This window comes from Streptococcus cuniculi (assembly GCF_001921845.1).
Lineage (GTDB): Bacteria > Bacillota > Bacilli > Lactobacillales > Streptococcaceae > Streptococcus > Streptococcus cuniculi.
The window spans coordinates 115,344-173,014 of sequence record NZ_MSJM01000005.1; the positions used below are offsets into that span (position 1 = coordinate 115,344).

The 57,671-nt window shown below is 44.7% G+C and carries 47 protein-coding genes and 1 pseudogene (2 of these 48 cut by a window edge); 38 read left to right on the forward strand and 10 right to left on the reverse strand.

Features of this window, described 5'->3' with window-relative positions; translation table 11 throughout:
- From BU202_RS06615 to BU202_RS06645, 7 genes are all read left to right on the forward strand, one after another.
- On the forward strand, positions 1–910 hold the 3' portion of the coding sequence (locus BU202_RS06615) for a carbohydrate ABC transporter permease (protein ID WP_075105007.1). It extends 20 nt beyond the left edge of the window; the window shows 910 of its 930 coding nt (coding positions 21–930); the start codon falls outside the window, past its left edge; the stop codon is at positions 908–910.
- A 75-nt stretch (positions 911–985) separates the two neighbouring features.
- Positions 986–2,458, forward strand: coding sequence for an ABC transporter substrate-binding protein (locus BU202_RS06620; protein ID WP_075105008.1), 1,473 nt, complete (start codon positions 986–988; stop codon positions 2,456–2,458).
- Positions 2,459–2,576: 118 nt separating this feature from the next.
- Positions 2,577–4,703: an alpha-L-fucosidase gene (locus BU202_RS06625; protein WP_075105009.1), complete on the forward strand. Its 2,127-nt coding sequence runs from the start codon at positions 2,577–2,579 to the stop codon at positions 4,701–4,703.
- Positions 4,704–4,813: 110 nt separating this feature from the next.
- Positions 4,814–5,419 (forward strand): DUF624 domain-containing protein, encoded by a 606-nt coding sequence (locus BU202_RS06630; protein WP_075105010.1) that lies wholly within the window; start codon positions 4,814–4,816, stop codon positions 5,417–5,419.
- Between the two features lie 16 nt (positions 5,420–5,435).
- Complete coding sequence (locus BU202_RS06635; protein ID WP_075105011.1) at positions 5,436–7,073, forward strand: sensor histidine kinase; 1,638 nt, start codon at positions 5,436–5,438, stop codon at positions 7,071–7,073.
- 44 nt (positions 7,074–7,117) lie between these two features.
- The gene (locus BU202_RS06640; protein ID WP_075105012.1) at positions 7,118–8,395 is read left to right on the forward strand and encodes a response regulator transcription factor; all 1,278 of its coding nucleotides are present in this window, start codon (positions 7,118–7,120) and stop codon (positions 8,393–8,395) included.
- A 308-nt stretch (positions 8,396–8,703) separates the two neighbouring features.
- The gene (locus BU202_RS06645; protein WP_075105013.1) at positions 8,704–9,990 is read left to right on the forward strand and encodes an adenylosuccinate synthase; all 1,287 of its coding nucleotides are present in this window, start codon (positions 8,704–8,706) and stop codon (positions 9,988–9,990) included.
- Between the two features lie 999 nt (positions 9,991–10,989).
- Here BU202_RS06645 and BU202_RS06650 read toward each other — a convergent pair.
- Positions 10,990–12,315: an NtaA/DmoA family FMN-dependent monooxygenase gene (locus tag BU202_RS06650; RefSeq protein ID WP_075105014.1), complete on the reverse strand. Its 1,326-nt coding sequence runs from the start codon at positions 12,313–12,315 to the stop codon at positions 10,990–10,992.
- A gap of 206 nt (positions 12,316–12,521) precedes the next feature.
- Here BU202_RS06650 and BU202_RS06655 point away from each other — a divergent pair, with 206 nt between their 5' ends.
- From BU202_RS06655 to BU202_RS06690, 8 genes are all read left to right on the forward strand, one after another.
- Positions 12,522–13,079 carry a TetR/AcrR family transcriptional regulator gene (locus tag BU202_RS06655; RefSeq protein WP_075105015.1) on the forward strand — a complete coding sequence of 186 codons (558 nt, stop codon included), beginning with the start codon at positions 12,522–12,524 and terminating at the stop codon, positions 13,077–13,079.
- A gap of 234 nt (positions 13,080–13,313) precedes the next feature.
- Positions 13,314–13,622: a preprotein translocase subunit YajC gene (gene yajC, locus BU202_RS06660; RefSeq protein WP_075105016.1), complete on the forward strand. Its 309-nt coding sequence runs from the start codon at positions 13,314–13,316 to the stop codon at positions 13,620–13,622.
- Between the two features lie 145 nt (positions 13,623–13,767).
- Positions 13,768–14,523, forward strand: a complete 756-nt coding sequence (locus BU202_RS06665; RefSeq protein WP_075105017.1) for an isoprenyl transferase — start codon at positions 13,768–13,770, stop codon at positions 14,521–14,523.
- Positions 14,524–14,535: 12 nt separating this feature from the next.
- Entirely contained in the window at positions 14,536–15,342 is an 807-nt protein-coding gene (locus BU202_RS06670) for a phosphatidate cytidylyltransferase (protein WP_075105018.1), read from the forward strand.
- Positions 15,343–15,351: 9 nt separating this feature from the next.
- Positions 15,352–16,611, forward strand: a complete 1,260-nt coding sequence (gene rseP / locus BU202_RS06675; RefSeq protein WP_075105019.1) for an RIP metalloprotease RseP — start codon at positions 15,352–15,354, stop codon at positions 16,609–16,611.
- A 29-nt stretch (positions 16,612–16,640) separates the two neighbouring features.
- On the forward strand, positions 16,641–18,497 hold the full coding sequence (locus BU202_RS06680) for a proline--tRNA ligase (protein WP_075105020.1): 1,857 nt from the start codon (positions 16,641–16,643) through the stop codon (positions 18,495–18,497).
- 575 nt (positions 18,498–19,072) lie between these two features.
- A complete protein-coding gene (locus BU202_RS06685) occupies positions 19,073–20,164 on the forward strand; it encodes an Ig-like domain-containing protein (protein ID WP_075105021.1) in 1,092 nt (363 codons plus the stop codon).
- Positions 20,164–21,315, forward strand: coding sequence for an LPXTG cell wall anchor domain-containing protein (locus tag BU202_RS06690; RefSeq protein ID WP_075105022.1), 1,152 nt, complete (start codon positions 20,164–20,166; stop codon positions 21,313–21,315). Before BU202_RS06685 ends, BU202_RS06690 begins: the two co-directional genes overlap by 1 nt.
- Positions 21,316–21,415: 100 nt before the next feature.
- On the opposite strand, the gene dhaM is transcribed toward BU202_RS06690, so the two are convergent.
- Genes dhaM through dhaK form a run of 3 tightly spaced genes read right to left on the reverse strand, consistent with a single transcriptional unit; the run spans position 21,416 to position 23,368 of the window.
- Positions 21,416–21,793 (reverse strand): dihydroxyacetone kinase phosphoryl donor subunit DhaM, encoded by a 378-nt coding sequence (gene dhaM, locus BU202_RS06695; protein WP_075105023.1) that lies wholly within the window; start codon positions 21,791–21,793, stop codon positions 21,416–21,418.
- Positions 21,790–22,368, reverse strand: a complete 579-nt coding sequence (gene dhaL / locus BU202_RS06700; RefSeq protein WP_075105024.1) for a dihydroxyacetone kinase subunit DhaL — start codon at positions 22,366–22,368, stop codon at positions 21,790–21,792. Before dhaL ends, dhaM begins: the two co-directional genes overlap by 4 nt.
- A gap of 10 nt (positions 22,369–22,378) precedes the next feature.
- Positions 22,379–23,368, reverse strand: coding sequence for a dihydroxyacetone kinase subunit DhaK (gene dhaK, locus BU202_RS06705; protein WP_075105025.1), 990 nt, complete (start codon positions 23,366–23,368; stop codon positions 22,379–22,381).
- Between the two features lie 272 nt (positions 23,369–23,640).
- Here dhaK and dhaS point away from each other — a divergent pair, with 272 nt between their 5' ends.
- From dhaS to BU202_RS06720, 3 genes are all read left to right on the forward strand, one after another.
- Positions 23,641–24,195, forward strand: a complete 555-nt coding sequence (dhaS, locus tag BU202_RS06710) for a dihydroxyacetone kinase transcriptional activator DhaS (protein ID WP_075105026.1) — start codon at positions 23,641–23,643, stop codon at positions 24,193–24,195.
- Entirely contained in the window at positions 24,196–25,185 is a 990-nt protein-coding gene (gene dhaQ / locus BU202_RS06715; protein ID WP_075105027.1) for a DhaKLM operon coactivator DhaQ, read from the forward strand.
- Positions 25,186–25,467: 282 nt separating this feature from the next.
- Positions 25,468–29,862 carry a PolC-type DNA polymerase III gene (locus BU202_RS06720; RefSeq protein WP_075105028.1) on the forward strand — a complete coding sequence of 1,465 codons (4,395 nt, stop codon included), beginning with the start codon at positions 25,468–25,470 and terminating at the stop codon, positions 29,860–29,862.
- Positions 29,863–29,926: 64 nt separating this feature from the next.
- Here BU202_RS06720 and BU202_RS06725 read toward each other — a convergent pair whose 3' ends face one another.
- The 3 genes and pseudogenes from BU202_RS06725 to BU202_RS06735 all read right to left on the reverse strand — a co-directional run bounded on the left by BU202_RS06725 (position 29,927) and on the right by BU202_RS06735 (position 32,615).
- Complete coding sequence (locus BU202_RS06725) at positions 29,927–31,441, reverse strand: ABC transporter permease/substrate-binding protein (protein WP_075105029.1); 1,515 nt, start codon at positions 31,439–31,441, stop codon at positions 29,927–29,929.
- Between the two features lie 9 nt (positions 31,442–31,450).
- Positions 31,451–32,167: pseudogene (locus BU202_RS06730) on the reverse strand (ABC transporter ATP-binding protein).
- A gap of 1 nt (position 32,168) precedes the next feature.
- Positions 32,169–32,615 (reverse strand): MarR family winged helix-turn-helix transcriptional regulator, encoded by a 447-nt coding sequence (locus tag BU202_RS06735; protein WP_075105030.1) that lies wholly within the window; start codon positions 32,613–32,615, stop codon positions 32,169–32,171.
- Positions 32,616–32,797: 182 nt separating this feature from the next.
- Here BU202_RS06735 and BU202_RS06740 point away from each other — a divergent pair, with 182 nt between their 5' ends.
- Both BU202_RS06740 and BU202_RS06745 read left to right on the forward strand, forming a co-directional pair.
- Complete coding sequence (locus tag BU202_RS06740; protein WP_075105031.1) at positions 32,798–34,039, forward strand: aminopeptidase; 1,242 nt, start codon at positions 32,798–32,800, stop codon at positions 34,037–34,039.
- Positions 34,040–34,070: 31 nt separating this feature from the next.
- On the forward strand, positions 34,071–34,301 hold the full coding sequence (locus BU202_RS06745; RefSeq protein ID WP_075105032.1) for a GlsB/YeaQ/YmgE family stress response membrane protein: 231 nt from the start codon (positions 34,071–34,073) through the stop codon (positions 34,299–34,301).
- Positions 34,302–34,451: 150 nt separating this feature from the next.
- On the opposite strand, the gene BU202_RS06750 is transcribed toward BU202_RS06745, so the two are convergent.
- Together BU202_RS06750 and def are read right to left on the reverse strand one after the other, a co-directional pair.
- The gene (locus BU202_RS06750) at positions 34,452–34,910 is read right to left on the reverse strand and encodes an SP_0198 family lipoprotein (protein WP_075105033.1); all 459 of its coding nucleotides are present in this window, start codon (positions 34,908–34,910) and stop codon (positions 34,452–34,454) included.
- Between the two features lie 141 nt (positions 34,911–35,051).
- Positions 35,052–35,666: a peptide deformylase gene (gene def, locus BU202_RS06755; RefSeq protein ID WP_075105034.1), complete on the reverse strand. Its 615-nt coding sequence runs from the start codon at positions 35,664–35,666 to the stop codon at positions 35,052–35,054.
- Between the two features lie 252 nt (positions 35,667–35,918).
- Here def and BU202_RS06760 point away from each other — a divergent pair, with 252 nt between their 5' ends.
- From BU202_RS06760 to BU202_RS06810, 11 genes are all read left to right on the forward strand, one after another.
- The gene (locus BU202_RS06760) at positions 35,919–37,079 is read left to right on the forward strand and encodes an MFS transporter (RefSeq protein WP_083605770.1); all 1,161 of its coding nucleotides are present in this window, start codon (positions 35,919–35,921) and stop codon (positions 37,077–37,079) included.
- The gene (locus BU202_RS06765; RefSeq protein ID WP_075105035.1) at positions 37,066–37,794 is read left to right on the forward strand and encodes a pseudouridine synthase; all 729 of its coding nucleotides are present in this window, start codon (positions 37,066–37,068) and stop codon (positions 37,792–37,794) included. Before BU202_RS06760 ends, BU202_RS06765 begins: the two co-directional genes overlap by 14 nt.
- Positions 37,795–37,972: 178 nt before the next feature.
- Positions 37,973–39,247 (forward strand): uracil-xanthine permease family protein, encoded by a 1,275-nt coding sequence (locus tag BU202_RS06770; protein WP_075105036.1) that lies wholly within the window; start codon positions 37,973–37,975, stop codon positions 39,245–39,247.
- Between the two features lie 132 nt (positions 39,248–39,379).
- Positions 39,380–39,649, forward strand: coding sequence for a 30S ribosomal protein S15 (gene rpsO / locus BU202_RS06775; protein WP_075105037.1), 270 nt, complete (start codon positions 39,380–39,382; stop codon positions 39,647–39,649).
- Between the two features lie 248 nt (positions 39,650–39,897).
- Complete coding sequence (gene pnp, locus BU202_RS06780; protein ID WP_075105038.1) at positions 39,898–42,108, forward strand: polyribonucleotide nucleotidyltransferase; 2,211 nt, start codon at positions 39,898–39,900, stop codon at positions 42,106–42,108.
- Positions 42,109–42,165: 57 nt separating this feature from the next.
- Positions 42,166–42,750 carry a serine O-acetyltransferase gene (gene cysE, locus BU202_RS06785; RefSeq protein WP_075105039.1) on the forward strand — a complete coding sequence of 195 codons (585 nt, stop codon included), beginning with the start codon at positions 42,166–42,168 and terminating at the stop codon, positions 42,748–42,750.
- A gap of 15 nt (positions 42,751–42,765) precedes the next feature.
- Positions 42,766–43,536, forward strand: a complete 771-nt coding sequence (locus BU202_RS06790) for a nucleoside phosphorylase (RefSeq protein WP_075105040.1) — start codon at positions 42,766–42,768, stop codon at positions 43,534–43,536.
- A gap of 173 nt (positions 43,537–43,709) precedes the next feature.
- Complete coding sequence (cysS, locus tag BU202_RS06795) at positions 43,710–45,053, forward strand: cysteine--tRNA ligase (RefSeq protein ID WP_075105082.1); 1,344 nt, start codon at positions 43,710–43,712, stop codon at positions 45,051–45,053.
- Positions 45,046–45,426, forward strand: a complete 381-nt coding sequence (locus BU202_RS06800; protein ID WP_075105041.1) for a Mini-ribonuclease 3 — start codon at positions 45,046–45,048, stop codon at positions 45,424–45,426. Before cysS ends, BU202_RS06800 begins: the two co-directional genes overlap by 8 nt.
- Positions 45,427–45,433: 7 nt before the next feature.
- Positions 45,434–46,351, forward strand: coding sequence for a helix-turn-helix domain-containing protein (locus tag BU202_RS06805; RefSeq protein ID WP_167364749.1), 918 nt, complete (start codon positions 45,434–45,436; stop codon positions 46,349–46,351).
- A 128-nt stretch (positions 46,352–46,479) separates the two neighbouring features.
- Positions 46,480–47,613 carry an ABC transporter ATP-binding protein gene (locus BU202_RS06810; RefSeq protein WP_075105042.1) on the forward strand — a complete coding sequence of 378 codons (1,134 nt, stop codon included), beginning with the start codon at positions 46,480–46,482 and terminating at the stop codon, positions 47,611–47,613.
- 114 nt (positions 47,614–47,727) lie between these two features.
- Here the strand turns inward: BU202_RS06810 and BU202_RS06815 are convergent, their stop codons facing one another.
- On the reverse strand, positions 47,728–48,687 hold the full coding sequence (locus tag BU202_RS06815; RefSeq protein WP_075105043.1) for an aromatic acid exporter family protein: 960 nt from the start codon (positions 48,685–48,687) through the stop codon (positions 47,728–47,730).
- Between the two features lie 240 nt (positions 48,688–48,927).
- Here BU202_RS06815 and BU202_RS06820 point away from each other — a divergent pair, with 240 nt between their 5' ends.
- The 7 genes from BU202_RS06820 to BU202_RS06850 form a co-directional block, all read left to right on the forward strand.
- Positions 48,928–49,911: a LacI family DNA-binding transcriptional regulator gene (locus BU202_RS06820; protein ID WP_075105044.1), complete on the forward strand. Its 984-nt coding sequence runs from the start codon at positions 48,928–48,930 to the stop codon at positions 49,909–49,911.
- A 148-nt stretch (positions 49,912–50,059) separates the two neighbouring features.
- Positions 50,060–51,277, forward strand: coding sequence for an extracellular solute-binding protein (locus BU202_RS06825; protein WP_075105045.1), 1,218 nt, complete (start codon positions 50,060–50,062; stop codon positions 51,275–51,277).
- 109 nt (positions 51,278–51,386) lie between these two features.
- On the forward strand, positions 51,387–52,733 hold the full coding sequence (locus BU202_RS06830; protein ID WP_075105046.1) for a carbohydrate ABC transporter permease: 1,347 nt from the start codon (positions 51,387–51,389) through the stop codon (positions 52,731–52,733).
- 1 nt (position 52,734) lies between these two features.
- Positions 52,735–53,571 (forward strand): sugar ABC transporter permease, encoded by an 837-nt coding sequence (locus BU202_RS06835; protein ID WP_083605772.1) that lies wholly within the window; start codon positions 52,735–52,737, stop codon positions 53,569–53,571.
- Positions 53,568–55,232 (forward strand): alpha-glucosidase, encoded by a 1,665-nt coding sequence (locus tag BU202_RS06840; RefSeq protein ID WP_075105048.1) that lies wholly within the window; start codon positions 53,568–53,570, stop codon positions 55,230–55,232. The genes BU202_RS06835 and BU202_RS06840 overlap by 4 nt, the downstream gene beginning before the upstream one ends.
- 70 nt (positions 55,233–55,302) lie before the next feature.
- Positions 55,303–56,967: a glycoside hydrolase family 13 protein gene (locus BU202_RS06845; protein WP_075105049.1), complete on the forward strand. Its 1,665-nt coding sequence runs from the start codon at positions 55,303–55,305 to the stop codon at positions 56,965–56,967.
- A 199-nt stretch (positions 56,968–57,166) separates the two neighbouring features.
- A protein-coding gene (locus BU202_RS06850) for a DUF4300 family protein (RefSeq protein ID WP_075105050.1) crosses the window boundary here: on the forward strand, positions 57,167–57,671 show its 5' portion. Its footprint extends 341 nt past the window's final position; the window shows 505 of its 846 coding nt (coding positions 1–505); its start codon is at positions 57,167–57,169; its stop codon lies off the right edge, out of view.

Sequence of the window (57,671 nt, forward strand, 5' to 3'; positions counted from 1 at the left end):
AGAAAAAATTGACAAAGTTGGCATCCATTCCTTCAGTAAGAAAGCAGACCTTTTCTTCAATATCATCGTTGCCCTCTTTGCCTTGTCCTGTGTCCTCCCCTTCTTTTTTGTCATCATTATTTCCGTAACAGATGAAACAAGGTTAGTGATTGATGGCTTTCAATTTTGGCCGTCCAAGTTTAGTATAGCAGGATATGAATTTCTTATTCAATTAAAGGACAAGTTATTTCAATCTCTCTTTATTACCATGTTTGTGACAGTTGTAGGGACAACCTTGAATGTCTTTTTTACAACAACCTATGCCTATGCGATTTCACGAAAGAACTTCCGGTTCAGACGTTTCTTCACTCTCTTTGCCATGTTGAGCATGCTCTTTAGTGCAGGGATTGTGCCAAGCTATATTGTCATGACGAGCCTACTTGGCTTAGGGGATACGGTCTTAGCCTTGATTTTGCCAATGTTGCTCAGCCCTTTTAATATCATGGTGATGAGAACCTTTATTAAAAAGACAATCTCAGAGTCAATTATTGAATCTGCCCGGATTGATGGGGCGAGTGAAGCAAGAATATTTTTCCAGATTTGTCTACCGCTCGTCCTACCTGGTATTGCAACGATCAGTCTATTTACTGCCTTAGCATTTTGGAATGATTGGTTTAACGCACTTCTTTATATTAAGAGTGAGAACTTGGTTCCTCTCCAATATTTGCTGATGAAAATTCAGGCGAATATAGAATATCTCTCAAAGAATGCTGGCCTAGGTACCCAGTTTGCTGCTCTGAACAGTAGCATACCAAAAGAATCTGCCCGGATGGCGATGGTCGTCATTGCTACCTTGCCGATTGCTTGTATCTATCCATTTTTCCAACGTTACTTTGTGAAAGGATTGACAATAGGAGGTGTAAAGGAATAAGAAAAGTTTCAGGTGTCCAGAAACGCTTGGCGTTTCATTACTCAATATGTCAAAAAATAAAAAAGGAGAAAGACCATGAAGAAATGGCAAAAATATGCTGTTTTATCAGCAAGTGCAGTAGCTGTAGCTAGTTTAGCAGCTTGTGGTAGTTTGAAAGGAGACAATAGCAAGCAAGCTACGTCAGATGATGGCAAGACCGTCATTAAGATGTATCAAATTGGGGATAAGCCAGATAATCTGGATCAATTGCTGGAAAATGCCAATAAGATTATTAGTGAAAAAACAGGTGCAAAATTAGACATTCAATATATTGGTTGGGGTGAATACGCTGATAAGATGAATGTAATGGTTCAGTCTGGTGAAAACTTTGATATTGCTTTTGCACAAAATTATGTCATCAATGCGCAAAAAGGTGGGTATGCTGACTTAACAGAACTCTATCAAAAAGAAGGAAAAGCCCTTTACGATTCACTTGATCCAGCCTATATTAAAGGAAATATGGTGAACGGAAAGATTTACGCCGTACCAGTCAGCGCGAATGTGACTTCTGCTCAACATCTAGCGTTTAACGGTCCAATGGTAGAAAAATATGGAATTGATGTTAGTGGCATCAATAGCTATGAAGGACTCGAGCCTGTTTTGAAAGCTATTAAAGAAAAAGCTCCAGAAACCACACCATTTGCGATTGGTAAAAACTTTGTACCATCAGAAGATTTTGACTATCCGATGTCTAATGAATTGCCATTTGTCATCGACCTCAAAGGGGATACTACAAAGGTTGTCAACCGTTATGAAGTAGATCGCTTTAAAGCACATCTAAAAACCTTGCATCAATACTACAAGGCAGGCTATATTCCACAAGATGCAGCTACTAGTGATACTTCTTATGGATTAGGGGAAGATACTTGGTTTGCCCGCGAAGAAACTGCAGGACCAGCAGACTATGGTGACAGCCTATTGACTCGTGTTGCAAATCGTAAGATTATCATCAACCCATTGACACAGTTTATTAAGAAAAATCAAACCACACAAGTTGCCAACTTTATTATTTCAAATACCTCCAAAAACAAAGAAAAAGCCATGGAAATCTTGACCTTGTTAAATACTGACAAGGAATTATTGAACGGGCTTGTATATGGTCCAGAAGGCGAAAACTGGGAAAAAGTAGCGGGGACTGACCGTGTGAAAGTTTTGGAAGGCTATAATGGAAATACCCACATGTCTGGTTGGAACACAGGAAATAACTGGTTGCTTTATCTAAATGAAAATGTAACAGATGAACAAATTGCAGAATCTAAGAAAATCCTTGAAGAAGCACAAGAATCTCCTGCCCTTGGTTTTAACTTCAATACAGAGCCTGTTAAATCTGAATTGACTGCTGTGACAAATACAATGAAACAATACGCAGCTGCTATCAATACAGGTACAGTAGACCCTGATGTTGAAATTCCAAAACTCATGGAAAAACTCAAATCAGAAGGCGCTTATGAAAAAGTGTTGAAGGAATTGCAAAAACAATATGATGAATTCTTGAGTGCAAAAAAATAAGATGCTACAATAGGTCTTGTGACCGCACATAAATGATGAGTGAGAAGAAATCGAACTGCTTGTGAGCCGGTTTCTCCTCACTTTTTCGTTCAAGAAAACCGACAGAAGAGGAATGCAGATGAACAGCTTGATACCAAACGCTGCACAGTTTCAATACCACAAGGAAGAGTTGGCGGCTTTTATCCATTTTGGTCCCAATACCTTTCACAATGTGGAATGGGGTGAGCACTACGGAGACATGTCAGCCAAGGAGGTCTTTCCGCTAAAAGAGAAAGTAGATGTAGAGCCCTTGATGGCGACCTTGCAAGCGGCAGGTTTTAAAAAGGTGATTGTCACCGCTAAGCATCATGACGGCTTTGCCATCTGGCGCAGTCGTTTTACAGACTATGAGATTGGTCATACCGATTATCAAAATGGCCAAGGGGATGTCCTAGCAGATATTTCCGCAGCAGCGACTAAATATGGTCTAGCGATGGGGCTCTATCTTTCTCCCTGGGATATTCACGAGAAAAGTTATGGCTACTATGATCAGGATGGCAATCCCTTGGTGGGTGAGGACGGTGTTCCGCTTTTGGGTCGGACATGGGAAGAAGTCGAGCAACTAGACGCTGCTGACTATAATGCCTTTTATATGCAGCAATTAGAGGAAATTTTGAGCAATCCTCGCTATGGCTGTAATGGTCGCTTTACCGAAATCTGGCTGGACGGTGCAAAAGGAACAGGAGCTGCTGCCCAGCGCTATCAGCTAGACCAGTGGATTGAGACGATTCAGCGCTATCAAGGCAGACAAGCAGGTTATGAGACCGATGCCCTCTTATTTGGCGCAGGTCCCTATACCACGGTTCGCTGGATTGGAAATGAATCTGGTTTTGCCCATGAAACAACGTGGGCGCCTGCGCGCCTCATCTATAATGACGAGGGAGTCGCAGTCGATATTGATACCAATATGCGCAACCATTATAGCCAAGGCTACCCAACTGGTGATGTTTGGACCGTGCCTGAAGCAGATGCCAGAATGACCTCGGGCTGGTTTTGGGGTCCAGATAAAAAACGCCCGAAAACCTTGTCTGAGTTGACCGAAATCTACCTACGCTCCGTCGGTCATGGTGCAACCTTGTTGCTAAATATTCCCTTGAATGATCAAGGCAAGGTGGATCAGGACATTCTCGATCGGGTCAGCGAGTTTGGACGTGCCCTAGAAACGACCTTTGCGACCAATCTAGCGCAAGGTGCGGCCTTGCATACGGACGTCTCTCATCAGCAGGGGGTAGAGAACCTACTAGATGACAATCCCTTGACCTACTGGTCTCCTGAAGAAGGTGTGACAGAGGCTAGGCTCACTCTGGAGTTGGGAGGGCTGACCTCATTTGATGTTGTATCCATAGAAGAAGCCATCCAAGAGGGACAGAAGATTTGCCAGTATCAAGTAGAAGTTAGTCTGAATCAGGCAGACTGGCACTTGGTGGAGCAAGGAAGGACGATTGGTGCCAAGCGCCTGATTGTCCAGCATGGAACCAAGGCGCGATTTGTTAGGATTTGGATCAAGACAGAAAGGGGAAATCCCATGCTCAGTCGCGTCGGCCTATACCAAGCTGCTCCTGATTTTCAAGTGACGACCAATACTTCCTCAAGGATTACGAAGATTCCTCTAGTGCTCGGAGAACTCTGTGATGGGCAACTGCGTCAGCTAGAAGTGCAAGGTTGCCATGTGAGACTCATGGGAGAAGCTGGTTTGTCTAAGGGCTCGCTAGATCTTGTGCTAGATGGTCAGGCGATGGAAGCTCTTGATTATGATGCGATTTCAGAAGGATGTCAGGCTCTGTTTGACTGGCCTTTGTCGGACACCAGTTCGCATACGATCGGTGTGCGCCTAGAAGAAAAAGACCTGCCCTATGTCTACTTGTTGGTGTATGCTGATGGCAGCTATATCGAATTTGACCAGAGCCACTACAGCCTAGCTGCGGGAGAAACCGTCTCTTTAGTCGTAAGACGGATTGGGGCAAGTGACCAACGATCAGAAGTATACTTGGAAAATAATCCAGGTTCTGCGGTTCAGGGCGATTATGATACATCGGTAGCTGGTGTGCAGATGTTTGAAGTAGGTGAGTGTGAAGGCCAGATACTGGTGAAAACACAGCCCCAACCTCAAGGAAAGGGACCGCTTTATTTCACATTAGATTTAGTGGGAGAAAAAGGAGCGCAACTAGGTGCCTGTTCGCAGGTGGTTGTGACCATTCAGTCATAGGTTCCTATAGTTCCAAAGGGAGATGAGGCTAGCTATGTTCTAGCTGTGTATTTCCTACTGAAAATATGGTATACTTAGTATATGAAAACGTTTTATAGGGGAGGTTTGAGATGGGGAAAGTGATTGAGTTTGTCTTTCAAAAAGTGTATCTTGCGCTACTGGTTTCAGGAATCTTTTTTCTGTTGACGGTGTGCGGTGGGCTTGTAGGTGGCTTTGCGCCTGCTGGTGCGACGGTTATGTCCTTAGTTGCAGCACACGGGTATGACTATCGTAGCTACACATGGTCGGAGGCTTGGACCTTGTTTCGGTCGAACCTCAAGCGCAGTAATCTAGTCTTTTACTCTCTCTTTCTGTTAGAAATGGGACTGGTCTACGGACTTTATCTAGTCGTTCAGCTTCCGCCGTCTATCTTGATGGTCATGGTTATCTTTGTGCAAGTCCTTTTAGCGCTCTTTGTCTTGTTAGCCTACCCGATTTACTTGAAATTACAGGTCTACTTTGAGATGTCCTATCTGATCAGTCTCAAATTGTCCTTTATCGGGCTCTTTATCAGCATTATGGCCTTGATAAAATTGCTCATTGGGACGGCCTTGTTGGTGTGGCTAGGCTATCATTTTCCAGCAGTAGGATTTTTCTTGTTGGTGGGAGCTTGGCATTTTTATGCGAGTGATATACTAGAGCCAATCTATCAAGGCTTGCAGGATAAAATCAGATAGAATATAGGATAGTAGAATGAAACGATTTTGGTTAAATTCTCTTTTGCGCATCTATGCCTCTGTAATGATTGTCATCATGCTTTTTATCGCTTGCCTACTGGCCTATTCCAACTGGCACATAAAAGATCAAGAAGCCCAGCGAGTGGTTCATCATGTATCTGGTCGCATGTCAGACGAGGTAGAGTACTATTATCGTCGTTCGACTCAGGTCGTTGAGTCCTTGACCCAGAGCGCGATTCAATTGGAAGGCTTGTATAAGTATTTTTCTCTTAGCCCGTCAGAATATGTTTCCTGGCTCTTGAATACAGATGCACCACGAGGGATTGATCCTTCTATCCACCGCAATATCCTCACGATCTATATGCAAAATGAAGCGATTGAAGGAATTGCCATCGCTTTAAATGATTATAAGACGGTCTTTGTTTCGAGTCGCCAGCGAAAAAGTGGTCGCCAGATTGAAGCAGAATCCTTTACACCCGATCCGCAGGCTTTTCCCATCTTGATGTATGACAAATTGTCTGAGCAAGTAATCGGTACAGCCTATGTGACGGTCAATGAAGAAGTTTTTCGGAGGTTAGCAGAAAACACGACTATTCCGCTGATTATCCGCATCACCTCTCCCTACGAGCAAGTAATGATGATTCTCACGGAAAACCAAACCATGGAAGTTAGTGAATGGTTGAGCAGGGAGACGGCTCATGATTACAGGGTGGATATTGCCCTGCCAAAAGGCTATCTGTTTCGCTCGAATTTTGTGGAGACGCTGGGGATTGTGGGGACCAGCCTTGTGTTATCAGGGATTCTCTATCTCCTTTTAAAACGGGTCTTTAAAAATTACCAAGTACAGGTCAGCGATATTGTCGAGACCATGCAGGTGATTTCCCAAGGGGATAGCGTTAGACGCATCAATGTGGAGACCAAGGAGCGAGAGTTGCTGCTGATTGCGGATAATACTAACCAGATGTTGGACAATCTCAACCAGAATCTGCACGACATCTACCAGTTACAGCTTAGTCAGAAAGATGCCAATTTGCGCGCCCTACAAGCTCAAATCAACCCGCATTTTATGTACAATACGCTGGAATTTATCCGCATGTATGCCGTTGTGCATGATCAAGATGAGCTAGCAGATATTATCTATGAATTTAGCAGTCTCTTGCGCAACAATATTTCAGATGAAAAAACGACGACCTTGGAGCAGGAATTGGAATTTTGCAGGAAATACAGCTATCTTTGTATGATGCGTTATCCAAAATCCGTCGCTTATGATTACAAAATAGCTCCGGAATTAAGGACTTTTCGCATTCCCAAGTTCAGTATCCAGCCCCTGGTTGAAAATTATTTTGCCCACGGTATCGAGCATGACCGCTATAATAATGCCATTAGTGTCAAGGTTTTTCAGCGAAATGGTGGTATTGAAATATTGATTCGTGACAATGGCAAAGGGATGACAGAAGAGGTTTTGAAGCGGCTTCAAGCCACTTTGCAGCAACGCAGATTTGTCCACAATGCAGAACAGCGCTCTATTGGGATTGTCAATGTGCACGAACGTTTTGTCCTCTTTTTCGGGGACCGCTATGAGATTCAACTGCATTCTGAAGAAGGCTTGGGTGTGACCTACCGCATCTTCATTCGTCAGGAAGAATCCGCCTAACGATTGCCTTTTTGGTCATGTCAGAGAGTTAGAAAGAGGAAGATATGTACAAGGTTTTACTTGTCGATGATGAGTACATGGTGATTGCTGGCTTAAAAAAATTAATCCCTTTTCACCAGTATGATATGGAAGTTGTCTACGGTGCTAGTAGTGCCACAGAAGCCCTCACCTATATCGCAGGGCACCCAGTAGATGTCATCATTACAGACGTCAATATGCCAGGGATCAATGGTCTTGAAATGGTGCGCCAGATGAGGGAACAATTGCCTCATGCTGCTTATATCATCTTATCAGGCTATAAGGAGTTCGAATACGTCAAGACAGCCCTCAATTTGCAGGTAGCTGATTATCTGGTCAAGCCGGTGGACAAGGTGGAATTAGGGCAGTTATTGGGCAGGATTGCTCACACCTTTGCCTCCAAAGAAAAAACGGCTCTGCCTTTATTGCGAGAAGACACGACAGAAGAAGAATTTAAAGAGGTCCTGCAGGACAAGCCTAGGGTCTTACTTGCGGCAGCAAGAACAGAGCAGGGAGAGCATGCCGTGCCCTTTACGGTATTGGGGCAGTCAGGCTTTCTCTTCTTGACGGAACACGAAGGGGATGTTCTTCTTGCGAGACCTTTTACAGCTCCCTATGTGTCATCCTTTCAAGAATTTACCAAGGAATTAGAAACCTATTTCTTTTATGGAAACGTAGCCTTGCAGCCCAATTCCAGCGTGTTTCGCTACTATGAACCGATGTATCGGGTCATTATCCAAGGGAACTTGCAGCAAATTCTGGAAGAACTCGGTTTGTTAGAAGAGATTGTCCTTAAAACAACGCCTCGTGTGTCCACGACCAAGCAACTCTTTATCCAGTTTGTGATGGATGTGTTTCATCTTTTTGAACATTTAAAGCCAGATGATATGACGCAAATCATCAAGAATTTGGAAAGTAGTAAGACCTTTGACGAGCTATCCCAGTGTATGCGCAAGGAGATTACCCATCTCTTTAGCCAGCATCGTCTGAACGAAAATGTAGCCAATGTTCTTGAGTTAATCAGTTCTCATTATCGTCAGGAAATTTCGCTCAAGGACATCAGCGCGCAACTCTTTATCAATCCTGTCTACCTCGGTCAGTTGATTAAGAAAGAGACAAATTCAACCTTTGCTGAGCTTCTAAACAAGCAGCGAATCAAAGCAGCTCAACAGCTCCTGCTTGCCACCAATAACAGTATTGAGGATATTTGCTACGCTGTCGGCTACAGCAATGTAGGCTATTTCTACAAAGTTTTTCGCAAACTCTGTGGCAAATCCCCCAAGGCCTATCGCCAACAGATGTAAATTAGCCCTGCCGTTTTTACGAGCTAGGAGAAATCGTCTCTCATTCATCCTAAAAAGATTTCTTTTGATAAAATTTAGACATCCCAGTTTTTTAGCTGGGATGTTTGTTTTGCTGGATTGTTCAGCTTTTGCAAAAATGAGGGGTGTTTTTCAAGACGGATAAAGAGATTTCACGGACAATCCTTGGTCTCATCTTGAAAAAATTGCCAAAATCAGCTATAATGAGTTGTAAGAAAAACTTGCAGGTGAGAGTCCTGCCGTGCGTGAAGAAAGGAAGCAGGCTTGCCCTGCTGTAAATAAGTAAAGATATGACATCAGTTGTTGTTGTAGGAACCCAATGGGGGGACGAAGGTAAAGGAAAAATCACAGACTTCTTGTCTGCCAATGCAGAAGTGATTGCACGTTACCAAGGTGGTGACAATGCAGGTCATACCATCGTGATTGACGGAAAAAAATACAAATTGCACTTGATTCCATCAGGGATTTTCTTCCCAGAAAAGATTTCGGTGATCGGAAATGGGATGGTGGTCAACCCGAAATCCTTGGTCAAAGAATTGAATTACCTGCATGAAGAAGGCGTGACGACCGATAATCTTCGGATTTCAGACCGTGCCCATGTGATTTTGCCGTATCATATCAAACTGGACCAATTGCAAGAAGAGGCAAAAGGTGATAACAAAATCGGAACGACCATTAAAGGAATCGGCCCTGCCTACATGGACAAGGCTGCGCGTGTGGGAATCCGCATTGCAGACCTTCTTGACCGCGAGATTTTCAAAGAGCGCTTAGAGCGTAATTTGGCAGAGAAAAATCGCCTGTTTGAGAAATTGTACGATAGCACAGCGATTTCATTTGAGGAGATTTTTGAAGAATACTACGAATATGGTCAACAAATCAAGCAATATGTGACAGACACCTCTGTGATTTTAAACGATGCTTTGGACCAAGGTAAACGCGTCCTTTTTGAGGGAGCGCAAGGGGTCATGCTCGATATCGACCAAGGAACCTATCCGTTTGTCACCTCCTCAAACCCGGTTGCAGGTGGGGTAACGATCGGTTCAGGTGTTGGTCCAAGTAAGATTGACAAGGTGGTCGGGGTATGTAAAGCCTATACTAGCCGTGTCGGAGATGGTCCATTCCCAACAGAACTCTTTGACGAAGTGGGAGACCGTATCCGTGAAGTGGGGCATGAATATGGGACAACCACAGGCCGTCCGCGCCGTGTCGGTTGGTTTGACTCGGTTGTGATGCGCCATAGCCGCCGCGTATCAGGAATTACCAATCTTTCCTTGAACTCAATTGATGTCCTTTCAGGGCTTGAAACGGTGAAAATCTGCGTGGCTTACGATTTAGACGGCAAACGCATTGACCACTACCCAGCAAGCCTTGAAGAACTCAAACGTTGCAAACCAATCTACGAAGAATTACCAGGCTGGTCTGAGGATATTACAGGCGTTCGTAGCCTAGAAGAACTCCCAGAGAATGCGCGCAACTACGTCCGTCGCGTCAGCGAACTCGTCGGCGTCCGCATCTCAACCTTCTCCGTAGGCCCAGGCCGCGAACAAACCAACATCTTGGAAAGTGTATGGGGTTGAAATAGTCCAGTGGACTATTTCAATCGGGAGATGGGAGCTTTGCATAGCAAAGGGTCCCTGCCTTCTGCCTCGTTTTAATCTGGAAATAGGAACACTGCGTAGCAGTGTGTCCCAGTCAGACGGGTTGTTTTAGGCGGGAAATAAGAGGTTGCGGTAGCAACCTCACTGCTTGATAAGGTCCGGGGGACCTTTTTAAGTTGGAGATAGAAATTCGCGGGAGCGAATTCTCTTCTTAATGAAGTCCGGGGGACCTTTTTAATCTGGAAATAAGAGGTTGCGGTAGCAACCTTACTGCTTGATAAGGAGTTGTGCACCTTTTTAGGTTGGAAATAGGAACATTGCGTAGCAGTGTGTCCCTGCCAGAGTGGGTTGTTTTAGGCGGGAGATAAGAGGTTGCGGTAGCAACCTCACTGCTTGATAAGGTGCAGTGTACCTTTTTAGGTTGGAAATAGGAAGACTGCGTATCAGTGTGTCCCAGCCAGATGGGGGTAGTCTAGAGATGAGGCTGGGATAAAAGTCCCTTACTTCGTTACGTTTCATAGCTTTAACAGGTTGACGCAGTAGTTGTCTGGTTAGTAAAACGTTGATAAATCAACATTCTATTAGAAGAGGCTAGCGAAGAATTGTTCGCTAGCCTTATTTCCAACCTTCCACAATTCTTGATTGTGAAAGCTAGTCAACTTGCGGATATCAACAGTCAGGGGAGTGACTGTTGATACCCGAGCCTAAAAATTAGAAAGCGAGGTCTACGAAATCGAACTCTTGCGAGTTACCGATTTCTGTCCCACTCCCAGCTTTTTGCCTTACGGACGGAACGATATTAAACATAAAAACCAGAAGTTCATATGTGGACGAGCTTCTGGTTTTTATAGTGGATTGAGCAAGGAATAGGACAAGGCAAGGAGCTGCAGATAGAACTGACGTTCATCAAAGCGATTTAACGATGTCCTAACCTTTATTCAATTCATTATAGGTGTTCATGTTTTGTTTCTGTCTTTACTAGTTTTCGTGTCGAATGCCGTATTGATGAGGAACGCCGAGATGGTCGCGCAGAGTTGACCCTTCGTAATCGGTATGGAACAGGCCGCGCTCTTGAAGGATCGGCACTACTTGCTCAACGAAGGCACGAACGCCATCGTGTGCCAAGTCTGGAACGATGGAAAAGCCGTCAGTTGCCCCTGCTTCAAACCATTCTTGTAAGAAGTCGGCCACATCCTTGGTTGTTCCGACAACTACTGGGTGATAGTTAATCACTCCGTGTGCCAGCGTATCAATAGGAGAATATCCTTCTTTTAACACTTCTAGAGCACGCGGGGAGCGAGGATCGTGCAGATTGACCCGAGCGAGTTTGAGCCAGCTTTCAGGAAGCGGTTGATACGGGTCAATGCCTTGGAAATTCAAGCCAACCATGGCCCCAAGATAGGACAGGCGGTGTGCTAATTCTTCCTTGTCATATTCTAGGACAGTCCTGCGCCGAGCGAGGGCTTCTTCTTTACTGTCTGCGATGGTGAACATAAAACCTGTAAAGACGTTGATGTCGTCGGCAGAACGTCCGTGCGCCATCGCGCTTTCGCGCAATATATTGCGATATTCACGGGCTTCTTCAATGGTAAAGGGATTAGCATAGACACCAGAAGCAAAACGTCCTGCTAGTCGAATGCCCTCTGGGCTAGGGCCCGCTTGAAAAATCGGGGGCTGTCCTTGTTCAGACGGCGGGATTGGAAGAGGACCCTTGGTTTGAATATACTCTCCCTCGTAATTGACAGGCTTGATGTGACGCATATCTGCAAATTGCCCAGACTCCTTGTCGTGGAGGTAGGCCCCTTCTCCCCAAGAACCCCACAGCCCTTGGACAGCTTCAATCATCTCATGTGCTCTGCCATATCGCTCGTGGGTTGATTTTAGATGTGTCCCGAAATTTGCCGCTGTTGCTGGTGTCGAAGTGGTGACGGCATTCCAGCCGACACGTCCATGGCTGACCACATCCAATGCCTTGAGGTGACGAGCGAGATTATAGGGCTCGTTAAAGGTCGTTGAAAAGGTTCCGACTAATCCGATATGCTTGGTGGCTCTCGCAACAGAAGTCATGGCTATCAGCGGGTCCATGGAATGCATGGGCGTATCCTGTGTCAGGTCATTGACCAGAGCAGGGGTATCTGCCATAAACAGGGCGTGGAGCTTTCCTTTTTCGGCTAACTGCGCCATTTCCACATAGAGGTCCATATCCGTATAGGCGTCTGCTTTGGCTTCAGGCAAGCGCCAAGTCTTAAATTCACCTCCATAGCCTGACACCATTTGTAGGACAATCTTCATTTGTTTGTTCATCTTTGTTACACTAACCTTTCCATTCTAGACATGGCCATCCGTATCAAAATCTTTGCACTAGCATAGAAATTTATCAGACGATGTGCCGATTGCCTTCTTGTTTTCTTTCTGTTATAGTTTATATAGTACAACTGTCATTTAGATTCGTCAATTGACACTATTGGGCAATCTGTCACTTAAAAGACATAAGAGAAAGGACTGTCACTTTGAAACAGGATTTACGTTTTCAAAAAACAGAAAAAGCACTCCAAAACGCCTTTTTAGAGTTGCTACAAAGCAAAGAAATCAGTAAAATTTCGGTCAAGGAAATATGCAGCTTGGCTCAGGTATCTCGAAATGCCTTTTACCAGCATTATGAGACGAAAGAGCACCTTTATGACAATCTGCTAAACGATATTCTTCTATCAATTGAGCAGGCTTGTAAGCCCCTCGTCAAAGATTTGGCACATATCTCCGCAGCTGAAGGTCGCTTGTTTTTGGACAATATCCTCCGAGCAGTGGAGCAACATCGTTTTGTGATGTATCGCCTATTGACCAGTCAGCCAGCTGCCTTTTCTGCTGCCTTTCATAAGATGCTTCTTTCTGCCACCATAGAAGGCAGTCAGACGCTGATGACGACCCCTGACATCTCCTATCTGCATATTTTTTCAGGTGGTGTGACAGCCTTTGTCAGCTATTGGCTGCTAGAAACCAGCTTCACTTTAGAAGAAGCCCAAGAAAAACTATTTGCTATTTTAGGTCAATTAAGGGTTGTGTCGGATTGAGGTTTATTTCTGACAATCCCGCTAAATATTCCGAAAATGAAAAAAGAGAATTCCTTTAAGCCTTGTTTAAGTTTTGCGGGTTATACTAAGACCATCCAATAAAAACCTCCTACTAATTGGATCACCTTTCAACTTTTTCAATATTATCTCCTTAATGAAAGCCATCTCATCAGGTGGCTTTTCTTTTGGAGAATCTTTTGTTATAATAAATTATATTAAAAAAGGAGTGATACTATGGGTCCATTTTTGTTTCCACTATTGATGGTGGCAATGTTAGGGTTTATGATTTTTTCACAGCGCAAGCAACAAAAAAATCGGATGGAAGTCTTGAACCAAATTCAAAAGGGTGATGAGATTATTACCATCGGTGGCTTGTATGGAATTGTGGATGAAATCAACGAACAAAAAGTCGTTTTAGATGTGGATGGTGTCTATTTGACATTTGAACGTTCGGCTATCCGTGGCCGTGTGAACCAAGCAACAGCTGTTGCAACAGTTGTTGAAGAACCAGTAGTGGAAGACACTGCTGTGACAGAAGAATAAGCATTCACAGGAAGCTGGGCTCATGTCCAGTTTTTTTATTTTTGCTAGGGAAGGTGGCATTTGAGCTGACAGGCAGAAACCCTTGCACTTTCGCATTTTTAGTAAAATATGGTATAATGAAATGATTATAATGTGAGGATAAAACATGTTCCGCTTTCCGTTTAAGAAAAAAGAAATCATTGAAACAGCTATTCAGGTACCAAAGCACATCGCCATCATCATGGATGGGAATGGTCGCTGGGCTAAAAAACGCCTGCAGCCGCGTGTCATGGGGCACAAGGCAGGTATGGATGCCTTGCAAAAAATTACCAAAGCAGCTTCTAATATGGGTGTGAAGGTTTTGACTGTCTATGCCTTCTCGACTGAAAATTGGACCCGTCCAGAAAAAGAAGTGACGTTCATCATGAACTTGCCCGTTGAATTTTATGACAAATATGTGCCTGACTTGCATGCCAACAATGTGAAAATCCAGATGATTGGTGAACATTCACGCTTGCCAGAAGCAACGAAAACCGCTATGGCAAATGCCATGCAAAAGACCAAGCACAATACAGGCTTGATTTTAAACTTTGCCTTGAACTATGGGGGGCGTGATGAGATGACCCATGCGGTAAGAGAGATTGCTCAAGCAGTGTTGGATTCTAAGTTCAATCCTGGGGAGATTGATGAGCAGTTGATTGCTGATTATCTTTATACCAATAAATTACCGGCTAGTCTACGCGATCCAGACTTGGTCATTCGGACCAGTGGTGAATTGCGGTTGAGCAACTTTTTGCCGTGGCAAACAGCCTATAGTGAGCTTTATTTTACCGATATTGCCTGGCCAGATTTTGATGAAAAAGCGCTTCATGAAGCGATAAAAGAATACAATAGACGCCACAGACGTTTCGGTGGTATCTAAGAGGGAGAAATGATGTCAAAGGATTTACAGAAACGAGTGATTTTTGGGGGAGTGGCTCTGGCCATCTTTATCCCTTTCTTACTAAAAGGCGGAGTGCCTTTTCAACTGTTTATTGGTCTTCTCGCCATGATAGCGACTGCTGAACTCATCAAAATGCACGGTTTATTGCCCAATTCCATCGAGGGCATGTTGGCCATGTTGGGGAGTTTGGTCTTGACCTTGCCCTTGGAGAACTATCTGACCTTCCTGCCGACGGATGGGAATTACACAGCCTATGCCATTGTGGTATTTTGCTTATTGGGGTCAACTGTTTTTAATCTTCAGCACTATTCTTACTCCGAAGTGGCCTTTCCCATTGCTTCTAGCTTTTATGTCGGCATTGGCTTTCATCATTTGATTTTGGCGCGAATGGACGGACTAGATAAGGTTCTCTTTGCTCTATTTATCGTCTGGGCGACAGATATTGGAGCCTACATGATTGGTAGCCGCATCGGAAGGCGCAAGCTCATGCCCAAGGTGTCACCGAATAAGACGTTGGAAGGGAGCCTCGGTGGGATTGTTTCTGCTCTTGTAGTATCTGCTATCTTTATCTTGGTAGATAAGGGAGTGGCATCGGGGTATTCACTTGTCACTATGTTGCTCTTGGTGGTTCTCTTTTCCATCTTTGCCCAGTTTGGGGATTTGGTGGAAAGTGCCATTAAGCGCTGCTTTGGGGTCAAGGATTCAGGAAAAGTGATTCCGGGACACGGTGGCATTTTAGACCGTTTTGATAGTTTGATTTTTGTCTTTCCTATCATGCACTTTTTTGGGTTATTCTAGGGAGGAATGATGAAGGGAATTTTAGCATTTATTTTTATTTTTGGCGTGATTGTTGTGGTCCATGAATTCGGGCATTTCTACTTTGCCAAGAAATCAGGGATTCTCGTGCGGGAATTTGCGATTGGGATGGGACCGAAAATCTTTGCTCATATTGGCAAAGATGGCACGGCTTATACGATTCGGATTCTGCCCTTGGGTGGCTATGTGCGCATGGCTGGCTGGGGTGAAGACAAGACAGAGATTAAGACAGGGACTCCTGTTTCTCTTAGTGTCAATGCAGAAGGAGTGGTCACACGAATCAATCTGTCCAATAAGGTCTTAGATAATACCAGCCTTCCGATGAATGTGACAGCCTATGATTTTGAGGAAAAACTGGAAATCACAGGTTTAGTCTTGGAAGAAAGCAAGACCTTCCCCGTTGACCACGATGCGACCATTGTCGAAGAAGATGGTACGGAGGTTCGCATTGCACCGCTGGATGTCCAGTATCAAAATGCCTCGGTCTGGGGACGACTCATCACGAATTTTGCAGGTCCAATGAATAATTTCATCTTGGGCTTTGTCGCTTTTGTTCTCTTTTTCTTTCTACAAGGAGGAGTGCCAGATTATGCCAGCAACCACGTAACGGTGACAGATGGTGGTGCGATTCAGCAGGCTGGTGTCGTGACAGGCGATCAGATTCTTGCCATCAATGGTGAAAAGGTCCGTGACTACGATGCGATTGCTCAGGCGATTGAAAAAGCGAGCCAAGGTGCCAAAATAGCTCCAACCCTATCTGTTGAAATCAGTCATGAGGGGCAGAAAAAGACCCTCGATGTGACGACAAAAGAGCAGGATGGTCATTATTACCTAGGTGTTTCACCCATCTTGAAGACAGGCTTTGCGGATAAAGTGGTCGGTGGATTGAAAGAGACCGTATCTACCAGTCTATTGATTGTGAAGGCTCTAAAAAATATCATTGCCCAATTTGATTTGAATAAATTAGGTGGACCAGTTGCCATTTACCAAATCAGCTCACAGGCAGCCGATAATGGCTGGGGCTCTGTCTTGCGTCTCCTTGCCATGTTGTCTATTAACTTGGGAATTTTTAACCTGATTCCGATTCCAGCCCTTGACGGTGGAAAAATCGTTATCAACATCATCGAAGCTATTCGTAGAAAACCGCTGAAACAAGAAACCGAATCCTACATTACCCTAGCAGGTGTTGCTGTCATGGTTATCCTCATGATTGCGGTTACCTGGAACGATATTTTACGTGTCTTTTTTTAAAAGATTGAGCTAAAGGAGAGAAAAATTTTATGAAACAGTCGAAAATGATTATCCCAACCCTACGGGAAATGCCATCTGATGCCCAGGTGATCAGCCATGCCTTGATGGTGCGTGCAGGCTATGTTCGTCAGGTATCAGCAGGGATTTACAGCTATTTACCGCTTGCCAATCGTGTGATTGAAAAGGCTAAAACCATCATGCGGCAGGAATTTGACAAGATTGGTGCGGTCGAGTTTCTAGCGCCAGCCCTCTTGTCAGCAGACATTTGGCGTGAGTCAGGCCGTTACGACACCTATGGTGACGACCTTTATAAACTAAAAAATCGGGAAGGTTCTGATTTTATCCTAGGTCCTACCCATGAAGAAACGGTGACCTTGTTGGCCCGTGATGCGGTGCAATCTTACAAGCAATTGCCGCTCAATATCTACCAAATCCAGCCTAAATACCGTGATGAGAAGCGCCCGCGCAATGGCTTGCTCCGCGGTCGTGAATTTATCATGAAAGACGGCTATAGTTTCCATGCCAATTACGATAGTTTGGATCAGACCTATGATGATTACAAGTCTGCTTACGAAGCCATTTTTACACGTGCAGGACTTGAATTCAAGGCTATCATTGGTGATGGTGGTGCCATGGGTGGTAAGGATAGCCAAGAATTTATGGCCATCACCCCAGACCGTACCGACCTTGACCGCTGGGTAATCTTGGACAAGTCGGTTGCTTCCCTTGATGAAATTCCAGAAGATGTGTTAGCAGCGATCAAGGAAGAATTAGGCGCATGGCTGGTATCAGGTGAGGATACGATTGTGTACTCAAATGAATCAAGCTACGCAGCCAATCTTGAAATGGCAACGAGCGAGCACAAGCCACGCAACGTGGTGGTAGCAGAAGAAGCCTTGGTCAAAGTGGCAACACCAGATAGCAAGAGCATTGATGAAGTGTCAGCTTTCTTGGACATTCCAGCAGAGCAAACCATCAAAACCATGCTCTTTATGGCAGATGGGGAGCCTGTTGTAGCCCTTCTTGTCGGAAATGATCAAGTCAATGATGTGAAATTGAAAAATCACTTGGGAGCGGATTTCTTTGATGTGGCAACGCCAGAACAAGCTCTTGATGTCTTTGGGGCAAACGTTGGCTCACTTGGACCAGTCGGACTGCCAGAAAATGTGAAAATCATTGCGGACCGTAAGGTGGAAGGTCTTAAAAATGCCGTGGTTGGCGCCAACGAAGATGGTTTCCACTATACAGGTGCCAATGCAGGGCGCGATTATCAGGTGACAGAATATGTGGACATTCGTGAAGTCAAAGAGGGTGAGCCTTCACCAGATGGAAAAGGAACCTTGCAGTTTGCCCGCGGAATTGAAATCGGCCACATCTTCAAGTTGGGTACGCGTTATTCAGACAGCATGAATGCGACGATTTTAGATGAGAATGGTCGCGCAGTCCCAATCATCATGGGTTGCTACGGAATCGGTGTGAGTCGCCTCTTGTCAGCAGTGCTAGAGCAACATGCCCGTCTCTTTGTCAATAAGACACCAAAAGGCGAATACCGCTTTGCTTGGGGCATCAATTTCCCGAAAGAATTGGCGCCATTTGACGTGCATTTGATTCCAGTCAATGTCAAAGATGAGGCAGCCATGAGCTTGACTCAATCGATTGAAGATAGCTTGGTGGCGGCAGGCTATGAAGTCTTGACCGATGACCGCAACGAGCGTGTCGGTGTGAAATTCTCAGACAGCGACTTGATAGGCTTGCCAATCCGTGTGACCGTTGGTAAAAAAGCAGCGGAAGGCATTGTCGAAGTGAAGATCAAGGGCACAGCTGACACCGTTGAAGTGCATGTGGACCAGTTACTGGAAACCTTGAAAATCTTAGCTAATAAATAATAAGAAAAGGTCTCAACCAGGTTGGTTGAGCTTTTTTTATGGTCTAGTATGGTAGATACGCAAAGCCGTTGTAAAAAAAGAGTTCCAACATTTAGGGGAGTCATAAATATAATGCCTCAAAGTATTTACACCCCACCCCCGATGTGCTATAATCAAAGAGAGTGTTATGAAAAGATGAAAAAGCTCGATTTTGTATGCGGTTACAAATGCTAGCTTTTGGAGCAGACACTTAATGACAATAAGATGATGCAATCAAATTACGTGGAGAAGGGAGAGGATAGTTGATTGACAAATAGATTAGACGGGCTCTGTTTGTTAAAAGCTTTATTCTTGCGTTCTGAAGAGAACGTCAACGGTAGCAAGTATCGCTTGAGCCGATAGCCGGCTCCATTTCCCTAATTATCTTAGTGACATAAACTTTCTATTTCTGTGCGGCTTAAGGAGATGATTTCCTTATTTGACCTATTGAGGGGATAGGGCTAAGAAAGCGAGTACAGGAAGTAGATGAAGATGATACCTTGTGTCCCTAATGACACACTGTATCGAAGAAATAAACAATAAGGATTGTGAACAATATGAAAAAACTTTTGAAAAAGTTCGTATACCTTGGGGCTACCTTGGGATTGCTGGTGAGCAATATCGGTAGCGTAGGCCAAGTATTTGCGGTAGATGGTCCCTATACAACGGTTAGTGCAGTGGATGATTCATGTAAGGTTGGTAAAAATATCAACAATGAATTTACAGATATCAAAATCGAACATAAAAAGTGGAATGGTAATGTAGGTAGCTATGCAGATCCTAGTGATAAAAACTGGCAACCTAATAACTATCAAAATATTCATACTTTTTTTGATGGAACCTTGAAGAATGAAGATATGTCCTTGAAAAAAGGTGATTTCTTCACAGTACAATTGCCACAAGAGACGCGTTTTAACGATTTGCTTCAACAAGATCTTGCTCGTGCGAAAGATCTCTACGCGACTGATGGTAGCGGTGCGCTAGTTGCAACAGCCCACTTCGATCCGGCAACTAAGATGATTACTTATATCTTTACCGACTATGTAGAAAGCCACAAAGATATTCGTATCCATGCAGAATATATTGAAACGCTGAACCAAGATAAGCTCATAGGAAATATCGATTATACCTTTACAGGAACCTATGCAGGTATGCAATCTTCCTATACTTACTACTTGGATAACTGGAGAGCTGACGATGTGAATCGCTTTAACAGTGTTAGTTCGGAAGAACCTGTGCAGGTTGTTACAAAACTGACAGAGGTCAACCCTATCACTAATACCTTTATAGCTGTCATGAATGTTCGGGTTTCAGGAACTGGTAGTGCCTTGATGCTACGCTATGACGGTGATTCGAGAGTTCCGCGTAGTCCGAATAGTGAGCTCAGAATTTATGCCGTGCCAGAAAATGAAGACCTCGTTGGAAGTTTCCGTTCTTATAGCAGTACTTGGACTGATGTAACGGATTCGTTTACTAAGGTGGAAAAAGGTAATAAAATTGAATACACCACTCCAAGTAATACTCACACCAAATATGTCGTTGTTTCACACGGGAACTACCTTCCAAATCTAGGGTTTGGCATCTTTCAGACGCGACCTATACAGATAAAACTTCAGGAACTACAAAGGCTTCAGGTATTATCGTTTTAGTGAAAGAAGAAAGTACTAAAGAGTGGGCCAATGGGGTTGCAAGTGGCGATATTAAAGAGCCAGAAATCTGTGTTCCTAAGAAAGACCTTAAAATCAAGAAAGTCGATAGCCTTAACAAGGATAAGGTTTTAGCAGGTGTGAAATTTGCAGTTAGCAATGCGGCAGGTACAGTGAATACAACTGTTACGACAGATGCAAATGGAGAAGCGATTGTTTCTGACCTTGAGTTTGGAAACTATACTGTGACCGAGCTTGAAGCGCCAGCAGGTTACGTTCTTGACAGCGAACCAAAGGCAGTAGCTCTTGATGATACAGCTCCAGCGATTGTCACTTATCAGGTTGAAAACGTGGGGACAGGTAGCGTTAAAGTCACCAAAGTGGATGCGGACAACAAGTCTAAATTATTGCCAGGTGTAGTCTTTGCCTTGAAACAAGGCGATACTGAAGTTGCACAAGCAACAACAGGTGCAGACGGAGTCGCTCTTTTTGAGAATGTTCCTTATGGCGATTACACACTCGTTGAGGTGTCAACCGTTGCTGGCTATGTCTTGAGCGGTGAAACACGCAATGTCAAGATTACAGAAGTTGGTCAAGTGGTTGATTTGAGCACCTTTGAAAACCGTCAAATCAAGGGTAGCGTTACCGTGACAAAAGTCGATGCAGCCGATGAATTCAAAGTCTTGCCAGGTGTAGTCTTTGTCTTGAAACAAGGGGACAAGGTTATCGCAGAAGCAAAAACGGATTCACGAGGAACTGCAACCTTTAAGAATATTCTTCATGGAACTTACACGCTTGCTGAAAAATCAACCATTGATGGCTATGTCTTGAGCGATGAAACCCGTGAAGTGACCATTTCAGAAGATGGTCAAGTGGTTGACCTTGGTAAATTTGCCAATAAGAAAAAACCAACCCCAACTCCACCATCATCAAGCACTCCAAGTAGCAGTTCATCTACTGAACCAAGTAGCTCAACGAGCACATCCCTTCCGCCAACATCAGGGACAACACCACCTCCAGGTGGAAATGTACCTGCAAAACCAAAAGTATTTCTTCCACGTACAGGTGAAACTGCATCTGTTTGGATGGGCGTGATGGGGCTTGCCTTGGTCGTTCTTGCAGGATTTGTCTATCGTGTAAAAAAAGAAAAATAAGCTGAATAGCTAAAAAAGAAAGGGGGCTCCCTTTCTTTTTTATGTGGCTTGAACATACAACAAAGGAGTAAGGCCAACTGCTTGTGCCTCACTCCTCATTTTATTTATGGATTTCTAATTCTGCCAGTTGTGCAAGAACCGCTTCAAGAGGAGCGCCTGCTTGGAGCAGAGCTGCTGCGGTGTAGCTCCCTTCAACAATAGGAACGGATTGGATGCGGATGTCCTTATCAGAGAAATCAGCGACCATTTCCATGTTCATCCGGGCACTGCCGAGATCGAAAAAGGCGAGAATCATTTCAGCGGGATTGCTGTTTACCGCGTCTTCTACTCGGGAAAATTCTGTCCCGATACTGCCGTCTTCCAGCCCACCGCAATAGGTGATAGGAACATCTTTTGCCACTTCAGAGATTAAATCAATGGCTCCTTGCGCTAGATGACGAGAGTGGGAGACGATGACGATACCGATTGTTTGTGTCATACCAGTCCAGCCTCCACCAATGCTTCAAAGAGAAGACCAGAGGAATAAGAACCTGGGTCAATATGCCCAACAGAACGCTCGCCAACGTAAGAAGCGCGCCCCTTGGTAGCCTGCAACTCCTTGGTATTGTCAACAGCAGCTCGAATCGAGTCAAGGCTAAGTTGTCCTGCTTTGAGGTCTGCAATGACAGGTGTCCAGACATCTACCATGGTCTTTTCACCGACGGCTGCTTTTCCCCGCTTTTGAATCATGTCAAGCCCTGCCTGAAGGCTGTCAACCAAGGAAGCGCCAGTTTGCGCACTCTTGGTCAGTCCCATAAAGGCTGAACCATAGAGCGGACCAGAGGCTCCGCCGACCTTGCTAAGTAGCTGCATGGAAACAATCTTGAAGATTTCATCAGGACTTCCGAATTCCTTGCCCTCTAATTGTTCCATCACAGCTGCCATGCCACGAGCCATATTTCCCCCGTGATCGCCGTCGCCAATCGGTGTATCCAGTTCGCTTAACAAGTCTTTATTGTCTTGGATTTTTTGCGCAAATAGTTGCATCCATTTGAATACTGCTTGTGTCTCCATAGAGTCCTCCTTACCAAGCTGGTGTTTCGACAGCGGCTTCTAGCCCTTCAAGCCAGCTAGTCTCTTCTAGCTTAATCAAGGTGAGAGAAAGCCCTGCCATATCAATAGAGGTCATGTAGTTGCCAATCTTATGGTAGACCACTTCAATCTCCTTGTCTTTCAAGAGTTGAGCGACATCGTTTGCAAAAACGTATTGCTCCATGAGTGGGGTAGCGCCTAGGCCGTTGATGAGAAGACCGTATTTTTCACCTGCTTGGGCATTGAAATCTTGGAGTAACTTGGCAACCAATTCTTCAGCTAATGCTTGAGACGGTTGGAGTTTTTCTTTCTTGTAGCCAGGTTCACCATGGATTCCCACGCCGTATTCAAATTCATCTTCTTCAAGGACAAAGCCTGGTTTGCCAACTTCCGGAACAGTAGCGCCAGAAAGGGCGAGGCCAATGGTCTTAATCTGAGGGACGAGTGCGTCTGCTAGTTCTTTGATTTCAGCTAGTGATTTGCCTGTTTCTGCGGCGTGTCCCAAAATCTTGTGAACAAGAATCGTTCCTGCAACGCCCCGCCGTCCTTGTGTATAGAGGCTGTTTTCCACCGCAATGTCGTCATCGACCACCACGCTTGCTACTTCAATGCCTTCCATTTCAGCCATTTCTTGCGCCATTTCAAAGTTCATAATGTCGCCAGAGTAATTTTTAATGACCATAAAGACGCCAGCGCCTTCGTCTGCTGCCTTAATGGCTTCCAAGATTTGGTCTGGGGTTGGTGAGGTAAAGACTGCCCCGCAAACAGCTGCAGAGAGCATGCCACGGCCGACAAATCCTGCGTGAGATGGCTCGTGACCAGAACCTCCACCAGAGATGAGACCGACCTTGCCGCGTTTTGGCGCTTTTCTGACGATGACATCGTAGCCATCGAGACGCTCGACCAATTGACCATGCATAAAGACGAGACCTTGGAGCATTTCATCGACAACGTGCTCAGGCTGGTTGATAATTTTTTTCATGAGTATTCCTCCTAAGAAATAATGTGTCATGGGAACGAATCAACGTAAGGAAAAAAACATTTTTCCACACCTCGATGCTTATCCCATGATAACTGAATGATTACGCTTTCAGTATACTGGAAAGTTAAACAAAAAGAAAGGGACAAATTCATGGGTCTGTCCCTTTGGATTTCAGGTAAAGTATGGTAAGGTAGAAGTAGTAGAGCTCTTGTTAGGCTTGCTCTTAGAGAGCGATAGCCTTTAAAGAAAAATAAGGGAGAAATGACGACCGTATGGGGACATCTCTGATTACGAAAAAGCGGATTGCCAAGGCGTTTAAGCGGCAATTAGCCAGCAAAAGTTTTGACAAGGTATCGGTTGTGGATATTATGCAGGAAGCCCATATGCGCCGCCAGACCTTTTACAATTATTTTGTGGATAAGTATGAATTGCTGGATTGGATTTTTGAGACGGAATTGCAGGAGCAGGTCACGGACAATTTGAACTACATCAGCGGCTTGACCTTGTTAGATGAACTACTGTATTATATCGAGAGCAACCAGCATTTTTACGTTCAGCTCTTTGAAATCAAGGGGCAAAATGATTTTGTATCCTACCTAGAGGGCTACTGTCAGATTTTAATGGATAAGATTTTGACGGAGTTGCAAGGGCAGGAGCGTGTAGCGCTAGATGGAGACTATCTGTCATTTTTGATTTCCTATCATGCAGGGGCCTTGCTTGCCTTGATTGAGCAGGGAATCGGGCAGACGCCCTGCCAGCTTTGCGCACACTATCCGCAGTTGGTACGGGTATTGACTGTATCCGTTAGAGAAAGAAGAGGGAAGTAAATGGTTGCGATTATCAATCAAGCTCATCAGGTGATTTCACAATATATGGATGGTTTTTTATTGACGCATCCTGCACTTGAGCGGCTGGATCAGGAGCCGATTATCACGCTGAAAGAGCCAAGTGCCGACTGTGTACCCTTGGTTTCGGGAGGCGGGTCAGGCCATGAACCGATGCACGTTGGCTTTGTTGGACAGGGCATGTTGACAGCAGCCGTCTATGGGGAGCTTTTTACACCGCCTACGGCTGATGAGGTCTTGCGGGCAATCCGTCATGTGGATAAAGGACGAGGGGTCTTTGTGATTGTCAAGAATTTTGAAGCGGATTTGCAATCCTTTCAGACAGCGATTCATCAGGCAAGAGCGGAAGGCATTCAGGTTAAATACATTGTCTCCCATGATGATATTTCGGTAGATACGAAAAAGAACTTTCAAAAGCGCCATCGTGGCTTGGCAGGTACGATTTTACTCCATAAGATTTTAGGTGCGGCAGCCCAGTCGGGCTTGTCCTTGGATGAGCTAGAGCAACTGGCTCTAAGCCTGTCGACTGAAATGGCGACCATCGGCTTTGCGACGAGTTCGGCGCATTTTCCACAGGCCGCTTTGCCTCTCTTTGATTTAAAGGAAGGCCAGATTTCCTATGGCATTGGCATTCATGGGGAAGAAGGATACCGGACGGTTGCCTTTGAGTCCTCCGAACAATTGGCCAATGAGATTGTCAATAAACTAAAGCTCCGTTTTCGTTGGCAGGAGGGCGAGGAATTTATCCTGTTGGTGAACAATTTAGGCACTATTTCAGAACTGGAACAGGGTGTCTTTCTCAATGATATTTGCCAATTATTGGATGTGGAAGGATTGCGGCTTCCTTTTATCAAGACGGGCCGCTTTGCGACCAGCTTAGACATAGCAGGACTATCTGTGACCCTCTGCCGTGTCAAAGATGGCAGCTGGCTTGATTATCTACAAGCAGACACAACTGCACCAGCTTGGTGAGGGGAGTGGGATTCCATCGTGATGTCAATGTCTCGATGAGGTCTCACTCTTTTTATAGTAAATTGAATAAAAGTTAGGACATCGTTAAGCCGCTTTGATGAACGCCAGTTCTATCTGCAGCTATCCATTGGTGTCGCACGAAGAGCAAGACTTGGAAGGCAGGAAGATTGCCAGCTTCCGAGCAGGATTAGAGAATGGGCAGACCTGCGCTACAAGGACAGGCTCGAAAAATAGGGAGAATTATGGTAAAATAAGAGGAATAGAAAGACAAGGGATATCAGAATGACAGATACGTTTCAATTACTATTGAATCAAATTGGTCTACCGCTTGAGTTGAAAGAGTCAAGCGCGTTTTCGAGTGCGAAGATTGAGCAGGTCTTGGTACATAAAAAGAGCAAGGTCTGGGACTTCACCTTCCGGTTTGAAGAGCCCCTCCCCTTGCTTCAGTATCAATTGTTTAAGGCAAAATTGCTCAATGAGTTTCAAAAGACGGGCAATCAGGTGCGTTTTCGCTTGGTCACCAATCAAGAGAACCTTGATCCCGTCTTGGTGCAGGACTATTATCAAGAAGCCTTTACCGAGGAATTGTGCCAGAGTGCGGGTTTTCGTTCGGTCTTTCAGCAGTTGCCAGTTGTATTTCGCGAGGGGGTCTTGTGGATAAAAGGTCCCGCCTCTGTGGATACACCACATTTCCGAAAAAATCATTTGCCCAATCTGGTAGAGCAGTTTGCGCGCTTTGGCTTTGCCAATTTAGCGGTGGACATTGAGGTCTGCGAGGAGATGACCAAGGCCCAAGTGGAGGAATTCCAGGCCCAAAATGAAGAGCTTCTCCAAAAAGCTAGCCAAGAAACCTTGGAAGCTATGGAGCAATTAGCCCAAATGGCACCACCGCCAGAAGCCAGTCCGCAGCCAAGTTTCCAAGAATTTAAAAAGCAGGCTCCGCGCAAGGTTAGCCTTGAAAAATCAGAGATTACACCGATGATTGAGATTGACACGGAAGAAAACCGCATCGTCTTTGAAGGTTTGGTCTTTGATGTGGAGCAACGGACGACACGAACAGGTCGGGTCATTATCAATTTCAAGATGACCGACTACACCTCTTCTTTTTCCATGCAAAGATGGGCAAAAAATGAAGAAGAAGCGCAGAAGTTTGACATGGTGAAAAAAGGCAATTGGCTCCGTGTTCGCGGCAATATCGAGACCAATAATTTCACGCGCGATTTGACTATGAACGTGCAGGAAATCCAAGAAGTCAAGCGTGATATTCGCAAGGATCTCATGCCTGATGACCAAAAGCGGGTGGAGTTTCATGCCCATACTAATATGTCTACCATGGATGCCCTACCACCCGTCGAGGACTTGGTTGCCCGAGCGGCTAAGTGGGGTCACAAGGCGATTGCCATTACCGACCACGGCAATGTCCAATCCTTCCCTCATGGCTATCATGCTGCCCGCAAGGCGGGAATCAAGGCACTCTTTGGAATGGAAGCCAATATCGTCGAAGACAGCGTACCAATCGTCTACAACGAAGCAGACCTTTCCTTATCCGATGCGACCTATGTCGTCTTTGACGTGGAGACCACAGGACTTTCTGCGGTGTACAACAGCCTGATTCAGATTGCGGCCTCTAAGATGCACAAGGGAAATGTGATTGCTGAATTTGATGAATTTATCAATCCAGGCCATCCCTTGAGCCAGTTTACAACAGACTTGACAGGGATTACCGATGAGCATGTCAGAAACAGTAAACCTCTAGAGCAGGTTCTGCAAGAATTCCAGGCTTTCTGTGAAGGTTCTGTTCTCGTTGCCCACAATGCGACCTTTGACGTTGGCTTCATGGATGTCAACTACGAACGAGCAGGCATGCCTACTATTACGCAACCGGTCATCGATACCCTAGAATTTGCCCGCAATCTCTATCCAGAATACAAGCGGCATGGTCTGGGGCCTCTGACCAAACGCTTTGGTGTCGCACTTGAGCATCACCACATGGCCAATTACGATGCGGAAGCCACAGGGCGCCTCCTCTTTATCTTCCTAAAAGATGCCCTTGAAAAGCATGGTATCAGCCGTTTAGACCAATTAAATACAGAATTGATCGCTGAAGATTCCTATAAAAAAGCCCGGGTCAAACACGCGACCCTGTATGTCACCAATCAAACGGGCTTAAAAAATATCTTTAAGCTGGTTTCTCTATCCAACACCAAGTATTTTGAAGGTGTGCCACGGATTCCGCGGACGGTCTTAAATGAGCACCGTGAGGGCTTGATATTGGGGACAGCCTGTCAGGAGGGCGAAGTCTTTGATGAGTTGCTCTCAAAAGGGATTGATGAAGCGGTCAAGGTAGCAAGCTATTATGATTTCATCGAAGTCATGCCGCCTGCCCTGTATGCGCCTATGATTGCCAAGGAGCAGTTCAAGGATATGGCAGAAATCGAAGCCATGATTCAGAACCTGATTGAGGTTGGACGCAGGGCGCATTTGCCTGTTCTTGCGACAGGAAATGTCCACTATATCGACCCAGAAGAAGAGATTTACCGTGAGATTATCGTGCGTTCCTTGGGACAAGGAGCTATGATTAACCGCACCATCGGTCACGGAGAAAATGCCCAACCAGCACCGCTCCCAAAAGCACATTTCCGCACGACCAATGAAATGCTCGATGAATTTGCCTTCTTAGGAGAGGAGCTGGCGCGGGAAATCGTCATCACCAATCCCAACGCCATGCTAGAGCGCTTTGAAGATGTCGAAGTGGTCAAAAAAGATCTCTACACTCCCTATCTGGAAAAGGCCGAAGAGCGAGTGGCAGAATTAACCTATAAAAAAGCCTTTGAAGTCTACGGCAATCCACTGCCAGACATTATTGACCTACGGATTGAAAAAGAATTGACGTCCATCTTGGGAAATGGCTTTGCCGTGATTTATCTAGCTTCTCAGATGTTGGTAACGCGCTCTAACGAGCGTGGGTATCTGGTCGGTTCACGGGGGTCTGTCGGATCGAGCTTTGTTGCGACCATGATTGGGATTACCGAGGTTAATCCCATGCCACCTCATTATGTCTGTCCAAATTGCCAGCATAGTGAGTTTATCACAGATGGCTCCTACGGTTCTGGCTTTGACATGCCAGACAAGGACTGTCCAGAATGTGGTCACAAGTATGCCAAAGACGGACAGGATATTCCCTTTGAGACCTTCTTGGGGTTTGATGGAGACAAGGTACCCGATATTGACTTGAACTTCTCTGGAGATGACCAGCCAGATGCCCATTTGGACGTTCGGAAAATCTTTGGAGACCAATACGCCTTTCGGGCTGGAACAGTTGGTACCGTCGCTGCAAAAACCGCCTATGGCTTTGTCCGAGGCTATGAACGAGATTATGGGAAATTCTACCGCGATGTAGAGGTGGAACGCTTGGCTGCTGGTGCAGCGGGGGTTAAACGGACGACTGGTCAGCACCCGGGAGGAATCGTTGTTATTCCAAACTATATGGATGTCTATGATTTTACCCCAGTCCAATACCCGGCAGATGACTTGACGGCTAGTTGGCAGACCACCCACTTCAACTTCCATGATATTGATGAAAACGTCTTGAAACTAGATGTACTGGGACACGATGATCCGACCATGATTCGGAAACTCCAAGACTTGTCAGGTATTGATCCCCAGACCATTCCAGCAGATGACAAGGGAGTGATGGCCCTCTTTTCAGGAACGGAAGTACTGGGCGTGACACCAGAGCAGATTGGCACACCGACTGGGATGTTAGGGATTCCTGAATTTGGGACCAACTTTGTCCGTGGAATGGTAGAAGAAACCCATCCGACGACCTTCTCAGAGCTGCTCCAATTATCGGGGCTATCGCACGGAACAGACGTGTGGCTGGGCAATGCCCAAGATTTGATCAAGGCTGGAATTGCAGACCTGTCAACCGTTATCGGCTGTCGGGATGACATCATGGTCTACCTCATGCACGCGGGACTACCACCAAAAATGGCCTTTAACATCATGGAGCGGGTGCGTAAAGGGGCATGGCTCAAGATTTCCGAAGACGAACGCAATGGCTATATTCAGGCGATGAAGGACAACAATGTTCCAGACTGGTACATTGAATCCTGTGGAAAAATCAAGTACATGTTCCCTAAAGCCCATGCGGCAGCCTACGTTATGATGGCGCTTCGTGTGGCCTACTTCAAAGTACATCATCCGATTTACTACTACTGTGCCTATTTCTCCATTCGTGCAAAAGCCTTTGACCTTGCGACCATGTCGGGAGGTCTGGACCGAGTCAAAGCCAAGATGGAAGAAATCACCATCAAAAAGAAAAATAATGAGGCCAGCAATGTGGAGCAGGATCTCTTTACCACACTTGAAATTGTCAATGAAATGCTGGAGCGCGGCTTCAAATTTGGCAAGCTGGACTTGTACCGTTCGGATGCGACCGAATTCCAAATTGAAGGTGATACGCTGATTCCACCTTTTGTTGCCATGGATGGTCTCGGTGAGAACGTTGCCCGCCAAGTGGTTCAGGCGCGTGAAGAAGGAGAATTCCTTTCCAAGACTGAACTAAGAAAACGCGGAGGCCTCTCTGCAACCCTTGTGGACAAGCTCGATGAAATGGGTATCCTAGGCAATATGCCAGAAGATAACCAGTTGAGTTTGTTTGATGAATTATTTTAGGGATTAAAAAAACCATTTTGGAATCTTTCCAAAATGGTTTTTTATGATGTTTGAACGTAATAGACTAGTCTCCAATCAACTTGTGCTCCTTCAGATAGGCTTTGGCGACTTGGCTTGGAGACTTGCCTTCGACATTGACTTGATAGTTCATATCCTGCATCTCTTTTTCAGTGATGTTCCCAGCAAGCTGGTTGAGGATGTCTTCTAGTTGTGGGTATTTTTTCAGCGTTTCTTCTCGTAGGAGAGGAGCTCCCTGATAAGGTGGGAAGAGCTGTTTGTCATCTCGGAGGGTTTTGAGATGGTATTCTTGCAGCTCGCTATCGGTGGAGTAGGCGTCAATGATGTGGACATTGCCATTGTCAATCGCCTTATAGCGCAGGGCTGGCTCGAGGGTTTTGACATTGAGCTGGAGCTTGTAGCGGTCTTTCAAGCCATTTCCACCGTCTTCGCGGTCGTTAAATTCCAAGCTAAATCCAGCAGTCGCAGTTGACTGGACTTTTGCAAGGTCGGAAATGGTTTCTAACTTATTTTCCTTGGCATAGTCCTCTTTGACGGCAAGAGCATAGGTGTTCTGGTAGCGCATGGGTTTGAGATAGACCAGCTTGTCTTGGGCAAAAATTCCCTTCCGAGCAGCTTGGTAGACTTCTTCTGGGTCGGTTGAGGTGCTCGGTGGCTGCTTCAAGAGGGTCGACGTCACCGTTCCTGTAAATTCAGGGTAAAGGTCGATTTGTCCAGCTTTCAAGGCTTCATAAACAAAGGTGGTCTTGCCAAAGTTGGGTTTTAACTCCACGGCAATATCGGTCTTGTCTTCAATCAATTCCTTATACATGTTGAGCAAGATTTCAGGTTCCGAGCCTAATTTTCCAGCGATGACAATCTTATCCTGCATCATCATGGACATGGGAAACAGCGAAAGCGAGCTGATACAAAAGAGGGCTACAAAGGAGACGAACATGGTTTTCAAGCTCCGTTTTTCCACCAAGCCGATTAAGAAATGAAAGAGCAGGGCTAAAATGGCGGAGCTGATAGCACCAATCAGAATGAGCGCGCTATTGTTGCGGTCGATTCCAAGGAGAATGAAAGATCCCAGACCTCCTGCGCCGATGAGGGCTGCAAGGGTTGCTGTTCCGATAATGAGCACCGTTGCGGTGCGAATCCCTGAGAGGATGACAGGCGCTGCAAGGGCAATCTCGAATTTCTTTAACTTTTCCCAGCGGTTCATCCCAAAGGCGGTCGCCGCTTCTTGCAGAGACGGGTCAATTTCTTGCAGTCCTGTGACGGTATTTTGCAGAATCGGGAAAATAGCATAGACAATCAAGGTGAGAATGGCAGGCACTTTTCCAATACCAAAGATAGGAATGAGCAATCCCAAGATGGCTAAAGACGGAATGGTCTGGAGCATACCAGTGAATTGGAGGAGTAGATTGGCTAAACGCTCCCGTTTTGAGACTAGAATGGCTAAAGGAATGGCGATTAAAATCGCGCAGGCTAGCGCCACAAAGGAAATTTGTAAGTGTTCTCCAAGTGCCAACAGCCAGTCTTGTTTTCGGTCTAAAAAGGTTTGAATCAAGTCGTTCATAGCGGCCTCCTATACACGAAAGAAATCAGCGACAAATTGGGTCGCAGGAGCTTCTTGAATCCGCTCTGGGGTGTCGAGTTGCAGGATTTTTCACTGATCCATAATGGCAATGCGGTCGCCTAGTTTCATGGCTTCAGCCATGTCGTGGGTCACAAAAATCATGGTCATCTGGAATTCCTTTTGGATTTCTTTGACCAGGTCCTGCAATTGCTCCCGCGAAATCGGGTCTAGGGCGCTAAAAGGTTCATCGAGGAGTAGGACCTTGGGGCGTGTAATAATAGCACGTAAAATCCCAATCCGCTGCTGTTCCCCACCAGAGAGGTCGCTTGGCATGCGGTGGAGGTACTGATCAGCAGGTAGGCCGACCAGCTCCAGCAATTCCTTGGTTCGTGTGTCAATGTCTTTTTTGGACCACTTTTTCATCTCTGGAATGAGGGCAATATTTTCTGCCACAGTAAGATTTGGAAAAAGAGCGATTTGTTGCAAGACATAGCCAGTTGACAGGCGCAATTCCCGCAGGTCATAGTCTTTGAGACGCTTGCCGTCCAGGACAATATCTCCCTCGTCTGGCTCAATCAAGCGATTGAGCATCTTGAGCGTCGTTGTTTTTCCGCTACCGCTTGCGCCGACCAAGACGAAAAATTCGCCATCGAAAATGGTAAAGGCCTGGTCTTTTAACACGTATTTTCCATTAAATTGTTTACTCACATGTTTAAATTCAATCATGCTACATCTCACTTTCTAAATGCTGTTCCAAGGATTCGTTAAAAGAGGCATAGAGCTGAAGAAATTGATTTTGCTCTTGTTCACTCAGCTGAGACATGGCTCTGATTTCGGCTTCCTCCAAAGGATCTAAGATGGAGGCAGCGTAGGCCCTGCCCTTATCGGTGAGGTGGATAAATTTCTGGCGTTTGTCGCGCTCATTTGGCACGAACGAGACTAATTTCTCTTCTTCAAATACCTTGATACTGGTATTGACCAGCTGTTTGCTTGCTCCCAACTTGTGGCTAAGACAGGCTTGGGACAAGGGATGTTGAGCGTAGTAGAGCCAGACAAGGATGAAAAAGGACGTGCGTTGGAGACCAAATTTTTTAGCATATTGGTCATAGAGGACATCCTGCTCATATTTCAGGCGAGCCAACTGTTTTGCTTGGTGTCTGATGTGAATGGTCATGGAAAACCTACCACCTTTCTGTGTCAGTACGGTTGATAAATAGTCAAATATATTGACTATTAGTATACCACATCTGATTCAAATAGTCAAAAAAATGGACGAATGAAGAAGCATAGCAGAAAATGTCCTCTCATCGGAAAATATGGTAAAATAAGGAGTAATTCAATAAAAAGGAGCAAACCATGGTATTACCAAATTTCAAAGAAAACTTGGCAAAATATGCGAAGTTACTCGTCTCAACAGGAATCAATGTGCAACCAGGTCATACAGTTGCCTTGACCATCAGCGTCGATCAGGCTGAATTGGCCCGCTTGATTGTCAAAGAAGCTTATGCCAAAGGCGCTGTCGAAGTGCTAGTGAACTGGCAAGATGATGTGATTTTGCGCGAGCGTTACTTGAATGTACCAATTGAGCGCTTGGAAACCATTTCTGAACAACGGATCGCAGAAATGAACTACATTTTGGATCATAAAGCCAGCCGTTTGGTGGTCTTGTCTGAAGATCCAGGTGCCTTAGACGGCATTGACCCAGAAAAATTATCTCGTGCGACACGCGCAGCAAGCATTGCCTTAAATCCAATGCGTCAAGCAACTCAAGCCAATAAAATTAGCTGGACCTTGGGTGCTGCAGCAGGCCTCGAATGGGCGAAAAAAGTCTTTCCAGATGCTGCAAGCGACGAAGAAGCCGTTGACTTGCTCTGGGATCAAATCTTTAAAACTTGTCGCGTCTATGCGGACGATCCAGTTGCCGCTTGGAAAGAGCATGAAGAGCGCTTGGTAGCCAAAGCAGCGATTTTGAACAAGGAACAATTTGTCAAACTCCACTATACTGCACCGGGTACAGACTTGACCCTTGGTATGCCAAAGAACCACTTGTGGGAAGCAGCAGGCTCTATCAATGCCCAAGGTGAACACTTTATTGCCAACATGCCAACAGAAGAAGTCTTCACAGCTCCTGACTACCGTGTAGCAGACGGCTATGTGACCTCTACCAAACCACTAAGCTACAATGGAAATATCATCGAAGGTATCAAAGTCACCTTCAAAGACGGTGAAATCGTAGATATTACCGCTGAAAAAGGGGATGAAGTCATGAAGAAATTGGTCTTTGACAATGCAGGCGCTCGCGGTCTTGGTGAGGTTGCCCTCGTGCCAGACCAAAGCCCTATCTCACAATCAGGTGTGACCTTCTTCAATACTCTCTTTGATGAAAATGCCTCAAACCACTTGGCGATTGGTTCAGCCTATGCCTTTAGCATTGAAGGCGGTGTCGATATGACCAACGATGAATTGAAAGCAGCAGGTCTCAACCGTTCCGATGTCCATGTGGACTTCATGATTGGCTCCAACAAAATGAATATTGACGGTATCCGTGAAGACGGTACTGCCGTGCCAATCTTCCGTGATGGTGAATGGGCCATCTAATCCTCATCCTGATAGAAAGTAGGTTGTAGATATGATTGGAAGTTTACTGGTTGGCTTGCTTGTAGCCATCATTGCTGCAGCCATTACCAACCGTGGTGAAAACATGGGCTGTGTCGGCAAGATTCTTTTAGGACTTGCAGGGGCCTGGGTTGGCCAGTTCCTCTTTGGCGACTGGGGGCCCCACATCGCAGATACAGCGATTGTTCCCTCTGTTTTAGGAGCCGTTATTCTCCTCGCTATCTTTTGGAAGCGGGGGAGTTGATAGGTATAGTGAATTGAATAAAGGTTAGGACATCGTTCAGTCGCTTTGATGAACGTCAGTTCTATCTGCAGCTCCTTGCCTTGTCCTATTCCTTTCTCAATCCACTATAAAACCCAGACTAGTTTCTAGTCTGGGTTTTATTTATATGTCTTATTGCTTGGTCAAGACAATGGTATCGTCAACGTCAACCTCGCTGATGTCTTCGATGGTGAGTTGGTTGCCTTCTAGGAAGTAGCGTTCGGTATCGTCACCGATGATGATTCGTTGATTGGTCGGGTCAATAGTTACCTGTTTGATTTCTTGTTCGCCGTCTGGTTCAACCTGTGTCCACGTACCAGAAGTTCCTGTGATGACAAGGGTAACCTCGTCTTCTTCATCACGTCCTTTGTAGGTACCATCTAACTCACCACTTTGTGTAGCAGTCGCTGGAGCAGCAGATGCGGACGAAGCTGCCGTGCTACTAGATGTGGTGGTGGAAGATGAAGAAGCAGCAAGCGCTGAACTAGATGAGCTAGCAGGAGCTGCTTGGTTTGTTGTGTTAGCGCAAGCCGCAAGGAAGAGTCCAAGAGCAGCTACAGTAGTGAATGATACGATTTTTGTAAGTTTCATGGTTATTTCCTTTCAAAGAGAGATTAGCTTCTATTATACTGAATGGTGGAGCCAGTCGGCAAGATTTTTGCTTGAGAAAAAGGAGTGGGCAGTCGTTCTTTCAAAGAAAGCGATTGTCCCTACTCCTTTTCTGCTTAGTGGCTACTCAATCACTAGCATTCCTTCTTTAATGGCAAATGGGTGCTCTGGATTGATACGGTCGTAGAACATGATGCCGTTAATGTGGTCAATCTCATGTTGAACGACGATGGCGTTAAAGCCTTTTAGCTTGATGCGGTGCTTTTCTCCTGTTTTGTCAATGTATTCCACCGTTACGCGGGCATGGCGCACCACATAGCCAGGGACCTCGCGGTCGACCGACAAGCAACCCTCTCCGCCTTCCATCGCGGCTTCCTGAATGGAGTGGGAGACGATTTTGGGATTGTACATGACTTCTTTTAGGGCATAAGCCTCGGCAGGTGGATTGCCTTCTTCGTCCTCTGGATTTGGGACAAGAACCGCAATGATGCGTTTTGAAATATCAATCTGTGGCGCAGCAAGTCCAACCCCACCGCGGAGTTTCATTTTTTCAGCCATGACAGGATCCTGTGAATGTTTGAGGAACTGGAGCATTTTTTCTCCTAAGATGATGTCCTGATCAGACAGCGGAAGCTCGACTTCCTCAGCAACCTTACGCAAGGTTGGATGTCCTTCACGAATAATATCATCCATATCAATCAAGTGGCTAGCTTTTGTTAGACGTTCAATTACAGACATAGTGTTTCTCCTTCATCGTTTCTAAAGACTAGTATAGCACGAAACGAAAGAGAAGAAAAGGAGAGTGCGAGATGAGGAAGAATTTGCTATACTGGTAATATGGTCGTTGCGTGTTAATGGATGGCGTCGTTCATGCGTCTTGCCTAGTGCTCAATCACGATGAAACGACTATAGGAATGAAAATCTGGTTGTCGTATTGTACGCGTATCTGCTGGCATTTTCAGAAATATCCAAAGAAAATGAGGAAAGATTGTGAAAAACTTTCTTGAAAAGATGAGTGTCCTTGCGCTCTCGTCCATGCTGGTCTCCGCTTTTTCTGTCTCATCAGCCCTACCCTTGATGTTGGAACATTTTAAGAATTACCCAGCAGAGCAGGTAGAGGTGCTGATTTCGACCCCGTCCTTTTTTGTCCTGCTGATTTTGCTGGCGAATCGCCCGCTCAACCGATGGTTCAATGAGCATCAGATGATTGTCACAGGGCTTTTAATGATGAGTCTGGCTGGTATGTTGCCCCTTTTTGTGCAGGAGTATTGGTTGGTCTTTCTATCACGGATGTGCTTTGGGCTAGGAATCGGCATGATCAATGCCAAGGCGATTTCCATGATTAGTGAGCGCTACGAGGGAGCAGAGCGGGTCCAAATGCTCGGTTTTCGAGGCTCGTCCGAAGTGGTTGGCTCTGCCTTTTTGACCATGTTGGTCGGCCAATTGATTACCATCAGCTGGCCTTACGCCTTTGCCATCTATGGTTTTGGCTTGGTGATTTTGCTCTTGTATCTCTTTTTTGTCCCAAAACAATCACGGGAGCTTCCCAAGGCGCTTACGTCCGAGGAGCGCTTGAGTCCTCCCTTACGCCTGCAGGCTGTGAAGTTGGCCCTCTTTGCAGGTTGGAATGTCTGCATTAGCTCCTGTATTAGTCTGCGAGTGCCCTTGATTGTAACAGAAGGCGGTTTGGGAACGCCATCGTCTGCTAGTTTGGTCCTCAGCCTCTATCAGCTGGTGGGCATTCTATCAGGACTTGCTTTTGCTCCTCTTTTGCGAAAATATGGCTCGCGCTTGCTCGCCCTCTCCTATCTCGCTCTAGCTCTGTCAACTCTAGGAATTGCCCTTTCATCACAGCTCGTTCTTCTTGCTCTTGCTGCGCTAGGAGCAGGTTTTGTCAATAGTGTCCTGATGACAGCAGTCTTTCATCAGTTAGCAGAAGAAATGCCTGCACCCCTTCTCAACCATGCAACAGCCATCGTTCTTGTGGGCTGTAATCTGGGTGGAGCCTTATCTCCCTACGTCTTAAAAGGAATGGGATTTTTAGGAGAACCTTACAGTGTTAGTTTCAGTCTGTTTGCAGTGAGCTGTGTCGGCTTTGCCTTGCTCGCCGTTATGACAATCAATAGGAGGAAATCAGATGCGCTTGGATAAATTTTTGGTGGCCTGCGGAGTCGGTTCACGTACAGAGGTCAAAAAAATCCTCAAGGCAGGTCAGGTGAGTGTCAATCAAGTGGTGGAAAAATCTGCCAAGCGCCACATCAATGAAGAGCAAGATGAGGTTGCCTACCAAGGTCAGGTCTTGACCTATGAGAAATTTGTCTACTATCTGTTAAACAAGCCTAAAGGTGTGATTTCAGCGACCGAAGATTCCAAGCACCGGACGGTCTTGGATTTGCTAGATGAAACAGCTAGACAAAAAGAAGTTTTTCCTGTTGGGCGCCTCGACATTGACACGCATGGGCTGCTGCTCTTGACCAATAATGGAGCGTTGGCTCATGAGATGTTGTCGCCTAAAAAGCATGTGGAAAAGCTCTATCAGGCTGAGGTTGCAGGGATTATGACGCAAGAAGATGTCAGTTGCTTTGCTCAAGGAATCGAGCTGAAAGACTTCACCTGCCAGCCTGCTGACTTGGACATTCTAGCAACAGATGAAAAAGAGCAGACCTCGCGCGTGCAGATTCGCATTGCGGAAGGAAAATTTCACCAAGTCAAACGGATGGTTGCGGCCTGCGGTAAGCAAGTGACAGACCTACAGCGCCTTAGCATGGGACCCTTGGTCTTGGACACAGCACTCGCCCTAGGAGCCTACCGCAGACTGAATGCTCGTGAATTAGAGTTGTTAGCCATATTCGGGGTGGAACTCTAACCTCAACCAAATGCGTTCTTTCATAAAACAACTAGCCAAATCAAACATTTTGTGGTAGACTAGTACAAGCATAGGTTTTTAAACTCATCCCGTGAGGTGAGAAAGACAAATACGGATTAACGAAGGCCTATGACTATGATTGTTATATGGGCCTTTTTGTGTGCCCAGAAGGAGGATTATGAAAGAATCTGTTCGTTTACTGCTCGATGTGGATGAAAAACCATCATTTGGGCAAGGTATTTTGCTAAGTTTCCAGCACGTCTTTGCCATGTTTGGTGCAACGATTTTGGTACCCTTGATTTTGGGAATGCCCGTATCGGTTGCCCTCTTTGCCTCGGGTGTGGGAACCTTGATTTATCAAGTAGCAACCCAATGCAGGGTGCCGGTTTATCTCGGATCATCATTTGCCTACATTTCTGCCATGGCGCTTGCGATTCAGGAAATGAATGGTGATGTGTCGGCTGCCCAGACAGGTATCCTGTTTGTCGGTTTGATTTATGTCTTGATTGCAAGTGTGGTCAAGGTGATTGGGACCAAGTGGATTGATACCTTGTTGCCACCGATTGTCATCGGGCCAATGATTATCGTCATCGGTCTTGGTTTGGCAAATTCAGCGGTGACCAACGCAGGTTTTGTAGCAGACGGTGACTGGCGCAATGTCGTTGCAGCAATTGCAACCTTCTTGATTGCAGCCTTCGTCAATACCAAGGGGAAAGGCTTCGTGAAGATTGTGCCATTTCTGATTGCCATTATCGGTGGTTATGTGGTGGCCTTGCTCCTAGGCTTGGTTGATTTTGCACCTGTTGTTGACGCTCCTTGGCTTGAATTGCCACGCTTTTACTTGCCATTTAAGACGGGTGTCTTTGAGCAATACAAACTCTACTTTGGACCAGAAATGCTTGCCATTTTACCGATTGCGGTCGTGACCGTAGCAGAGCATATCGGAGACCATACCGTTTTAAGCCAAATCTGTGGCCGCCCATTCTTGAAAGATCCAGGCTTGAACCGAACCTTGATTGGGGATGGGGTAGCGACTGCGGTGTCTGCCTTCATCGGTGGTCCTGCCAATACGACTTACGGTGAAAATACAGGGGTTATCGGCATGACCCGTATCGCATCGGTGTCTGTGATTCGCAATGCAGCTCTGATTGCTATTGCCTTTAGCTTCCTTGGTAAATTCACAGCCCTCATCTCTACCATTCCAAGCGCGGTATTGGGAGGCATGTCCATCTTGCTTTACGGTGTCATTGCCAGCAACGGTTTGAAAGTCTTGATTGAAAGCCGTGTGGATTTTGGGCAGGTGCGTAACCTCATCATCGCAAGCTCCATGTTGGTCTTAGGACTTGGTGGTGCGGTCTTGAGCATCGGGGCTATCACTCTTTCAGGAACAGCGCTAAGCGCGATTGTGGGCATCATTCTCAACCTAATCTTGCCGAGAGAAGCGCAGAAATAGCCTCATTTTAGTTGACAAAGTCAGCAAAGATTGATAGAATAATGAAGTCCAAAGGACAAGAATTAGCCTTTCTTGGTCACAGGTTGCCAACCTGTTACTCGGATGTGGCTCAAATACAAAGGAGAAATACTCATGGCAATCTCAAAAGAGAAAAAAAATGAAATCATGGCGCAATACGCTCGTCATGAAGGTGATACTGGTTCAGTTGAAGTACAAGTAGCAGTGCTTACTTGGGAAATCAACCACTTGAACGAGCACATCAAACAACACAAAAAAGACCACGCAACTTACCGTGGATTGATGAAGAAAATCGGTCGCCGTCGTAACTTGTTGGCTTACTTGCGTAAGACAGACGTTAACCGTTACCGCGAATTGATTCATTCATTAGGACTTCGTCGTTAATTTGGTGAAATCCAATCCCTCCCGACTGGGAGGGATTTTTCTTTTTAAATTTATTTTTCCTTCTTTTGTTTTTCGGCTAAAATATGATAAAATAAACAAGATACGTGGTTTTGTGCAAAGTTGAGTCTGGGGACTGTCCTAGGTTGAGCTTTGTAGAAAACACGTCATCCTCTTGGAAGTCAAAAGAATCGGGCTGGTAGGTCTACTTTTGATGTTCTGGAGAATATTATCACATTTAGGAGATACAAATGGTCAAACAAACATTTGAAATGACTTTTGCAGGTCGTCCGCTCGTTGTTGAGGTCGGTCAGGTCGCAAAACAAGCAAACGGTAGCGTCGTTGTCCGCTACGGAGAAAGCACAGTCCTGACAGCGGCTGTCATGTCGAAAAAAATGGCAACAGGGGATTTCTTCCCGCTTCAAGTCAACTATGAAGAAAAGATGTATGCTGCTGGGAAATTCCCGGGTGGTTTTAACAAGCGTGAGGGTCGTCCGTCAACAGATGCAACCTTGACGGCTCGTCTGATTGACCGTCCGATTCGCCCAATGTTTGCCGAAGGCTTCCGCAACGAAGTGCAGGTGATTAACACCGTCTTGTCTTATGATGAAAATGCGAGCGCGCCGATGGCAGCCATGTTTGGTAGCTCACTTGCTCTATCCATTTCAGACATTCCGTTTAACGGCCCAATCGCTGGTGTCCAAGTCGGTTATGTGGACGGTGAGTTTATCATCAATCCAAGCCAAGAACAGGCAGAACATTCCTTGCTTGAATTAACCGTGGCTGGAACCAAAGATGCCATCAACATGGTAGAGTCTGGTGCCAAAGAATTATCAGAAGACATCATGCTGGAAGCCCTCTTGAAAGGGCACGAAGCAGTAAAAGAATTGATTGCTTTCCAAGAAGAAATCGTAGCTCAAGTCGGCAAGGAAAAAGCGGAAGTCGAATTGCTCCATGTGGACCAAGCCTTGCAGGCAGAAATCATTGCAGCCTACAACAGCGATTTGCAAAAAGCGGTTCAGGTAGAAGAAAAATTAGCTCGTGAAGCCGCAACCAATGCTGTTAAAGAGCAGGTAACGGCTGCCTACGAAGAAAAATACGCAGACCATGAAGAGTTTGACCGCATTATGCGCGATGTGGCGGAAATTCTTGAGCAAATGGAGCACGCAGAAGTGCGCCGCTTGATTACAGAAGATAAGATTCGTCCTGACGGCCGCCGGGTAGATGAAATCCGTCCGCTCGAAGCAGGTGTGGACTTCTTGCCACGCGTGCATGGGTCAGGTCTCTTTACCCGCGGTCAAACCCAAGCCTTGTCTGTCTTGACCTTGGCACCAATGGGTGAAACACAAATCGTGGACGGCTTAGACCCCGAGTACAAAAAACGCTTCTTGCATCACTACAACTTCCCTCAATATTCAGTCGGAGAAACAGGACGCTACGGTGCTCCAGGTCGTCGTGAGATTGGTCACGGAGCCCTCGGTGAACGTGCTCTTGCCCAAGTCTTGCCAAGTCTAGAAGAGTTTCCGTATGCCATTCGTCTGGTAGCAGAAGTGCTCGAGTCCAACGGTTCATCTTCTCAAGCCTCTATCTGTGCGGGAACGCTTGCCCTGATGGCTGGTGGTGTGCCAATCAAGGCGCCTGTAGCAGGAATTGCCATGGGCTTGATTTCAGATGGAACCAACTACACAGTCTTGACCGATATTCAAGGTCTTGAGGATCATTTCGGCGATATGGACTTTAAGGTGGCTGGTACCCGTGATGGAATTACCGCCCTGCAAATGGATATTAAGATTGAGGGAATCACGGCTGAAATCCTGCAAGAAGCCCTTGCCCAAGCCAAGAAAGCTCGCTTTGAAATCTTGGATGTCATTGAAGAAGCCATTCCAGCTGTTCGTCCAGATCTGGCACCGACTGCACCGAAGATTGATACCATCAAGATTGATGTGGATAAGATCAAGATTGTCATCGGTAAGGGTGGCGAGACCATTGATAAGATTATCGCAGAAACAGGTGTGAAGATTGACATTGATGAAGAGGGAAATGTAGCCATCTACTCAAGCGATCGCGATGCCATCAACCGTGCCAAAGAAATCATCGCAGGTTTGGTACGTGAAGCCAAGGTTGATGAAGTTTACCGTGCTAAGGTTGTGCGGATTGAGAAATTTGGTGCCTTTGTCAATTTGTTTGATAAGACCGATGCCCTTGTCCATGTCTCTGAAATGGCTTGGACTCGTGTCAACCGAGTAGAAGATTTGGTTCAAATTGGTGATGAAGTGGATGTCAAAGTCATCAAGATTGATGAAAAAGGCCGCGTGGATGCGTCGATGAAAGTATTGCTTCCTCGTCCTGAAAAAGTAGAGCAAGCTGAACCGAGAGAAAAATCAGACCGCCCACGCCGTCCAAGAGAAAAGAAAGAAAACAGCAACTTTGGGGAATTTAAGTTCCACAAGGTTGAAAAGTAGAAAGTAGAGTAAGACAAGTTCTTTAGAACTTGTCTTATCCACAATAAAGGAGAAAAAATGGGTTGGTGGAAAGACACCATTGAAATTGTAAAAGAAAAAGATCCAGCGGCACGTTCCACGCTGGAGGTCATTTTAACTTATCCAGGGGTCAAGGCCTTGGCTGCGCACCGCTTATCTCATTTTTTATGGCGCCATGGCTTTAAATTGCTGGCGCGTATGCACAGTCAATTTTGGCGCTTTTGGACCCAAATTGAGATTCATCCAGGGGCACAGATTGCAAGTGGGGTTTTTATTGACCACGGGGCAGGCTTGGTCATTGGAGAGACGGCTGAAATTGAGTCAGGCGTCATGCTCTATCATGGGGTCACTCTGGGAGGGACAGGAAAGGATTGTGGCAAACGCCATCCGACAGTTCGCAAAGGGGCCCTCATTTCTGCTCATTCGCAAATTATTGGCCCGATTGAAATTGGAGAAAATGCCAAGGTCGGAGCAGCAGCGGTGGTCCTTTCAGATGTTCCAGCAGATGTAACGGTCGTTGGCATGCCTGCAAAAATTGTCCGCATTCATGGGAAAAAAGACGAACAAGCGATTCGTCCCTTGCAAGAAGCAAGAGAAGCCAGCTATTATTCTGCCAAGTTGTAAGCAAAGGAGGGTGCCATGCTCTTAGAAGAATTTGAATCTGTTCGCGCTGTCATTGAGCCAAAGATGGTGAAAACAGAAAACCAAGAGGAGATTTGTCCGACCATCATTCTGACCTTTGCGGGAGAAGTGCTTGAGCAAATCAAGCAGATGGAAGGGGTTCATGAGGGCGGTGCCTTAAAGAGCCTCAACGGTCGCCATCCTTGGTATATCTACGAAAAAGATGGCTACAAGGTAGCGGTTGCCCTTCTTATCATCGGAGCTCCTATGGCGGTTGGTCAGCTGGAAGAATATAAAGCGAGAGGGTTTGAAAATTTCATCATCTTTGGAACCTGCGGTGTTTTAGATAAGAGCATTGCGGCGGACAAGTTGATTTTACCTAGCGCAGCTCTACGTGATGAGGGAACCAGCTACCACTACGCTCCACCGAGCGATGAAATCAGCTATGAGCCAGCTCTGCTATTCACCATGGAAAAAATCCTCGATAAGCACCAGATTGAGCATATTCGAACCAAGACATGGACGACAGATGCTTTTTACCGTGAGACGGCAGCTAAGATTAAGCGGCGGATGGCAAGTGGTGCTGAGGTTGTCGAGATGGAGGCGGCGAGCATCATGGCTTGGAGTCGTTTTCGAGATGCCAAGGTCTATCAATTTTTCTATACGGCAGACTATGTGGATTATCAGAATGAGGAGTGGGATAGAAGGAGCTCTGAGCGTGTGCTTCATCCTCTGACTTTTTTTGAGATTGCCTTTACGATTGCAAAGGAGTTGCGAGATGAAAGATAAGGATTTTTTGCGCTCGTTTGGCTGTTTTCGGATGTATAGGGCTTACAAGAGAGGCTAATGTTCTTGCTTTAGCTTCTCACACAGAAAGGGTTCGCAGGGTGCGGACAGATGATTTCCATTAGAAAGGAAGGGGCGTGATAGCGGTGTTGCCGATAGCACGTCCTACTGTTACTATGATTACGATTTACGATACCATGACACGAAGTCTCCGCGAGTTTGTGCCTTTGGAGGCTGGCAAGGTCAAGATGTATGTCTGTGGACCGACCGTTTATAATTATATCCATGTCGGAAATGCCCGTTCAACCGTGGCCTTTGATACCATTCGGCGCTATTTTGAGTACCGCGGTTTTGAGGTAACCTACATTTCTAATTTTACTGATGTGGATGACAAGATTATCAACCGTGCCAAGGAAGAGGGCGTTACTCCGCAAGAAATCGCTGAAAAATACATTGCGGCTTTTAGCGCAGATGTGGAAAAACTAGGGGTCAAACCAGCCAGCAAGCATCCTCGGGTCATGCACTTCATGGATGAAATTGTGGCCTTTATCGAGGAATTGATAGCAAAAGGCTATGCCTATGAGTCAGCAGGCGATGTTTATTTCCGAGTGGAGAAGTCTGAAAACTATGCGGCCTTGGCCAACAAGACCTTGGAAGACTTGGTTCTTGGAGCCAGCGGTCGGACAGATGAGGAGACGGCTCGCAAGGAAAATCCTGTCGATTTTGCCCTGTGGAAAGCAGCCAAAGCAGGGGAAATTTTCTGGGACAGTCCTTGGGGTGCGGGTCGTCCGGGCTGGCACATTGAGTGTTCGGTCATGGTGACAGAAATCTTAGGTGATACCATTGACATTCATGGAGGCGGTGCGGACCTTGAATTTCCTCACCATACCAATGAAATTGCCCAGTCTGAAGCAAAAACGGGGAAAACTTTTGCCAACTACTGGATGCACAATGGTTTTGTCAATATTGACAATGTTAAGATGTCCAAGTCCCTCGGCAACTTTATCACCGTGCACGATGCCCTTGAGACGGTTGACGGTCAGGTCTTGCGTTTCTTCTTTGCGACCCAGCATTACAGAAAGCCGATTAACTTTACTGAAAAAGGAGTGGCAGACGCAGCCGTCAATCTCAAGTATTTGAAAAATACCTACGAGCAACCCTTTACTGACAATGTGGACATGGAGCGCCTAGCGGAGTTTGAAAGCAAATTCTGCCAAGCGATGGACGAGGATTTCAACACGGCAAATGGGATTACCGTAGTCTTTGAATTTGCCAAGTGGATGAATTCGGGACATTACAATGCGGCCATCAAAGCGGCGTTTGAAAAAATGCTAGCAGTCTTTGGGATTGTCTTTGAAGAAGAGGTGCTAGATAGCGAGATTGAAGCCTTAATAGCAGAACGCCAAGCAGCGCGGGCAGCAAAAGACTTTGCACGGGCTGATAGCATTCGGGATCAATTGGCAGCGCAGGGTATCAAGCTCCTTGATACCAAGGACGGAGTGAGGTGGACACGTGATTGATGTGACACTCATCAACGGCATTGCCCTTGCTTTTGAGGGCGATGCGGTCTATTCCATGTATATTCGCAGGCACTTGATTTTTAAGGGCTTGACCAAGCCCAATCAATTGCACCGTGAGGCCAATCGCTATGTTTCTGCCAAGGCTCAGGCCGCCCTCATCTCCAAGATGTTGGAAGAGGATTTTCTAAGCGAAAAAGAAGTTGACATCTACAAACGTGGGCGCAATACCAACAGCCATACCAAGGCAAAAAATGCGGATGTTGTGACCTATCGCATGTCTACAGGCTTTGAAGCGGTGCTTGGTTATCTTCACATGACAGAGCAAATCGAACGGCTCGAGGACGTCATTAACTGGTGTATTGAAAATGGATAGGAGGTCCGTGCAAGTGGAACGATTCCCTTTTGAGAACCAAGAGGTTCAACCGCTAACTGTTCAGCAGGCTTTCACCTTGTTTCCCAATGGAAAACTAGTGGATACCCCTATTCACAAGTTTCAGGACTTGCTTTTTCCCTTGGCTAATGGGCAATGGTTGCAGGTAGCTAAAGACGAATTGACAGAGCGAGAACGCTATTTGCTATCCTTATCTGCAGATGATGAGGCTTATGCCAGCCATCCTTGGTACCGATTTCTGGTCAAAAAAACGGGAGAAATACCTCAAAAAATCAGCACTCTGCAGTGGATTCATATCCATCATTCCTTGTCGGCTGTCGATGAGAAAGAAGAATTACAGGCTTGGCTGGAGGTCATGCGCTCTTTACTTCCGAACCGTGTGGCTGATTTTCAGGTGACAGCCTATGATACGATTTTTGTCCTTAATCAAAGCACCTTTATTCCAATTCAGGAAGTGCTAGCCGATACCCTGTCTGCTATGGAATTTGACTTTGGCTTGAAGCTGACCATGCTAGTCGGTCAAATCTGGTCGCTGGTAGCAGACGAGGATTGGGCGGGAATTTTTCAAGCAGAGCATCGCCTATTTCTTGCTTGGCAGGAGCGGTTTCAATCCTCCCGTGTACTTTCCTTTGCTCAAGCCTTTCTTTGGGGACAAGGTCAGGAACTAGCGCTTTATCCCCTACGGCAGCAGCTGGCGCAGATGATTCACCAGCAAGACCAGTTGGCAGATAGTATTCTTGCCCTGTGGGAGGAAGCAGCAGTAGTGACCAAGGCAGCGCAACGCCTCTACGTGCACCGCAATACCCTCCAATACCGCCTCGAAAAATGGCTCGATGTCAGCGGCTTGCAGCTCCGCAATTTGACAGATTTGGCCGTTTGTTACCAGATTGTATTGGACGAGGGGTAGGATAGTTGAGTAAAAAATGGCTTTTGTGCAACTTGTACAAAATGCCTTTTTCTTTTTGTTCACCCTGACAGGGAAAAATAAAACGCTTTCATGTATACTAAAAGAGTAAAAGAAAGCGAGGTTTGAACATGGTTCAATTAAATCTAAAAAATATCTACAAAAAATATCCAAACAGCGAGCATTACTCTGTTGAGGATTTCAATCTAGACATCAAGGACAAGGAATTCATCGTCTTCGTTGGTCCTTCAGGATGTGGTAAATCCACCACGCTTCGTATGATTGCAGGTCTTGAAGATATTACAGAAGGGGAAGCCTACATCGATGATGTCTTGATGAACGATGTGGCACCAAAAGATCGTGATATTGCCATGGTCTTCCAGAACTATGCCCTTTACCCACACATGACCGTATTTGACAACATGGCCTTCGGCTTGAAATTGCGCAAATACAGCAAGGATGAAATCAAAAAACGTGTCGAAGAAGCCGCAAGCATTCTTGGTCTGACAGAGTTCTTGCAACGCAAACCTGCTGACTTGTCAGGTGGACAACGCCAACGTGTTGCCATGGGGCGTGCCATTGTCCGTGATGCAAAAGTATTCTTGATGGACGAGCCTTTATCAAACTTGGATGCGAAACTTCGTGTATCCATGCGTACAGAGATTGCGAAAATCCACCGCCGTATCGGGGCAACAACCATCTACGTAACCCATGACCAAACAGAAGCGATGACACTTGCGGACCGTATCGTTATCATGAGTGCTACTAAAAATGAGGCAGGTACAGGTACGATTGGACGGATTGAGCAAATCGGTACACCAGAAGAATTGTACAACGCTCCTGTGAATAAATTCGTCGCAAGCTTTATCGGAAGCCCAGCCATGAACTTCTTTAGTGTCACTCTTAAAGACGGTGTCTTGTCAGACGGGGATAACTTCTCTCTTCGCTTGCCAGAAGGTCGTAGAAAACACTTGGAAGAAAAAGGATATGAAGGCAAAACCTTCACCCTCGGTATCCGTCCAGAAGACATCAAAGCGTCTCAATTGGAATTGGATGCTTATCCAGAAAGCATCGTGACTGCAGAAGTTGTGGTTTCAGAGTTGCTAGGTGCAGAGTCTATGCTGTATAGCCGTGTTGGCTCAACCGAGTTTGTTTCTCGTGTAGATGCGCGTGATTTCCACAAACCAGGTGAAAAAGTCCGTCTTGCCTTCAACTTGAACAAGGCACACTTCTTTGATGATGCGACAAGCAAAGCGATTGTCTAACACTCGTCAAACTCTAGAAAACTGCTCAAGGTTGACGGTTGATAGAGTAAAGATACCCTCTATTCTTTGGAAATGATAGCAAAACTCCCTGCCGTTTGGTAGGGAGTTTTTGTGCTAGTTTTCATCTGCGTACTGCTCATAAAAATCAACTTTTAGCTGAATAAAACGTTCCATATCATGGAGGAGTTGGAAAAGCGTTGCCCGTGCCTCAAATTCTTCCCGCGTTTGCGGAAGTGGACGCTCGCGGAAGGTCTGGTGAAAGAGTTCGATGTCTTCGAGGAGTTCGTGGCCAGGATTTTGTCTGCTTAATTGCAGGGCTGTTCGTTCAAAGAGACTGGCTAAGATAACGGCTTCTCGGCTTTCGAGTGAAAATGTATTGATATTGTTGGCCATGGTGCGCAAGATTTTATTTTGAGCCAGCCGCATTTCAAAGTAATGGACCTGATAGTTGGTCTGGTGAAAGACCTGATTATGGCGATCAAGGTAGACGATGTCAAGGGCTGCTTGGAGCGTTTGATCCAGTTGGGTAATCAGCTGCGCCTCGTTGCGGCCATCTCCCGTCAGTAAAAATTCCTGAAAGCGCAACAGGATAGCTTTGAGTCCTTGCTCCACCTCTTCATGGTAGCCTTGGATTTGCCTATCTTGCGAGGGCATGTAGAGATTGGCAATCAGCGCAATGCCCGCCCCGATGAGAAAGAGGGCCAGTTCCTGACCTAAGAGGGCAAACGAGGTCGATTTTTCGAGGAACAGGTGGGTCACAAGGACAGTACAGGGAGCGATACCAGCAGTCAGATTGGCCTTGTAAGCAAGCGGGACATAGAGGCAGAGGTAGAGCCCTAGAGTCAACAGATGAAAGCCAAACAGCGAGAAGGCAAGAGCTGCAATCGCAAGAGCCAGCACCGTTGACCAGAGCCTAGCCCAGGCCGTCTTAAGTGACGCACGTCTCGTGTCCAAGACACTTAAAATTGCAATAATTCCTGCGGACGTAGCGTAGGATAGATGGATAGAATCAGCCAAGGCAATCGCGACACAGGTCGCCAGCACCAGCTTAATAGTTCGATGAAGTAAGGGCATGAATATCTCCTAAATGGAAGTTTCAGCATGAAACAATAATATAGTATCATTGTAGCATATATTGGATGGTTATTTGAAGGATTTGTTTGAGGATTTTTTTACGCTAATTCCAAAGAATGTTGGGGGAGTGTGGTAGGAAATGTCGTTTCAACATGGATTGAAAAGGTGGAATGCCATTTTTAAGTTTTTGTGATATACTTAAAAGAAAGCGTTTTATACTATAGAGTGCAGGAGCTAATGATGGCAAGTATTGAAGATGTTGCAAAAAAAGCAAAAGTATCTGTTACGACAGTGTCTCGAATGATGAACAATCATCCCTATGTATCAGACAAGACAAAAAAACGAATTCAGAAAGCGATGGAGGAGTTGAGCTATTTTCCCAATAGTGGTGCCCAGCAGTTACGTGGAAAAGGGACAAAATTGATTGGAGTAATTGTGTCTTATATCACGAATCCCTTTTTCTCTTATCTTGTTGCTAGTATCGAGAAAACGGCTACCGAAATGGGGTACCATTTAATCGTTTTACAGACCTTGCAAGACATAAAGAGAGAAGAGTTGTTCATTAACATGCTCAAAAAAAAGCAGCTGGACGGCTTGATTTCTACTTCCCTAGAGACGAATACAGAAGAAGTCTGTGAAATGGTAAGAAAAGGGGAGATTGTTCTCTGTAATCGGAGCTTGATTCATCAGGATTTACCAATTGTTCAGATTGATGAAGCGAAGATTTCAGAAGAAGCAACCCTCCATTTATTTGAACGGGGTTATCAAAAAATCGCTTTTTGTCTGGGTGGGGAGACGCTACATCCAACGGATAATCGCTTTAAAGGATTTATGGCAGCCCATCTCCGTCAACATCAGGAGTTTAATCAGAATTTTTTCTTTAAAAATGTGAAGACCATTCAGCAAGGACGGGAACTTTTCCATATGGTGTCTGCTTTAACAGAAAGGCCAGATGCCTTATTTGCAAATAGTGATGAAGTGGCTGCAGGCTTTGTAGATGAAGCAATCTTACATGGTTGGAACATTCCGCAGGACATGGCTGTAATGGGCTTTGACGATCAACCAATTGCCAGCTTATTAACGCCCAAGCTCACGACTATCCGTCAGCCGATTGATGAAATGGGGCGTCAAGCCACTCTAGCATTGCTATCTCATCTCGAAAATCAGGAATTTGAAATGCCTGCGCCTTTAAGAGCAGAGTTGATTATCCGATCTTCAACCTAAGGTTGTTGGTCGGATATTTTTTTAAAAAAATTATATGAAAACGATTGACATAATGAAATCGTTATCATATAATGTATTCAAGATAAAACGCTTACAGAGATACCGTAGAAGATGTGAGAAAATCTTCAACAATGAAAAGGAGTTTAAGATGAAGAAAATCACCTTGTTAGCGGCAACAGTTGTTGCCAGCACTATGTTGTTTGCTTGTGGCTCTAAGGAAACAAGCATGTCAGATTCAAAAGATAGTCTGAATCTGAAACTTTGGGTTGATCCAGGTTCTGCTGAATTTTATTCAAAATTAGTGGATCAATATAAAGAAGAAAATAACATTAAATATACGATTGAAGTGGTGGAATCTGACACAGGTAAAGCCCAAGAAAATATAAAAAAAGATCCAGAAGCAGCAGCCGATGTCTTTAGCATGCCTCATGATCAATTAGGTCAACTAGTTGAAGCAGGAGTTGTTTATGAAAATACTAAGTATGCAGATAGAATCTCTGAAGAGAATACAGAATTAGCTGTTCAAGCAGCCACCTATAAAGGAAAAATGTATGGTTACCCATATGGCGTAGAGTCTCTCATGCTGTATTATGATAAAACAAAACTAACTGAAAATGATATTCAAACATTTGAAACGTTAACAGCGAAAGCTAAATTTGGTGGTAATTTTGAAGAAGATGGCGCTGCTTATTTCTTAGCTCCTCTCTTTGTATCAAATGATTGTTATTTGTATGGAGAAGATGGAGAGGATCCAAGCGGTACAACTTTCAATACAGAACAGGGTGTAAATGTTTTAAAATGGATTGCAGCCCAAGGCAAGAATGATAATGTGGTTCAGGCAAATGCTGATTTATTAAGTCAGTTGGAAGAAGGGAAAATTGCTGCAGTAGTGTCAGGGCCATGGGGATACAAGAATATTAAAGAGATCCTCGGCGACCGTTTCGCTGTAGCCCAATATCCGAAAACTAATTTCGGAAATGGAGAGAAACAAATGAAACCATTCTTAGGGGTTAAGTTATACAGTGTGAACGCAAGCACAGCTCACCCACTAGAAGCAATGGCATTAGCAAATTTCCTTTCTAGTACAGAAGCGCAGAAAAAAACATTTAACGATTTGGGTACAATTCCAAGCAATCTATCTCTGCAACATTCTAAAGAAGTTTTAGCAGACCCAATGGCTAGTGTTGTGGTGACAACCTCTCTACCAGAGAATTCTGTATTAATGCCTAAAATTCCAGAAATGGTCACATTTTGGCCAGCGTCTTTAGCAACGATAAGTGATGCTTATAAAGGAAATTTGTCAGAATCTGATATGAAGTCTAAACTAGATCAATTAGTGAAAGATACGTCAGTCGTTGCGAAATAATACGAAAATCATATAGTGGGAGACAGTCTATCTCACAAAGTTCACTGATACCACGTGCGCCTTGTGAGATAGTTGTATTTATCAATGAGGATAGGTTGAGGATGGGGAAATGAAGAGAGTAAAGATAAATCCTAAATGGACTAACTTTCTAAGGAATGCAACAATAGGAGAAAAGTTGTCTTTTTTAGTTATGGGGTCGGCTCATTTGCATAATCGACAATTTGTTAAAGGGTTGCTGTATATAGTTACTCAAGTCTTTTTTGTTTATTGGTTCATTACAAGAGGGATACCAGCGATGATAGGTCTTGTTACATTAGGAACAGAGACACAAGGCTGGAAGTTTGATGAAGAGCTAGGGATTAATGTAAAAGTGGCTGGTGATAATTCGATGCTTTTCCTCATTTACGGTATTGCAACACTTGTTTTGTTGGGAATCTTTTTTGTGATATATATTAGAAACATCAAAGAAGCCCAGGAATTATATTTCAAAAGAGTTCATCAAGAGCATATTCCAAATATTAAAGAAGAATTAGCGTCCCTACTAAATGAAAAATTCCATGTAACATTAATGGGATTTCCGATACTTGGAATTCTTATTTTTACAGTCATTCCTCTGTTTTACATGATTCTATTAGCTTTTACCAACTTTGATCATAATCATTTACCTCCAAAGAGCCTATTTGATTGGGTTGGGATTAGCAATTTTGGAAGTATTTTGAATGGACGTATTTCCAATACATTCTTTCCAGTATTTACTTGGACACTAATTTGGGCTTTTTTTGCAACAGTAACGAGTTTCTTTTTTGGGGTCTTGCTGGCCATTTGGATTAATTCTAAAAATATTAAAGGCAAAAAAGTTTACAGAACCTTATTTGTCTTGACCATGGCAGTTCCTCAATTCATTTCTTTATTGATTATGCAAAATATGTTCCATGCATCTGGCCCAATTAATGCCTATTTAATGAATCTACACTTGATTTCTGCTCCAATTCCATTTTTAACAGATGCCGTAATGGCTAAAATATTTGTTATCCTTATTAATATGTGGGTTGGAATTCCGGCAACTATGCTGGTTTCGACAGGGATTATTATCAATTTACCAACAGAACAACTAGAAGCGGCAACAATAGATGGTGCTAGTAAATTTCAGATTTTTAGGTACATCACATTTCCGCAAATTCTATTTGTTATGGCTCCTAGTCTCATTCAGCAATTTATCGGAAATATTAACAATTTTAATGTGATTTATCTATTGACAGGCGGAGGACCTTTGAATAGTGATTTTTATGGTGCAGGAGAGACGGATTTACTGGTTACGTGGTTATATAAGTTGACTGTAGAAGTAGCAGATTATAATTTAGCGTCTGTAATAGGAATCATTATTTTCGTACTAAGTGCGGTTGTTTCTCTTATTGCTTACAACAAAGTAAATGCCTATCAACGTCAAGGGGGATAATATGAAGAGTAAAAAATCAGGTTGGCTGAGCAACGTTTTATTATTAATGACAGCAGCTCTATGGACATTTCCTATTTTCTGGATTGTATTGACATCGTTTCGATCAGAAGGCGGGCAGTTTGTATCGTACATTTTACCTAAGTCATTTACCTTAAAGCATTATCAGTTTTTGTTTTCGAATAATAGTAGCTATCCGTTTGTCAGGTGGTTCACTAATACCTTGATTGTTTCGATTGCATCTTGTATCTTAAGCACTTTGATTACCGTTTCGATGGCTTATAGCCTATCGAGATTACGATTTAAATTACGGGAAAAGTTTTTGAAGCTAGCTTTAGTATTAAATATGTTTCCTGGCTTTATGAGTATGATTGCAATCTATTATTTATTGAAAGCGTTAAATCTCACCCAAAGTCTATTTGCCTTAGTTCTAGTATATTCCTCTGGTGCTGCCTTGGCTTTTTACATAGCAAAGGGGTTCTTTGATACAATACCATTATCATTGGATGAATCAGCGATGATTGACGGTGCCTCTAAGTTTCATATCTTTACTCGTATAACGATACCCTTGTCAAAACCAATCATTGTGTATACGGCTTTACAAGCCTTTATCTCTCCGTGGATGGACTTCATCTTTGCAAAAATTATTATGGGAGATAAAGTCGATCACTATACAGTAGCAATTGGTCTATACTCGATGATGACAAGGGACAATGCAGATTATTTGTTTATGGCATTTACGGCAGGTTGTGTACTCATTGCAGTCCCGATCACGGTCTTGTTTATCTATTTACAAAAATATTATGTTGAAGGAATTACAGGAGGAGCTGTTAAAGGATGAAAAAATGGTGGCATAGTGCAGTTGGATATCAAATTTATCCTAAAAGTTTTCAAGACAGTAATGGAGATGGCATAGGAGATATAAAGGGAATTATTTCGCGCTTACCGTATTTAAAAGAACTAGGCATTTCTGTTATATGGCTTAGTCCAATCAATCAATCTCCAATGAAAGATCATGGGTATGACATTTCTGACTATTATCACATTGATCCTAGTTTTGGAAGTGACGAGGATTTTGAGAATCTTATCACGGAGGCTAAAAAGTATGACATTCGTATTCTGTTAGATTTAGTCATCAATCATACTTCAGTCAAACATGAGTGGTTTCAAAAGGCGTTAGCAGATTTAGATAGCCCTTATGCAGATTATTACATGATTCGTGAGGGGAATGGAAATCTTCCTCCTAATAACTGGCGTTCAATGTTTGGTGGAAGTGCTTGGGAAAGAATAGAGGGGACCAATAAGTATTACCTTCACTTGTTTACTGTTGATCAACCAGACTTAAATTGGGAAAATCCTAAACTTCGCAAGGAATTGTATCATATCATACAATTTTGGCTAAATAAGGGGGTTGCAGGTTTTAGGATTGATGCCATTGCTCATATCAAAAAAGTCTTTGATGCTGCTATGAAAGAAGCAGATGGTCCAGATGGTTTAGCTGAAGACTTTGAACATTATCGAAATGCCAAAGGAATCGAACAGTTCTTGGCAGAGATGAGAGATCAAGCATTTGCGGGTCAAGACATTTTGACAATTGCTGAAATGGATGTACCTAATCCGAATGATTGGGTAGAGTTTTTTGGAGATAACGGTTATTTCTCCTCTATTTTTGATTTTTACCATACTATTTATAATGTTCAATCAGAAGAATTTAAAGATAGGCCAGTAGAACTAGTTGAAAAATTAAAAGAAAGAGCCTTTGAAAAACAAACTTTGGCGCATAACAAGGTCTTTTTTACTAATTTTATTGAAAATCATGACCTGCCAAGATCACCAGAGAGACTGATTCCAAAAGAAGAGATTCATTTTTATAGTAAATCCTTGCTGGCGGTGCACTATTTCTTTTTGAGAGGCATTCCTGTAGTCTACCAAGGACAAGAAATCGGAATGCAAGACTACCCAAAAAACAGTATTTCTGAATATATTGATTTAGCAACACATAATAAATACCAAGAATATCTACTGCGTGGAAAAAGTCCTGAAGAAGCATTGTCACAAATTAACATCGAAAATAGGGAAAATAGCCGGACTCCGTTTCAATGGTCCACAGATCAGAATGCTGGTTTTACAGAGGGAGAACCTTGGTTTGAGGTAAATCCTAACTACGTTGATATTAACTATGAAAAACAAGAACAGGACGCAGATTCGTTATTGAACTTTTACAAACGACTCATAAAAGTAAGACGAAATATAGAATATGAGGATGTCTTTGTATACGGTCGAACACTACAGTTATTTAAGGAAGTCAAAGGCTGTTTCGCATATAAGCGTCAATTGGGAGACAAAGAAGTGACGGTTATCTGTAATTTCACAAATCAGTCCTTAACTATTGACTATGAATACGATGCAGCTACTCAGATACTGATGAATAATTACAAAAATATTCAATATACGCAAGGGCTTCTTTCCTTAAATCCTTATCAGGCGATAGTGATAGGGTAGGTTTGAAATGAGTTTTTTATAAGGAATCGTGATACAAACGTAGACATTAGAATATAGAAAGAGGATGAACATGGAAAAAGATTGGTGGAAAGGGAAGATTGCCTATCAAATCTATCCGAAGAGTTTCAATGATAGCAATCATGACGGCATCGGTGATTTAAAGGGGATTACGCAGAAGTTGGACTATCTCAAGGACTTGGGCATTGAGATTTTGTGGCTATCTCCAGTCTACAAGAGCCCCTTTGTAGATCAGGGGTATGATATTGCGGATTACTATGCGATTGATCCGATTTTTGGGACCATGGAGGATATGGACGAGCTGATTGCTGAAGCCAAAGCACGTGGGATATCTATCATCATGGACTTGGTGGTCAATCACTGCTCAGACCAGCATGAGTGGTTTCAAAAAGCCTTGGCTGATCCCGATGGGGAATACGCTGACTATTTTTACTTTATCGAAAGCGATACGGAGCCGAGTAACTGGCGGAGCTACTTTGGTGGCAGCGTTTGGGAAAAGGTACCCAATTCAACTAAGTACTACCTCCATTCCTTCCACAAGGCACAGCCAGACTTGAACTGGCAAAATCCTCGCCTGCGCCAAGAAATCTACGACATGATCAACTGGTGGTTGAAAAAAGGGATTGCAGGTTTTCGGATTGATGCCATTATCAATATCAAAAAAGACTTGTCTTGGACCTCTCTTCCCGCTGATCAGGAAGATGGTTTGGTGGCGGTTCAGGCTGCCCTTGCTAATGCTCAGCCGATTGAGCCTTTCCTGCGGGAATTAACAGAGCAGACCTTTGATAAATACAATGCCTTCACAGTTGGGGAAGTATTTGATGAAACAGAGGAGGAATTGCAGTTCTTCATCGGAGAAAATGGAGTCTTCTCTTCTATCTTTGATTTCAAACAGGCGATTTTAGGGCAAAAAGGCAATGGCTGGCATGATTTTGACGAGCCAACAGCAGAAGATATAAAAAAGAGCATTTTCCAAGTGCATGAGCGGACGGACAAAATCGGTGTGTTATCGACGATTATTGAAAATCACGATGAGGCGCGTGGAGCATCGCACTTTATTCCTCACGCTGATGTGGATACAGCCAGCAAGAAGTGCCTTGCGACCATTGCCCTCTTGCGTAAAGGGATCCCGTTCATCTACCAAGGGCAAGAAATTGGCATGGAAAATCAGTATTTTGAGGCAATTGAAGATTATGATGATATTAGTACCATCAACGGTTATCAGGTGGCCTTAAAGGACGGTCTGTCTGAAGAAGAAGCGCTTGCTGTGATTGGAAAATATAGCCGTGACAATGCTAGAACACCGATGCAATGGACCGACGACACCTATCTGGGTTTTTCAGATGTCAAGCCTTGGTTGATGAGTCAGCAGCCAAATCGCACCATCAATGTTGCGGAGCAGGAAAATAATCCTCAGTCTGTCTTGCATTACTATCGTGCCCTTACAGGCTTGTACCGACATGACACCTATGGTAGTAGTTTGAGATATGGTGCCTTTCATCCGCTATTTGAAGAGGTCGAAAATGTCATTGCCTACGAACGCCGTGGGGAGAGACGTGTGCAGGTTCTGACCAATTTCCAAGCCAAAGCTCAAACGCTTCAGCTTTCACAACCAATAGAAGAAGTCCTCTTGAACAATCTAGAAGTGTTGGACTTGGATAAAGATGATTGCCTGACCTTAGCACCTTATCAAGCAGTTGTGATTGCTGTATCATAAGGTTGTAAAAGTATTCTAATCGGTTGAAAACAACTATTAAGGTAGAAAAAACGGGCTGCTTCTAGCCCGTTTTAACTTGCTATTAAGCTCCTCTTCTCATGCTTATAAATACAGACGAAAATCAGATGAAGCGTAGGAGATGGTGAGACCTGTTTGATATGATAAAAGGAGAAAAATCCCAAAAGGAGCAAGAACAGATATGAGATTGAAATTCAAACCCTTAGTCGCTCTATGTGCCGTTTTCTTAGTTGGTTGTCAGGCAACCTCAAAAACTGAGACAAAACAAGAAACAACACCTCGTTACCGCTACCACAATGTTGTCACAGAAAAAAGTGCAGCAGATTTTCAGAAAGATTTACAAGAACTTGGCGTTCCAAATGAGAACTGGCAAGCCCTATCTCCCTTTATAGATAGCTACCACCAGGCAAATCAATCCTATGAAAAAGTCGCTAAAGACTGGACAACCATGAAGATTGGACAAGATGCGAACACCTTTACCACTACCATGGAAGAAGCAGAGTACAAGGAAAAACTCAGTCATTTTCCAAAAGACTTGAACTGTCGCCAAACAGCCTTTCTTCTCTTGCGCTCTCTCTTGACCTATGATACTGATAAGGTGAAATCTCTTCCAGAACACCTAGAGTTTCAGGCTTTGAAGAAGGAAGATGCGAGCTTTACGGAGGCAGAAAGTCAGCTATATAGCC

Coding starts and splice junctions, on each gene's coding strand:
- BU202_RS06825 (WP_075105045.1), top strand. CDS start 50,060: ATGAAGAAAATCACCTTGTTAGCGGCAACAGTTGTTGCCAGCACTATG.
- BU202_RS06720 (WP_075105028.1), top strand. CDS start 25,468: ATGACAGATACGTTTCAATTACTATTGAATCAAATTGGTCTACCGCTT.
- BU202_RS06835 (WP_083605772.1), top strand. CDS start 52,735: ATGAAGAGTAAAAAATCAGGTTGGCTGAGCAACGTTTTATTATTAATG.
- dhaQ (WP_075105027.1), top strand. CDS start 24,196: ATGGTTGCGATTATCAATCAAGCTCATCAGGTGATTTCACAATATATG.
- BU202_RS06725 (WP_075105029.1), bottom strand. CDS start 31,441: ATGAACGACTTGATTCAAACCTTTTTAGACCGAAAACAAGACTGGCTG.
- dhaM (WP_075105023.1), bottom strand. CDS start 21,793: ATGACACAAACAATCGGTATCGTCATCGTCTCCCACTCTCGTCATCTA.
- BU202_RS06810 (WP_075105042.1), top strand. CDS start 46,480: ATGGTTCAATTAAATCTAAAAAATATCTACAAAAAATATCCAAACAGC.
- BU202_RS06665 (WP_075105017.1), top strand. CDS start 13,768: ATGTTCCGCTTTCCGTTTAAGAAAAAAGAAATCATTGAAACAGCTATT.
- BU202_RS06645 (WP_075105013.1), top strand. CDS start 8,704: ATGACATCAGTTGTTGTTGTAGGAACCCAATGGGGGGACGAAGGTAAA.
- BU202_RS06680 (WP_075105020.1), top strand. CDS start 16,641: ATGAAACAGTCGAAAATGATTATCCCAACCCTACGGGAAATGCCATCT.
- BU202_RS06625 (WP_075105009.1), top strand. CDS start 2,577: ATGAACAGCTTGATACCAAACGCTGCACAGTTTCAATACCACAAGGAA.
- BU202_RS06630 (WP_075105010.1), top strand. CDS start 4,814: ATGGGGAAAGTGATTGAGTTTGTCTTTCAAAAAGTGTATCTTGCGCTA.
- BU202_RS06685 (WP_075105021.1), top strand. CDS start 19,073: ATGAAAAAACTTTTGAAAAAGTTCGTATACCTTGGGGCTACCTTGGGA.
- BU202_RS06640 (WP_075105012.1), top strand. CDS start 7,118: ATGTACAAGGTTTTACTTGTCGATGATGAGTACATGGTGATTGCTGGC.
- BU202_RS06770 (WP_075105036.1), top strand. CDS start 37,973: ATGAAAGAATCTGTTCGTTTACTGCTCGATGTGGATGAAAAACCATCA.
- BU202_RS06845 (WP_075105049.1), top strand. CDS start 55,303: ATGGAAAAAGATTGGTGGAAAGGGAAGATTGCCTATCAAATCTATCCG.
- pnp (WP_075105038.1), top strand. CDS start 39,898: ATGGTCAAACAAACATTTGAAATGACTTTTGCAGGTCGTCCGCTCGTT.
- BU202_RS06790 (WP_075105040.1), top strand. CDS start 42,766: ATGCTCTTAGAAGAATTTGAATCTGTTCGCGCTGTCATTGAGCCAAAG.
- BU202_RS06830 (WP_075105046.1), top strand. CDS start 51,387: ATGAAGAGAGTAAAGATAAATCCTAAATGGACTAACTTTCTAAGGAAT.
- rpsO (WP_075105037.1), top strand. CDS start 39,380: ATGGCAATCTCAAAAGAGAAAAAAAATGAAATCATGGCGCAATACGCT.
- BU202_RS06650 (WP_075105014.1), bottom strand. CDS start 12,315: ATGAACAAACAAATGAAGATTGTCCTACAAATGGTGTCAGGCTATGGA.
- BU202_RS06820 (WP_075105044.1), top strand. CDS start 48,928: ATGGCAAGTATTGAAGATGTTGCAAAAAAAGCAAAAGTATCTGTTACG.
- BU202_RS06745 (WP_075105032.1), top strand. CDS start 34,071: ATGATTGGAAGTTTACTGGTTGGCTTGCTTGTAGCCATCATTGCTGCA.
- BU202_RS06840 (WP_075105048.1), top strand. CDS start 53,568: ATGAAAAAATGGTGGCATAGTGCAGTTGGATATCAAATTTATCCTAAA.
- BU202_RS06670 (WP_075105018.1), top strand. CDS start 14,536: ATGTCAAAGGATTTACAGAAACGAGTGATTTTTGGGGGAGTGGCTCTG.
- cysS (WP_075105082.1), top strand. CDS start 43,710: ATGATTACGATTTACGATACCATGACACGAAGTCTCCGCGAGTTTGTG.
- BU202_RS06815 (WP_075105043.1), bottom strand. CDS start 48,687: ATGCCCTTACTTCATCGAACTATTAAGCTGGTGCTGGCGACCTGTGTC.
- yajC (WP_075105016.1), top strand. CDS start 13,314: ATGGGTCCATTTTTGTTTCCACTATTGATGGTGGCAATGTTAGGGTTT.
- dhaS (WP_075105026.1), top strand. CDS start 23,641: ATGGGGACATCTCTGATTACGAAAAAGCGGATTGCCAAGGCGTTTAAG.
- BU202_RS06635 (WP_075105011.1), top strand. CDS start 5,436: ATGAAACGATTTTGGTTAAATTCTCTTTTGCGCATCTATGCCTCTGTA.
- BU202_RS06735 (WP_075105030.1), bottom strand. CDS start 32,615: ATGACCATTCACATCAGACACCAAGCAAAACAGTTGGCTCGCCTGAAA.
- dhaL (WP_075105024.1), bottom strand. CDS start 22,368: ATGGAGACACAAGCAGTATTCAAATGGATGCAACTATTTGCGCAAAAA.
- BU202_RS06620 (WP_075105008.1), top strand. CDS start 986: ATGAAGAAATGGCAAAAATATGCTGTTTTATCAGCAAGTGCAGTAGCT.
- BU202_RS06765 (WP_075105035.1), top strand. CDS start 37,066: ATGCGCTTGGATAAATTTTTGGTGGCCTGCGGAGTCGGTTCACGTACA.
- dhaK (WP_075105025.1), bottom strand. CDS start 23,368: ATGAAAAAAATTATCAACCAGCCTGAGCACGTTGTCGATGAAATGCTC.
- BU202_RS06750 (WP_075105033.1), bottom strand. CDS start 34,910: ATGAAACTTACAAAAATCGTATCATTCACTACTGTAGCTGCTCTTGGA.
- cysE (WP_075105039.1), top strand. CDS start 42,166: ATGGGTTGGTGGAAAGACACCATTGAAATTGTAAAAGAAAAAGATCCA.
- rseP (WP_075105019.1), top strand. CDS start 15,352: ATGAAGGGAATTTTAGCATTTATTTTTATTTTTGGCGTGATTGTTGTG.
- BU202_RS06740 (WP_075105031.1), top strand. CDS start 32,798: ATGGTATTACCAAATTTCAAAGAAAACTTGGCAAAATATGCGAAGTTA.
- def (WP_075105034.1), bottom strand. CDS start 35,666: ATGTCTGTAATTGAACGTCTAACAAAAGCTAGCCACTTGATTGATATG.